Annotated in this window: 41 protein-coding genes, 3 tRNA genes and 1 pseudogene (2 of these 45 running past the window's edge); 12 read left to right on the top strand and 33 right to left on the bottom strand. The window is 68.0% G+C overall.

From position 1 onward, the window contains the following. The 4 genes from INQ41_RS08895 to INQ41_RS08910 all read right to left on the bottom strand — a co-directional run. Positions 1–210: the beginning of a glycosyltransferase family 2 protein gene (locus tag INQ41_RS08895; protein ID WP_193983766.1), read on the bottom strand. 699 nt of this gene lie to the left of the window's left edge; only the first 210 of its 909 coding nucleotides appear in the window; its start codon is at positions 208–210; its stop codon lies beyond the left edge, outside the window. Further along, the gene (locus INQ41_RS08900; protein ID WP_193983768.1) at positions 207–932 is read right to left on the bottom strand and encodes an alpha/beta hydrolase family protein; all 726 of its coding nucleotides are present in this window, start codon (positions 930–932) and stop codon (positions 207–209) included. The genes INQ41_RS08895 and INQ41_RS08900 overlap by 4 nt, the downstream gene beginning before the upstream one ends. A gap of 176 nt (positions 933–1,108) precedes the next feature. Beyond that, positions 1,109–1,729, bottom strand: a complete 621-nt coding sequence (locus INQ41_RS08905) for a hypothetical protein (protein ID WP_193983770.1) — start codon at positions 1,727–1,729, stop codon at positions 1,109–1,111. A gap of 179 nt (positions 1,730–1,908) precedes the next feature. Further along, positions 1,909–14,820, bottom strand: coding sequence for a non-ribosomal peptide synthetase/type I polyketide synthase (locus INQ41_RS08910; RefSeq protein WP_193983772.1), 12,912 nt, complete (start codon positions 14,818–14,820; stop codon positions 1,909–1,911). 195 nt (positions 14,821–15,015) lie between these two features. On the opposite strand from INQ41_RS08910, the gene INQ41_RS08915 reads away from it, so the two are divergent. Then, positions 15,016–15,789 carry a J domain-containing protein gene (locus INQ41_RS08915; protein ID WP_193983774.1) on the top strand — a complete coding sequence of 258 codons (774 nt, stop codon included), beginning with the start codon at positions 15,016–15,018 and terminating at the stop codon, positions 15,787–15,789. 15 nt (positions 15,790–15,804) lie between these two features. Here the strand turns inward: INQ41_RS08915 and INQ41_RS08920 are convergent, their stop codons facing one another. Then, positions 15,805–17,127: a TIGR03013 family XrtA/PEP-CTERM system glycosyltransferase gene (locus INQ41_RS08920; protein WP_228076799.1), complete on the bottom strand. Its 1,323-nt coding sequence runs from the start codon at positions 17,125–17,127 to the stop codon at positions 15,805–15,807. Between the two features lie 142 nt (positions 17,128–17,269). Then, positions 17,270–18,061 (bottom strand): 4'-phosphopantetheinyl transferase family protein, encoded by a 792-nt coding sequence (locus tag INQ41_RS08925; protein WP_193983777.1) that lies wholly within the window; start codon positions 18,059–18,061, stop codon positions 17,270–17,272. 142 nt (positions 18,062–18,203) lie between these two features. On the opposite strand from INQ41_RS08925, the gene INQ41_RS08930 reads away from it, so the two are divergent. Further along, entirely contained in the window at positions 18,204–19,058 is an 855-nt protein-coding gene (locus INQ41_RS08930; protein WP_193983779.1) for a TIGR04325 family methyltransferase, read from the top strand. 29 nt (positions 19,059–19,087) lie between these two features. Here INQ41_RS08930 and INQ41_RS08935 read toward each other — a convergent pair. The 8 genes from INQ41_RS08935 to INQ41_RS08970 form a co-directional block, all read right to left on the bottom strand. Beyond that, positions 19,088–19,164: transfer RNA gene (locus INQ41_RS08935), tRNA-Arg, on the bottom strand. Positions 19,165–19,229: 65 nt separating this feature from the next. Continuing rightward, a tRNA-Ser gene (locus INQ41_RS08940) sits at positions 19,230–19,321 on the bottom strand. A gap of 65 nt (positions 19,322–19,386) precedes the next feature. Further along, entirely contained in the window at positions 19,387–19,599 is a 213-nt protein-coding gene (csrA, locus tag INQ41_RS08945) for a carbon storage regulator CsrA (RefSeq protein WP_193983781.1), read from the bottom strand. A gap of 154 nt (positions 19,600–19,753) precedes the next feature. Next, positions 19,754–22,414, bottom strand: coding sequence for an alanine--tRNA ligase (gene alaS, locus INQ41_RS08950; RefSeq protein WP_193983783.1), 2,661 nt, complete (start codon positions 22,412–22,414; stop codon positions 19,754–19,756). 79 nt (positions 22,415–22,493) lie between these two features. Next, on the bottom strand, positions 22,494–23,000 hold the full coding sequence (gene recX / locus INQ41_RS08955) for a recombination regulator RecX (protein ID WP_407074267.1): 507 nt from the start codon (positions 22,998–23,000) through the stop codon (positions 22,494–22,496). A 70-nt stretch (positions 23,001–23,070) separates the two neighbouring features. Next, positions 23,071–24,168 (bottom strand): recombinase RecA, encoded by a 1,098-nt coding sequence (recA, locus tag INQ41_RS08960; protein WP_228062459.1) that lies wholly within the window; start codon positions 24,166–24,168, stop codon positions 23,071–23,073. A 191-nt stretch (positions 24,169–24,359) separates the two neighbouring features. Beyond that, positions 24,360–25,046 (bottom strand): transcriptional repressor LexA, encoded by a 687-nt coding sequence (gene lexA / locus INQ41_RS08965; protein WP_193983787.1) that lies wholly within the window; start codon positions 25,044–25,046, stop codon positions 24,360–24,362. Positions 25,047–25,103: 57 nt separating this feature from the next. Next, a complete protein-coding gene (locus INQ41_RS08970) occupies positions 25,104–25,604 on the bottom strand; it encodes a CinA family protein (RefSeq protein WP_193983789.1) in 501 nt (166 codons plus the stop codon). Between the two features lie 84 nt (positions 25,605–25,688). Between INQ41_RS08970 and INQ41_RS08975 the strand changes: the two genes are divergently transcribed. After that, the gene (locus INQ41_RS08975) at positions 25,689–27,113 is read left to right on the top strand and encodes a diguanylate cyclase (RefSeq protein WP_193983791.1); all 1,425 of its coding nucleotides are present in this window, start codon (positions 25,689–25,691) and stop codon (positions 27,111–27,113) included. An 87-nt stretch (positions 27,114–27,200) separates the two neighbouring features. Here INQ41_RS08975 and INQ41_RS08980 read toward each other — a convergent pair whose 3' ends face one another. The 8 genes from INQ41_RS08980 to murJ all read right to left on the bottom strand — a co-directional run bounded on the left by INQ41_RS08980 (position 27,201) and on the right by murJ (position 38,544). Next, complete coding sequence (locus INQ41_RS08980; protein WP_193983793.1) at positions 27,201–29,795, bottom strand: TonB-dependent receptor; 2,595 nt, start codon at positions 29,793–29,795, stop codon at positions 27,201–27,203. Positions 29,796–29,979: 184 nt separating this feature from the next. After that, positions 29,980–31,302: a nucleotide sugar dehydrogenase gene (locus INQ41_RS08985; RefSeq protein ID WP_193983795.1), complete on the bottom strand. Its 1,323-nt coding sequence runs from the start codon at positions 31,300–31,302 to the stop codon at positions 29,980–29,982. A gap of 162 nt (positions 31,303–31,464) precedes the next feature. Next, positions 31,465–31,540 (bottom strand) — tRNA-Thr (locus INQ41_RS08990). Positions 31,541–31,628: 88 nt separating this feature from the next. After that, complete coding sequence (gene ispH / locus INQ41_RS08995; RefSeq protein ID WP_193983797.1) at positions 31,629–32,576, bottom strand: 4-hydroxy-3-methylbut-2-enyl diphosphate reductase; 948 nt, start codon at positions 32,574–32,576, stop codon at positions 31,629–31,631. 10 nt (positions 32,577–32,586) lie between these two features. After that, positions 32,587–33,093, bottom strand: a complete 507-nt coding sequence (gene lspA, locus INQ41_RS09000) for a signal peptidase II (protein ID WP_193983799.1) — start codon at positions 33,091–33,093, stop codon at positions 32,587–32,589. Beyond that, positions 33,093–35,903 carry an isoleucine--tRNA ligase gene (ileS, locus tag INQ41_RS09005; protein ID WP_228076800.1) on the bottom strand — a complete coding sequence of 937 codons (2,811 nt, stop codon included), beginning with the start codon at positions 35,901–35,903 and terminating at the stop codon, positions 33,093–33,095. The genes lspA and ileS overlap by 1 nt, the downstream gene beginning before the upstream one ends. Before the next feature lie 59 nt (positions 35,904–35,962). Then, positions 35,963–36,916, bottom strand: a complete 954-nt coding sequence (locus INQ41_RS09010) for a bifunctional riboflavin kinase/FAD synthetase (RefSeq protein WP_193983803.1) — start codon at positions 36,914–36,916, stop codon at positions 35,963–35,965. An 83-nt stretch (positions 36,917–36,999) separates the two neighbouring features. After that, positions 37,000–38,544, bottom strand: coding sequence for a murein biosynthesis integral membrane protein MurJ (gene murJ / locus INQ41_RS09015; RefSeq protein ID WP_193983804.1), 1,545 nt, complete (start codon positions 38,542–38,544; stop codon positions 37,000–37,002). Between the two features lie 106 nt (positions 38,545–38,650). On the opposite strand from murJ, the gene rpsT reads away from it, so the two are divergent. Further along, entirely contained in the window at positions 38,651–38,920 is a 270-nt protein-coding gene (gene rpsT, locus INQ41_RS09020) for a 30S ribosomal protein S20 (protein ID WP_043957476.1), read from the top strand. Positions 38,921–39,083: 163 nt separating this feature from the next. Here rpsT and cgtA read toward each other — a convergent pair whose 3' ends face one another. The 3 genes from cgtA to rplU all read right to left on the bottom strand — a co-directional run bounded on the left by cgtA (position 39,084) and on the right by rplU (position 40,904). Next, positions 39,084–40,187 carry an Obg family GTPase CgtA gene (gene cgtA / locus INQ41_RS09025; protein WP_193983806.1) on the bottom strand — a complete coding sequence of 368 codons (1,104 nt, stop codon included), beginning with the start codon at positions 40,185–40,187 and terminating at the stop codon, positions 39,084–39,086. A 126-nt stretch (positions 40,188–40,313) separates the two neighbouring features. Continuing rightward, positions 40,314–40,571, bottom strand: coding sequence for a 50S ribosomal protein L27 (gene rpmA / locus INQ41_RS09030; RefSeq protein ID WP_193983808.1), 258 nt, complete (start codon positions 40,569–40,571; stop codon positions 40,314–40,316). A 12-nt stretch (positions 40,572–40,583) separates the two neighbouring features. Then, positions 40,584–40,904, bottom strand: coding sequence for a 50S ribosomal protein L21 (gene rplU, locus INQ41_RS09035; protein WP_193983810.1), 321 nt, complete (start codon positions 40,902–40,904; stop codon positions 40,584–40,586). 237 nt (positions 40,905–41,141) lie between these two features. Between rplU and uvrA the strand changes: the two genes are divergently transcribed. Both uvrA and INQ41_RS09045 read left to right on the top strand, forming a co-directional pair. Beyond that, positions 41,142–44,087: an excinuclease ABC subunit UvrA gene (gene uvrA, locus INQ41_RS09040; protein ID WP_193983812.1), complete on the top strand. Its 2,946-nt coding sequence runs from the start codon at positions 41,142–41,144 to the stop codon at positions 44,085–44,087. A gap of 275 nt (positions 44,088–44,362) precedes the next feature. Beyond that, positions 44,363–44,737, top strand: coding sequence for an acyl-CoA thioesterase (locus INQ41_RS09045; protein WP_193987304.1), 375 nt, complete (start codon positions 44,363–44,365; stop codon positions 44,735–44,737). On the opposite strand, the gene INQ41_RS09050 is transcribed toward INQ41_RS09045, so the two are convergent. The 5 genes from INQ41_RS09050 to INQ41_RS09070 all read right to left on the bottom strand — a co-directional run bounded on the left by INQ41_RS09050 (position 44,729) and on the right by INQ41_RS09070 (position 49,994). Next, a complete protein-coding gene (locus INQ41_RS09050; RefSeq protein WP_193983814.1) occupies positions 44,729–45,838 on the bottom strand; it encodes an ABC transporter permease in 1,110 nt (369 codons plus the stop codon). The two genes, INQ41_RS09045 and INQ41_RS09050, sit on opposite strands and share 9 nt — an antisense overlap. Further along, entirely contained in the window at positions 45,835–46,995 is a 1,161-nt protein-coding gene (locus tag INQ41_RS09055; RefSeq protein ID WP_193983816.1) for an ABC transporter permease, read from the bottom strand. The genes INQ41_RS09050 and INQ41_RS09055 overlap by 4 nt, the downstream gene beginning before the upstream one ends. 26 nt (positions 46,996–47,021) lie before the next feature. Then, positions 47,022–48,047 carry an HlyD family secretion protein gene (locus tag INQ41_RS09060; protein ID WP_193983818.1) on the bottom strand — a complete coding sequence of 342 codons (1,026 nt, stop codon included), beginning with the start codon at positions 48,045–48,047 and terminating at the stop codon, positions 47,022–47,024. After that, entirely contained in the window at positions 48,044–49,465 is a 1,422-nt protein-coding gene (locus tag INQ41_RS09065) for a TolC family protein (protein ID WP_193983820.1), read from the bottom strand. The genes INQ41_RS09060 and INQ41_RS09065 overlap by 4 nt, the downstream gene beginning before the upstream one ends. A gap of 79 nt (positions 49,466–49,544) precedes the next feature. Continuing rightward, positions 49,545–49,994, bottom strand: coding sequence for a copper chaperone PCu(A)C (locus INQ41_RS09070; protein ID WP_193983822.1), 450 nt, complete (start codon positions 49,992–49,994; stop codon positions 49,545–49,547). 38 nt (positions 49,995–50,032) lie between these two features. On the opposite strand from INQ41_RS09070, the gene INQ41_RS09075 reads away from it, so the two are divergent. Next, a complete protein-coding gene (locus tag INQ41_RS09075; RefSeq protein WP_193983824.1) occupies positions 50,033–51,598 on the top strand; it encodes a DUF4139 domain-containing protein in 1,566 nt (521 codons plus the stop codon). Beyond that, the gene (locus INQ41_RS09080; RefSeq protein WP_193983825.1) at positions 51,595–52,374 is read left to right on the top strand and encodes an enoyl-CoA hydratase/isomerase family protein; all 780 of its coding nucleotides are present in this window, start codon (positions 51,595–51,597) and stop codon (positions 52,372–52,374) included. The genes INQ41_RS09075 and INQ41_RS09080 overlap by 4 nt, the downstream gene beginning before the upstream one ends. 344 nt (positions 52,375–52,718) lie before the next feature. Here INQ41_RS09080 and INQ41_RS09085 read toward each other — a convergent pair whose 3' ends face one another. The 3 genes and pseudogenes from INQ41_RS09085 to INQ41_RS09095 form a co-directional block, all read right to left on the bottom strand. Then, positions 52,719–53,621, bottom strand: a complete 903-nt coding sequence (locus INQ41_RS09085; RefSeq protein ID WP_407074229.1) for a sulfurtransferase — start codon at positions 53,619–53,621, stop codon at positions 52,719–52,721. Beyond that, positions 53,618–54,435, bottom strand: a pseudogene (locus INQ41_RS09090) (CoA pyrophosphatase). The gene INQ41_RS09085 and the pseudogene INQ41_RS09090 overlap by 4 nt, the downstream one beginning before the upstream one ends. A gap of 107 nt (positions 54,436–54,542) precedes the next feature. Continuing rightward, entirely contained in the window at positions 54,543–55,232 is a 690-nt protein-coding gene (locus INQ41_RS09095; protein ID WP_193983827.1) for an FKBP-type peptidyl-prolyl cis-trans isomerase N-terminal domain-containing protein, read from the bottom strand. Between the two features lie 194 nt (positions 55,233–55,426). On the opposite strand from INQ41_RS09095, the gene INQ41_RS09100 reads away from it, so the two are divergent. The 4 genes from INQ41_RS09100 to INQ41_RS09115 all read left to right on the top strand — a co-directional run. After that, a complete protein-coding gene (locus INQ41_RS09100; RefSeq protein WP_193983829.1) occupies positions 55,427–56,221 on the top strand; it encodes an enoyl-CoA hydratase/isomerase family protein in 795 nt (264 codons plus the stop codon). 5 nt (positions 56,222–56,226) lie between these two features. Then, positions 56,227–56,784, top strand: a complete 558-nt coding sequence (locus INQ41_RS13380) for a hypothetical protein (RefSeq protein ID WP_193983831.1) — start codon at positions 56,227–56,229, stop codon at positions 56,782–56,784. After that, entirely contained in the window at positions 56,781–57,506 is a 726-nt protein-coding gene (gene nth / locus INQ41_RS09110; protein WP_228076560.1) for an endonuclease III, read from the top strand. Before INQ41_RS13380 ends, nth begins: the two co-directional genes overlap by 4 nt. 115 nt (positions 57,507–57,621) lie before the next feature. Further along, on the top strand, positions 57,622–57,671 hold the 5' end (the start) of the coding sequence (locus INQ41_RS09115; protein ID WP_193983833.1) for an OprO/OprP family phosphate-selective porin. The gene runs 1,102 nt beyond the window's last position; 50 of the gene's 1,152 nt are visible here — the first part of the coding sequence; the start codon lies at positions 57,622–57,624; its stop codon lies off the right edge, out of view.

The following is a 57,671-nucleotide window of genomic DNA, read 5'->3' on the forward strand; positions in this document are numbered from 1 at the left end:
GGCCTGGCGGAAATAGCGGACGCGACGGGGATGATCCGCGGCGTAGGTCCGGCCGATCGCCGTGCTGCGGTCGGTCGAGCCGTCATCGAGGACGACGATCTCGAAATCATCGAAATCCTGCTCGAGCGCACTGAGCAGCGCGGCCTCGAAGAACCGCTCGCCGTTGTACACGGGCATGATGACGCTGACGAGTGGAGCGGACTCGTTCACGGAGCCGAACTCGCGACCGGTATCGGCGCGGCGTTGATGCGGGGGAATTCGCTTTGCGCCCAGGCCAGCACACGCTGCTGCAGGCGCTGGCGATCGCACTGCAGGAAGAAGGTGTGGTCGCAGTCCGGCCAATGCTCCAGCGTCACCTGCGCAGCCGCCGCGGCGTTTCCAAGGCCGGCGCGCAACTGCCTGCAATGGTTGAAGTAATGCGAACTGCCGCTGGTGAAGACGAACAGGATGCGGACGTCGCGTTCGACCAGGCGCTGCAGTTGCTGCACGGCGGCGGTCCGCGCAGGGTGCTCGCGGTAAAGGTCCACGCCCGGCAGCCAGTGGTGGCGTTGCAGCGTTCGCCATGCATGCGGCGCGCGCAGTTTCCGGACCAGGTGCCGCAGCCAGAATCCGGGGGTCCGGTAGGCCAGGCCATCAAGCAATATCACCCCGGAGATCCGCGGGTCCAGGCCCGCCAGCAGGAACGCGTCATCGGCGCCGGAACAGATCCCGCCCACGATAAAGCGATCAGTGCCTGTTTCGCTGCGCAGCATCTCGATCGCGGCATCGATCTCCACGCGCCTGCGCTCGGTCGAACCCAGCGTTGAGGCCGCACTGTCGCCCAGACCGCCCTGATCAAAGCGCAGCACCGCAAAACCGAGTGCCGCCAGCGCCCGGGCCAACAGGACATAGCCGCGGAAGGGCCCGATCCGGTGCACCAGTCCCGCATTCATGAGCACCACCGCCGTACGCGTGCCAACACCCGCGGGAGGGACATGCAGGATGCCCACCAGGCCCGGGCCGAATTGCCGGACGCTCTCGCCAAGCGCGTTCGATCGCCGGCCGATGGGGTCGCGGCCATTGCGGGACCGATCCGCTGGTTCGCAGGCCGGTTCGAGGATGACGTGGTTCACGGCGCGTCCTCACCCGTCAGCCAGTTCACCAGTTGTGCCGCGCTGCGCCTGGGATACGCCTGGGTCTCAAACCGGTGCGGGTCTTCAAAGCAGGGACGGTCGTCGACCTCGAAGGTCCGGCACTCCACGGCAACTCCCGTGCTGCGAAGGCGCTCGACGAAACCCTCGTGCGCGGGTCCGGGCTTCCACGCTGCCATGGTCACGCGACTGCCCGCGGGCAGTGTCACTTGGCCGGCGTCGAATGTGGCGATGGCCGACAGCAATCCCGGATCCACCGCAAAGCCCAGCAGTTCATCGGTATGCGCAACACCATGCCCCATCGGGTAGCGCCCCGCTTCGACCAACTGCTTGCGGTGCTGCTCCGACCACTCGCCCACCAATTGCTCGCCCGACAGGGTCGGATCCCACAGGACCAGGTCCACCGGCTCGGACTGCTCCGATGCATGCACCAGCACAGGAATCGCCGCGCTTCGAAGCGCCAGCCAGCGGCAGCCGGCCCTGCCGGCCAGCGGGCGGAGCATCGCAAGGGCTTCGCCCAGATCGAGCAGCAGGCCGGCGAGGGTCAGTTCTCCGGTGTCTCCTCCCGAATCGCCCGTGCCGTACCAGTCAAATCGCATGACGTGTGCGCCCGCGCCAGCCAGACCCTCAGCGATGGCGCGAAGGACCCGATGGCTGCGGATGCCATCCTGCAGCAGCGGCGGACACATCAGCAGCGGCGACCTGATGGGTCTTGCCGGCCGGTGCAGGACCCCAAACAGGGGCCGCCGCGTTTCCCCAAAGTAGAAGGCGTCCATCATCACGCCGGATCCCTCGCCCGCGCGAAAAGTCGCGTCAGTCCACGCGTGAATCGTTTGCGCATGCCCGGAGGGGACAGCCTGGCGGCGAGCTCGGGCGTGTCCGCTGCAATTTCGCCCAGCGTCTGCGTTGCCAGCCGCATGAGCTTGAGGCGGACGCCGGTCTCGCGTGAAACACGGTTGGCCATCTGCACCGCAAGCATCGAGTGCCCGCCGAGGTCGAAGAAGTTGTCGCTGGGCCCCACGCGCGTTTCCAGCAATTCGCTCCACAGCGCTTGCAGGTACGCATACGCGGGGTCCGACCCCGCCGCCGGTGGTGCCTCTGCACCGCCCGACGTGGCAGGCGCAGGCAGTGAGTGGCGGTCGATCTTGCCGTTCGGCAGCAGGGGGAGCGCCGCCAGTTCAACCACATGCTGGGGAACCATGTAATCGGGCAGGAATCGGCGCAGATGGCTGAGCAGGTCCCGCGGCACGATGGCTGCGCCGGCAGCGGGAACCACGTAGGCCACCAGCCGGACGTCCCCGGGCCGGTCTTCACGCGCAATCACGGTCGCACGCGCGACCGACGGATGGGTCAGCAGGTTGTTGCCGATTTCCTCCAGCTCGATGCGGTGGCCGCGAAGCTTGATCTGGAAATCCAGGCGACCCAAGTGCTCGAGCTGCCCGTCCGTGCGCCAGCGGCCGCGATCTCCGGTGCGGTAGAGCTTGGCGGGAACCGCGTCCCCCAGGCCGGCACTGCGGTGACCGGCGGGCTCGGGATCATCCACGAAGCGCTCGGCCGTCAGCTCCGGCCGGTTGAGGTAACCCGACGCGACACCGGCCCCACCGATGCAGATTTCCCCGGCCACGCCCAACGCGCAGCGGCGCATCCGGGCATCCAGGATCTGCACCGTCGTGTTGGCGATCGGCGTGCCGATGGGAATGCCGCGGTCCAGTGCGCCCACCCGCCAGCAGGTCGACCACACCGTGGTTTCGGTCGGCCCGTACAGGTTCCAGACGTCATCGGAAAATTCAACCAGCCGCGACGCCAGGTCCGGCGGCATCGGCTCGCCGCCGCACAGTATCCGGAACCCGGACGGCGGCCTCCAGCCGGCGCCAAGCAGCATCCGCCACGTGGACGGCGTTGCCTGCATCAGCGTCGCGTTCTCCTCCTCCAGCTGACGGCGCAGGGCGAATCCGTCGGTGGCGGTCTCACGGCTGGCGAGCAGCACCCTCGCCCCGCTGACCAGCGGCAGGAAGATCTCCAGTACGGCGATATCGAAGGAGGTGGTGGTGACTGCGAGCAGCCGGTCCTGCGGCCCGAGGCCGGGCCGCTCCTGCATGCTGAGCAGGAAGTTGAGCACCGCGCGATGCGACACCTTGACGCCCTTGGGCCTGCCGGTGGAGCCCGAGGTGTAGATGACGTACGCAAGCGACTCCCCGTTGACGGTCCCGGTTGATCCGTTTACCGGGGCAGGGACGCCGTGGAGCGCCTCGTCCTGCGTATCCACCAGCAACTGGTTCTCGCGCGGCCATCCGAGCGCGTCGACCAAGCTTTGCTGGCTGATCACCAGCGCCAGGCCGGCATCCTCGGCCATGAAACGAAGGCGGTCCGCGGGATAAGCCGGATCGAGTGGCACGTAAGCCGCACCCGCCTTGAGCACCGCGATCATGCTGGCAACCAGATCCACCGACCGCTCCAGGCATATCCCGACCAGTGAGCCGTGGACCACGCCACGGACGACGAGCCGCGCCGCAAGGGCCGAGCTTCGGTCGTTCAGCGCCGCGTAGGTCGTATCCAGGCCGGCAAAACGGATCGCCGTGCGCGAGGGCGTCGCCGCGGCCTGCGCGTCCAGCCATGCGTGCAGGGTGCCGAACGCAGGACCCTCGGTGGCGGTGGCATTGCAGTCGGCCAACTGCCGCAATTCGCCACTGTCGAGAATGCCGATATCGCCCACCGGCGCGGAAGCGTCGCGGCACACCGAGTGCAGCAGCGCCTGATAGCGGCGATTGATCAAAACGGCCGATCCTGCCTCCAGGATGTCGGCGTTGTAGGTCAGGCCACCCGACAGGCCCTCGCCATGCTCCAGGAACCACATGCCGATGTCGTTGGCGGCCGCTTTCTGGAACAGCAGCACGTGCTCGTGTCGCAGTCCGCCCCAGCGTGTCGGGCGCTGGCGCGCGTCCTGGAACGAGAACAGGGCCTGGTAGATCGGTGATCGGCTGGGGTCGCGGGCGACGTCCAGCTCACGCACGAGGTGCTCAAACGGCACCTCGGGGTAGGCGAAAGCATCCAGCACTGCCTGCCTCACCTGGCGCACCACGGCGATGAAGCTGTGCTCGGGGTCGATCCGCAGCCGCAAGGGCAACACGTTCACGAACAGCCCCATCACGGGCTCAAGCGACTGGCTGCTGCGGTTGCGCACTGGCAGGCCAACCACCAGATCGCGCTGCCCGGTGAGCCGGTGCAACAGTACGTAGTACGCGGCCAGCAGGGTCATGAACAAGGTGGCGTCCGCGCGCGCACCGACATGGCGCACCGCGTCGGTCAGCGCTGGCGCCACATGGTTCCACTCGGTACCGCCCAGACCTGACGCCTCTGCCGGCCGTGGGTGGTCGAGCGGCAGCTCCAGAGGTTCCAGTTCACCGTCCAGGTGCTGCTTCCAGTACGCCAACTGCGCCGCCAGCTCGGCTCCGTCCAGCCAGTCCAGATGCCATTGGCTGAAGTCCCCATAGCTGACCGAAAGCTCGGGCAAGGGCGACGCGCGCCCCTGGCTGAAGGCCTCGTAGAGGGCAGCCATCTCGGCGTACATGAGGTCGAAGGACCAGCCGTCCCAGATGATGTGGTGGGTCATGAAGTACAGCACGTGATCCTGCGGACCCAGCCGGAACAGGCGCGCGCGGAACAGCAACCCGCCTTGGAACTCGAACGGCGCGGCGGTCATCGCCTCCATCCGGTGCATCAGCTCGGCGAACTGTGCATCGTCGGCCAGGGCGGTCAGGTCCTCCACGGGCAGCGCCGCATCGACATGGTCCAGCACGTGCTGCACCACTGTGTCCCCATCGGCGACGATGACCGTGCGCAAGGCCGCCTGGCGCCGCACCATCTCGGCGAAGGCGCGCTGGAACGCCGGCTCGTCGAAATCCCCATGCAGCCTGTGGGCGGACGGCGCGTTGTACACCACGCGGCCCGGCTCCATCTGTTCCATCACCCACAGCCGCTGCTGCATCACCGACAGCGGCGCAAAGGTCTGGTCCGCGCGAGGCTGGATCGGGCGTTGCGGCTTCTGGCCTTCGTTCTGGAGGGTGGCGATCAGTGCGGCCAGTCGCGCCGCGGTCGGTGCGTCGAACACCGAGCGCAGGCTCACCCGCACCCCCAGCTCTGCGGTGAGCCGGGTCGTCAGCTGGGCGGCGAGCAGCGAATGACCGCCCACCGCGAAGAAGTCATCGTGGATCCCGAGATCCGGCAGGCCCAGCACCTGGGCCATCGCCGCCACGACGCCGCTTTCCAGTTCGCTGCGCGGCTCGTTGTCCGGCAGCGAGGCGGTATCGTTTGCCGGCGCGGGCAATGCCTGCCGGTCCACCTTGCCATTGGACGTAAGCGGGATCGCCTCCACCACCACAAAATGCTGCGGCACCATGTACCCGGGCAGCGTCGTTGCCAGATGCGCGGCCAGGGCGGCCGGCTCAATGCGACTGCCCGGCGCCGCCACGACGTAGGCGACCAGGCGCACATCACCGGGGCGATCCTCCCGGGCCACCACCGTCGATTGGGCCACCGAGGGGTGGCGCCCCAGGGCGACCTCGATCTCGGCCGGCTCGATCCGGTAGCCACGGATCTTGACCTGGCCATCGTTCCGGCCAAGAAAGTCGATCGAGCCGTCCGGCAACCAGCGTGCGAGGTCACCCGTGCGGTACATCCGCGCACCGGGTCGGTCGTCAAACGGGTCATCCACGAAGCGCTCGGCGGTCAGCTGCGGACGGTTGAGATAACCGCGCGCCCCCCCGGCCCCGCCGATATGCAGCTCACCGGTCACGCCCGGCGGCACGGGCTGACCGCAGCCGTCCAGGATGTACATCCGCGCGTTCGCAATCGGTCGACCGATCGGGACGCTTGACCCATTCTCCAGCTCGCCGCTTGTCTCGTGCACGCAGCAGCCGACGACAGTCTCCGTCGGTCCATACTCGTTGACGATGCGCACGCCGGGCTGGATCTCGCGCCACAGCTGCACGGTGGATACCGGTAGCGCTTCGCCGCCCACGACAAACACACCCACGTGGCTCCGGGCGCCGCTGGCCTGCAGCCGCCGCCCCAGGATTTCCAGATGCGCCGGCGTGATCTTGACCAGCCCGCAACCGCGCGGGTCCTGCACGGCGTCGACCAGCCCGTCCACCTCCTGACCTTCGGCAAGCAGACGCACCGTTCCCCCGCACAGCAGCGGCGTGATCAGGCTGGTAACCGTGGCGTCAAACGCGATCGACGAGGACACCACCGCCCCATGGGCAGGCGCGTAGGCACGCATGGCCCAGTGCAGGTAATTCGACACTGCCGCGTGCTCGAGCATCACGCCTTTGGGCGTGCCGGTGGAGCCGGAGGTATAGATCACGTACGCCAGGTTGCCGGGCTCGAGACCGCTGTCCCGCTGCGACACGTTGGTCGCCGAGTCCCCGTCCCAGGCGCGCACCGCGGCGGTGAGGTTCAGCAGCGGCAGGGAAGTGCCGGCAGCGGCGAGCACGGGGCGGAGCGATGCCTGCGTCAGCACGGCCCGGCACTGGCTGTCCTTGAGCATGAACTTCAGCCGCGCCGGCGGATAACCCGGGTCCAGCGGGACGTACGCACCCCCGGCCTTGAGCACTGCCAGCAAGCCAATCACCAGCTCGGGACCACGCTCCAGGCACAGCGCCACCCGCTGGTCCGGGCCAATACCGAGGTCCCGCAGGTGGTGCGCCAGTTGATTGGCCTGTGCATTCAACGTCCGGTAGTCGAGTTGCCGCGATCCGAACGACACCGCGACGGCATCCGGTGTCCGGTCCACTTGCTGCTCGAAAAGCCGATGCACCAACAGGTCGCCCGCCCAGTCGGTACGGGTGTCGTTCCATCGCTGCAGCACCTGCTGCCGTTGCGCCTGGTCAAGCAGCGGCAAGCGGCCCAGCGCCTGCTCGCCGTCCCCGACCATCGCCTGCAACAGCGTGCGCAGGTAGCCCATCCAATGGTGGATCGTCGAAGCATTGAACAGGTCTCGGTTGAACTGGCATTCCAGCCGCAACTCGCCGCGCACCTGCACCGCATTGACGAACAGCTCGAAATTCTCGAACGTCCGCGCATTCGTGGAGAAGTCCAGGCTCAGCCCCGGCAGGGTGTCACCCTCGAGCCCGAGCGCCTGGTCGATGTTGAACATCACGCTGATCAGTGGCGGCCGGGATTGATCACGGTCGATCCGCAGCTTTCGCAGCAGGGTTCCGAACGTGTAGCGCTGGTGCTCGAGCGCATCCAGCAGCAGGCACTGGGTGTCGTCGATCGCAGCGGACGCGGGCTGCGCCATGTCGAACGCGAACAGGAGCGGCAGCGCGTTCACGCAATGGCCGACGAGGTTGTCGTGGCCGTCCACCGATTGTCCGGCGGCGGGGATCCCCACCACCACCTGCGATTGCCCGCTCAGGCGCGACAGCAGTCCGGCAAAGGCGGTCAGCAACGTCGCAAACAGGCTCGCCCCGCGGCGGGCGCCCAGCGCGCGGATGGCCTCGACCAGCGGCGCATCAAGCACATGGTCTTCCCGCGCGGCGGCGTAGCTGCGGCGGGAGGGGCGCGGCCGATCCAGCGGCAGCTCCAGCACGGGCGCTCCATCGGCGAATCGCGACAGCCAGTACGCTTCGTCCGCCGCAACCGTCGCAGGGTCCGGATCGCCGGCAAGCGCGATGGCGTAATCGGCGAAGCTCTCCGGCGGCGGCAGGGGCTGCGCGGGAGCGCCGCTGTATCCGGCGTAAAGGCTGCCCAGCTCACGCACCAGCACCCACCATGACCAGCCATCGCAAACGATGTGATGGGCGGTGAGCAGCAGCAGATGCTCCGCGTCGGCCACTCGCAGCAACTCGGCCCGGAACAGGCAGTCGCTGCACAGGTCGAACGGGGTCTCCACCGCCAGCCGCTGGCGCTCCGCGACCGTCGCCGCGCGCTCCGCGCCGTCCATGCCTGCCAGGTCGTACCAGTCCAGCGCCAGGTCGACGTGACCCGGCATGCGCAGGGTTTCGCCGTCCGCCGAGACGTTGGCACGCAACGCGTCATGCCGCGCCATCAGCTCACTCAGAGCGAGCTGCAACGCGTCGCGCTCGAGCGCGCCCTGCAGCCGCAATGTCATCGACTCGTTGAACGCCAATGACGCGTCCGTACCCAGTTGGCTGGCCAGCCAGATCTCGCGCTGGGGCTCGGTGGTGGGCGCCACGCGCACCTTCCCCGCATCCGCCGGCCGCGGCAGAAACCCAGCCTCCTGCAATTCGGTGATGCCAGCCTTGAACGCCTCCACGATGCGCTGACAGTCGGCATCGTTGTGAGCGGTGGTGAGGAAGCAGGGAAAGTTGTCGAGGATGTGGATACTGCGGCTGCGCATCGTCGCAAACAGCAGGTCCTGCAGCGGGTGGTCCTCCAGGAACACCGTCTTCCAGACCGAGGCGAAGTGCCTGACCGCTACCTGCGCCCCGACCTGCCGGCAGAAGGCGTTGAGCTCGCCGACCATCCTCGCGGTGCGGGCATTGAGTGCCTCCTGCAGGCCGTGACCGTGCTCGCGCACGTGGGTCAGTACGGCCTTGGCGGCGGCCAAGGCCAGCGGGTGACGGACAAACGTGCCCGCGAAGTAGGTCACGCCGACCAGCGGCACCGAATCGTCGCCATAGTCCCACTGGCCGCCGTCGAGCGCGTCCATGTACTCGCGCTTGCCGCAGATCATGCCGATCGGGTACCCGCCACCGACCACCTTGCCGTAGGTGGCCAGGTCGGCATGGATGCCCAACAGTCCCTGGACGCCGGCCGGATGGACACGGAAGCCGGTGACCACCTCGTCGAAGACCAGCAGCGCGCCGGCCTCGCTGGTCAGCGCGCGCAATTCGCGCAGGAACCCGAACGGCTGGAAATCCGGGCGACGGCTCTGCACCGGTTCCACCAGCACGGCCGCAATGGTGTGTGCGTGCGTGCGCAGGATCTCAAGCGTCTGCGCAGTTCCGTACTCCAGCACCATCACGTGCTCGGCAGTGTTGCGCAGGATGCCCGGGGCGGCCGGCACCGCACCCAGGGTGCGGTGGGCGCGCACGATCATCTCGTCGATGATCCCGTGGTACGCGCCGGTGAACAGCACCACGGTTTCCCGTCCGGTCACCGTGCGGGCAATGCGCAGGGCGCCCAGGACGGCCTCCGATCCGGTGTTGCACAGGGCGGCGCGGTCATGTCCGGTCACCTCGCAGGCGAGCTGCGCCACCTCGCCGGCGAGCGGGTGTTGGGGTCCGATCTCGTAGCCCAGGTCCAGCTGCCCGCGCACCGCGTCCAGCACGAAGTCCGGCTGCCAGCCGAACAGGCTCATGCCGAAGCCGTTGAGCGCGTCGACGTAGTCGTTTCCGTCCAGATCCTGGAGGTGCGATCCGCGCGAGCGCTCCATCACGATCGGGTAGATGATCTCCTTCAGCAGCGGGCGGAAGCCGTTGACCACCCGCGGGTCGGCCATGTGCGGGCGGTGGCGGCGCGCGTACTCTTTGGAGTTTCGGGTGCGCGCCACGTAGCGCTGGATAAAGCGCTCCAGATGCCGCTGCTGGTCAGCGTCGGGGACGAAACCGGCGCCGGTATCGATCCTTGCAATCGCACCAAACGCCTTTTTTACGTCATATCTGACGTGCGCCGGTGGCTCGGGGGTGATGAGCGCCCCGCTTTGCTGGTCGACGACGATCGCGCCGACCGGCGCGGGTGCGGGAACCGCCAAGGTCGTCGCAGGTACGAGGGGCGCCTCTGCCGGCCGGCTCGCGGCCAGCGGGCTCGCGACGGGCAGGTTCGCCTCGAGCCATGCCAGCAGACGCTCCGGGCTCGCGCAGTCGCTCATCAGCTGGCGGAAGGTGATCTTCACTGCGAACGTTTTCTGCAGCTGCAAGGCCACCTGCGTCAGCATCAGGCTGTCCAGCCCGAGCTCGATGAAGTTCATCGACGCATCGCTGTCGGCCAGGTCGAAACCCGCCACCTCTTCCACCACCTGGTTGAGCCGTCCGGCGAGGTCGCGCGCGTGCGCGTCGACCTGCGGTGCTTGCGCGCTCGACGCCGCCGGTGCCGCGGCGGTCTCTGTTGCACAGTGCGACTCCGCTGCATCACGCAATGTGGAGCACAGCGGCTCCGGAGCGAGCCGCTCCAGCCCCTTCGACGCGACGGGTGCGCTGACAGCCGCATCCACCCAGTGGCGCGTGCGCTGGAACGGGTAGGTCGGCAGGCGCACCCGCTGGCGGCGTTGCCGCCGGTCCAGGCGCGCCGGGTCCAGCGCGGCCCCCTTGACCCACAGCTCGCCCGCAGCGACACGCACGCTTGCGGTCTCCGCCGCGGGCGTATCCCCAAGCGAGGCGATGCACGCGATCCCCTGCGTTTTTACGGCCGGGTGCTGGCGCGACAGACGGCTCAGCCCCGCGCGTGGGCCGACTTCCAGCAGCACCCGGTCCGACTGATCCGCGAGCAGGCACTCCAGCGCGGCGGCAAAACGCACGGGCTCGCGCAGATGACGCGCCCAATAAGCGGTCGAGCCTGCCGCTTTGGCATCCAACCACTGGCCGGTCGCGGTGGAGACGAGCGGGATCATTGGCGGCGCCAATTCCACGCCGTCCATCGCGGCGCGAAAGGCTTCCACCACCGGATCCATCATCGCGGAATGGAACGCGTGGGAGGTCTCCAGCAAGCGGCACGCGATCGCCTCGCCTTCCAGTTCGGCCTGAAAGGCGGCAATCGCATCGACAGGACCGGACACGACACACGCAGCAGGCGCGTTTTCGGCTGCCAGCGACAGCCCGCCGGGCAGACGTGGCAGCAGTTGCCCAAGCGACAGGCGCACCGAAAGCATCGCGCCGGCAGGTTGCGCCTGCATCAGCCGACCCCGTTGCGCGACGAGTCGCAAACCGTCCGTCAGGCTGAACACCCCTGCCAGCGTGGCGGCCACGAACTCGCCAACGCTGTGGCCGACCATTGCGACCGGCGCGAGCCCCAGGCTTGTCCACCACTTCGCCAGGGCGTACTCGATCACGAACGTTGCCGGCTGCATCACGCCCGTCGGCCGTAGCGCCTGCGGGTCGTCGCTGAACATCCGCTCGCGCAAATCCAGGCCCGACAGGTCGCCGGGACGATCATCCAGGACCGCGAGGCACGCATCGAAGGCAATGCGGAAGACAGGCTCGGTCTCGTACAGAGCGCGCCCCATGCCCGGGTAGGTCGCGCCCTGGCCGGGGAACACGAACACGCAGCCGGGCTCGCGCGCCGGTTCGCTGCGCGCGATGGCGCGGGCAGTGCCTGCTGCACGCAATGCGCTTACCGCTGCGCCGTGGTCGTCGGCAACCACCGTGGCACGGTGGGCAAAGGCCTTGCGCCCGACTGCCAGCGTCCACGCCACATCGGCCAGGTTGTCCGCAGGCTGCGTGCGCAGATGGTCCGCCAGCAGCCTCGCAGCGCTTACCAGGGCAGCCGGCGTGCGCGCCGACAGCACCAGCAACTGCGGGCCACTGGCCGGTTCGGATGGCAACGTGGCGGGCGCCTCCTCCAGCACGACATGGGCATTCGTGCCGCCCACCCCGAAGGAACTGACGCCGGCCCGACGCGGCACCGGACCGGCCGGCCAATCGCTGCGCGCCGCGTTCACCACGAATGGCGAGCCGGCAAAATCAATCGTCGGGTTCGGACGGCTGAAGTGGATGCTGGCCGGAATGCACTGCCCCTCCAGGGCCAGCGCTGTCTTGATCACGCCCGCCGCGCCGGCCGCGGTAACCATGTGGCCGACGTTGCTCTTCAATGATCCGATGCGGCAGAACCCGACCTCGTCGGTGCTCGCGCGAAACGCCGAGGTCAGGCCCTGCACCTCGATGGGATCGCCCAGCGGAGTCGCGGTGCCGTGCGCCTCGACGTAGCCGATCGACCTCGCATCGACCCCCGCATCGGCGAGTGCCATGGACACCACCGCCGCCTGCCCGCGCATGCTGGGAGCGGTAAAGCTGGCCTTGTCGCCGCCGTCGTTGTTGACTGCGCGGCCGCGGATCACCGCATGCACGTGGTCACCATCGGCGATGGCATCGGCCAAGCGCTTCAGCACCACCACCGCGGCGCCGTCGCTGAAAACCGTTCCCTGTGCCTGCGCGTCGAAGGTGCGGGTATGGCCGTCCGGCGACAGCATCGCGCCTTCCTGATAGGCGTATCCGCTGCGGGGCGGACAGGTGATCGCCACGCCTCCCGCCAGCGCCATGTCGCACTGACCGCCGCGCAGGCTGTCGATGGCCTGGCAGATCGCCACCAGCGAGGTCGAACAGGCGGTGTGCACGCTGACCGCCGGGCCGGTGAGGTTGAGTTTGTGCGCGACCCGGCTGGCGATGTAGTCCTTCTCGTTGTTCAGCATGACCTGGAATGCGCCGACCTTCCCGACCCGGTCCGGGTGCGCGGCGACGTGGCGCTGGAAATAGGTCGCGTTGTACATGCCGGCGAACACGCCAACCGGCGACAGGGTCGCGTCCGGCACGTGGCCGGCACGCTCCAGGCACTCCCAGCACAGTTCCAGGAAAACCCGCTGCTGCGGATCCATCAGCTCGGCCTCGCGCGGGCCGATCCCGAAGAAGCCGGCGTCGAACTGCTCCACGCCGTCGATCACGCCGCGCGCCGGCACGTACAACGGGTCGGCGCGATCGGTCTCCGGCACCGCGGGATCCAGTCCCTCCAGGCCGAATCGGGTGATGGAGTCGCGCCCGTCCAGCAGGTTCTGCCAGAACGCTTCGACATCCGCCGCACCGGGAAAACGCCCGGCCATGCCGATGATGGCGACGGGCTCGGCACAGTCGCGACCCAGCGTCGCCGCCGGTCGGTGCGCAAACGGGGTGCGAGTCACTTCCGAAGCGGCGGTCTCGTTATTTGCTCCGGAAACCGCACCCGCCTCGATCGCGCGCGCGAGTGCGGCGGCCGTGGGGCTGCTAAACAGGCTAGTGGCGGGGATCGCCTGACCGTTCGCGTCGGGCCCGATCGCCTCCAGCAGCCGCAATCCCGACAGTGAATCACCACCGAGCTCGAAAAAGTTGTCGTGGCGCCCGACCCGATCGAGGTCCAGCAGCTCCGCCATCGCGTCGCACACCCGCGCCTCAAGCTCGCCCATCGGCGGCTGATAGGCGCATGCCAGCTCGGGCCGGCTGCGGTCCGGCGTCGGCAGCGCGCGCCTGTCCAGCTTGCCATTCGCGGTCACCGGCAGCGCGTCCACACGGACGTAGCGCGCGGGCAGCATGTACTCCGGCAGTTTGGCCGCAAGCGCCGCACGCAGGTCCGGTTCGCGGTACCGATCACCTTCGGCGACGCAGTACGCCACCAGGCGCTGGCGTCCGGCCTTGTCGGCCAACGGGGCGACACAGCTGGCACGGATCGACGGGAGCGCCGACAGCACCGCCTCGATCTCCGCCGGCTCGATCCGGTAACCGCGGATCTTGAGCTGATCGTCCATGCGACCCATGAACTCCAGCGCCCCGTCTGCCCGCAAGCGGACCAGGTCGCCGGTGCGATAGAGGCGCCCGCCGCCGCCAGAAAACCTGTCCGGCACGAAACGCTCTGCCGTCAACCCCGGCTGGCCGAGATAGCCGCGAGCCACACCTTGTCCGCCGACATGGAGTTCGCCGGTGACACCGTCAGCCACCGGCTCACCGCTGGAGTCGAGCACCAGCACGCGCGTGGTGCCGATCGGCCGGCCGATCGGCACGCGCGCCGCGCTGGCGGGAAAGTCGTGCGGGATCGGCCAGGTGCAGGTGAACGTGGTGCACTCGGTGGGACCGTAACCGTTGTGCAGGCGCGTGCGTGGAGCGCCGGCCAGCATGCGCCGCACGTGCGGCACCGACAGCGCCTCGCCGCCGGTAAACAACTCGCGCAGGCCGGCCAGGTATGCGGGATCCTCATCGACCACCGCATTGAACAGTGCAGCCGTCAACCACGCGGTGGTGACCCCGTGCGTGGCAATGCACCGCGCCAGGCCTGCGCCGGTAGGAGTGGCCTCGTCATGCACCACGACGCGGCCCCCGTTGAGCAGCGGCCCCCAGAGTTCCAGGGTCGACGCGTCGAAGCCCAGGGGCGCGGCGTGGAGCATGCGCGTGTCCGGACCCAGCTCGATGTAGTCCACGTCGCACACCAGGTGGATGATCGAGCGGTGGCGGATCTCCACGCCTTTGGGCTGCCCGGTCGACCCGGAGGTGTACATCACGTAGGCCAGCGAATCGCCGTCGATGGCCGGCGCGGCGGCGATTTCCCGGTCGCCAGTTGCAGGCTCGCCCGGCCCGCACGGGACAGCCGCTATCGGCTGCACCGTTGCAGGCCATCCGCTGTCCCCGCCCTCCCCCACCAGCACCACGGATGCGCCCGCGTCGCGGAGCATGAATGCCCGGCGCTCGGGCGGCTGACCGGGATCCAGCGGCAAATAGGCCGCACCGCATTTCAGCACCGCCAGCAGCGCCACCACCGATGCCGCTGAGCGTGGCGTTGCGACGGCCACCACGTCCCCCGGCGAGACTCCTTCCCCGCGCATTCGCTGAGCCAGGGCGTGCGCGCGCCGATCAAGCTGCGCGTAGGTCAGTACAACAGCGCCGTCGACCACCGCGATGGCACCCGGGTCGCGCGCGCATACGGCATCGAACACCGAGGCCACGGTGCGTGCGGACGCGCCGGCTGTTGCGATCGCAATGGCTGGATCCGGATTCATTGCGACACTGTTTGCTGACACTCGGCGCCCCTTGCAGCCCGTCAGGTCTCCGCCACGGAACCTGCTACTCAAATGAAACGCACAGCGAGACGGGTCGCGGCCAACGGACCGCGTGTCGCGGCGCCTGCGCTTGAATTCCTTCGGTCAGGGACGCCACGATGGCGCGTCCGGGCGAAAGTGGATCGCGGCAGTTCGATGAAAACCGACTTCAGCCAGCTCTACTCAAGCCTCGGCCTGCGCCCCGGGTGCACGCTCGCAGAGTTGCGTCACGCTTACCGGCAACGCATCGGCCGGATCCATCCGGACCGGAATGCGGGTATCGACGACAACGATGAACTGCCCGAACTGCTGCGCCTGTATTCCACCGCCGTGCGCTTCCACCGCCGGCACGGCCGCCTGCCCGGCTCGCTGACAGACCGTCCCGTATCGACGCCGCCATCAGGGCGCACCGCCCACGCAAGCGTCGAGCCATTCATTGGGCAGCGCGCAATCGGTCCGGCGCCGGCCATGGCAGGCGACCCGGCCCCGCTCTCCCGGCTCCGCCCGACGCCCACGAAATGGCCGCTCGCCTTCGCCGGCGTTCTGGCGGCGACGATGCTGTTCCTCGCGCTTGCCTGGGACCGGCAGGTGGACACCGCAGTCAAGGCAACGATCCCCACCGACCTCCTCGGTACGGCACCGGCCGCGCCCGACGGCGCAACGCCGATCGCATCCGGCATGGCCGGCGCGCTCACGTCCGAAGCCGCCGACATGGCGGCGGCCCCGGCGCGCCGTCGCCTGCTCGAACCCGGAATGGATACGGCCAGCGTGATCCTGATCCAGGGCAAGCCGCTTGCCGTCAACGGCAACCGCTGGGATTACGGCCCTTCCTGGCTGCGGTTCGAGGACGGCCAGCTGGTCGACTGGTACAACTCGCCGCTGCATCCCTTGAAGGTGAGCGGTACGGCGCCGGCGCACGCGGCGCGATGATGCCGTGCCGAGCGGTCAACGCGCACCGCGCCGGAACAGCACCACCTCCACGGTCTGCAGCAGGATCATCAGGTCAAACAGCAGGCCGTGGTTCTTGACGTAGAACAGGTCGAACTTGAGCTTCTCCTCCGCATCGCGGACCGACGCGCCGTACGGATAGCGCAGCTGCGCCCATCCGGTGAGCCCCGGTTTCATGCAGTGGCGGACGTTGTAGTAGCGGATGTCCTGGTTCAGGCGGTCGACGAACTGCGGCCGCTCGGGACGCGGCCCGACGAAGCTCATGTCACCGCGCAGTACGTTGAACAGTTGCGGCAGCTCATCCAGCCGCGTCATCCGGATGAACCGGCCCACCCGAGTGCTGCGCTTGTCGTCCGCGGACGCCCACTGCGCCACGCCGCTCTGCTCCGCGTCCGCGCGCATGCTGCGGAACTTGACCAGCTCGAACGCGCTGCCGTCCTCGCCGACGCGCGTCTGCCGGTACAGCACCGGACCGCCGCTATCGACCCACACGCAGGCCATCACCACCAGCATCACCGGCCACGCCACCAGCAACAACGCCCCCGCAGCGAGCAGGTCGAACAGGCGCTTGGTCAGCCGCCGCGGCATCGAATGGTCAAACCCGCCGGAGAACACCAGCCACGACGGGTCGGCGATGCTCATCGTCACCACTCCCGCCTCACGCTCGAAAAACGTCGACAGGTCGGTCATCGACACGCCGCGCTGCACGCACGCCAGCATGGCCTCCATCGGCATTCCGCCGCGGCGCTCGTCGAGGGCGACAACGATCTCGTGCACCTGCAGGCGGCGCGCCAGATCGGCCAGCCCCATCACGTCCTCAAGCACCACGGCGTCGGCCACCACCACCTCCTGCCCGGGCACGGCCACGAACCCGACCAGCGAGAATGACCGGCGATCGCTGCGTCGCCGCAGCCGCGTATTGATCAGGTTGGCGTTGCGGCCCGCGCCCAGCACCAGCACCCGGCGCCGAAAGGTTTCGATGTGTCCCAAGCTCTGCATCACCAGCCGCAGCGCGAATATCAGCATCAGCCCCAACGCCAGGGCGAGGGCCAGAACGCCGCGTCCGATGTAGGCGGCCGGCACCAGGTAATAGAGCACCAGCAGCGCCACGCCGCCGAAGGCGAACGACAGCACCAGGCGCAGGACAAAATCGGTCCGGTTGTGCCGCACGTGCACCTGGTACAAGCCGAACGCCGCCATGGCCGTAGTGATGAATGCCGCCACCACCAGGATCCGCACCGGCGCGGTGCCCAGGAAGAAAAGGTAGGAGTCCGAGTCGCGCATGAACCGCAACCACGCGGCCGCGGCAACCACGACCATGAGCACGCAGGACTCCAACAACCAAAGCCACAACGCTGCGCGACTCTTCGCGCTCGACACCTGAGGTTTCACTGCATCCCCCCGTACCGGCTTCCGGTTCACCCGTGCTGTAGCCAACGCTGCGCGCTGCCACATCCGGCCGCTAGTGCCGATCCATCGGCACCGTATGGCGCATCCATACGGTTTCCACGCTCGCCCCCGGCGGCGCGGCGATCGCGCCCACCAGCTCCGGCCCGATATCGAGCATCTGCAGGTGGGTCAGTTGCGGCTCCGGAGGCGACAGCGGCTGGGAGCTTTCATCCGGAGCCTCGAAGGTGTCCATTTCCCGTGCCATGCCGACGCCCGCGGCCTTCAGCAGGGCCTCCTTGCGCACCCACAGCGCGAGCAGCGCGCGCCTGTAAGCCGCGACGTCCATGCCCGCCAGGGCGGCCAGTTCGTTGGGGTGGCATACCCGGCTGGCGATCTTCGCCATTACCGCCGTTCGTTCGGCCGGCTCGATGTCCACGCCCACCGGCCCGGCGCCCGTTACCGCCGCGGCCACCCAGCGCCCGGCGTGGGTGAGGCTGGTGGATATCGCCGCGTCCTGCAGCCGCGGGCAGCCCAACGCATCGCGCAGCAACGGAACCGCCACCGCATCCACACCCATCCGCGCGCCCAGCAGCAGCCTGTGCAGCGCGTAGGTAAGGATCAGCCGGTCCTGGTCCTGCGGCCGACGCTGGCGCTGCGCGCGCGCAAGATCACCCGCGTCCAGCAGCAGCGCGGCATCGTCCAGCCAGGTCATCCAGTCCGCCAGTTCGAACAGCGCCACCGCCACCTGCGCCGACGACCCGGACGGCCAGTCCGCAGATGGCAACGCGGTCCGGAAGGCGGCCCTCAGCCCGAACCTGTCCGGATTCGGACCGGCCCGGTCATCGTCCACCTCACTGTCCGACATACGCGCCTCGTTTTTGTCGCCTGTCTGCGGACAACGCCGTGAGCGCAGCGCGCAGGCCACAACGGGCGGCAGCTGCGAGGTGTCCGGCGCACGGCGGAAACCGCGTAAGACAGGGAAACTCCCGCGATGGACGACCGCCTCAATGGCAGCCAAAGCCCCCCATCCGATCGCGCCGCACCCGATCGCGGGCAACCTGCGCCGCATGGCCAACGAGGCCGCGGAATTGCCCGGCATCCGTCTGGTGGCCGAACCCGTCTACCGTCGCCGGTTCGTACGGGAGCGCCAGGGCAACACGTACCTGGGCGTCTATCCCAGTTTCGAGGCGGCGATGGCGGCCGCGCCCCAGGTCCTGCCGAACACCTATGACACAGCCGCCGCCGGCGAGCTCTACCGCAGTCGCCTGCACCGATTGACGGTCAGCGATTACCCGGTGCTGCACTGGATGTCGCGCCTGCTCGCGGCTGGCCAGCGCCGCGTGTTCGACCTGGGCGGCCACATCGGCGTGAGTTATTACGCGCTGCGGCGCTACCTGGACTACCCGCCCGATTTGCACTGGCTGGTCCACGACGTGCCAAGCGTGGTCGATGCCGGGCGTCAATGGGCGCGCGACCACGACCAATGGCGCCAGCTCGCCTTCTCCTCCGAAGTGGCACATGCCGATGGCCGCGATGTGCTGATTGCCAGCGGCGCGCTGCAGTATCTGGACTACAGCCTGCCGGAGCTGTTGAGCCGGCTGGCGCGGGCGCCGGCGCATGTGGTGGTCAACCTCACCCCGATGCATCCGGAGCTCAGCTATTTCACCCTGCAGAACCTGGGGACCGCCATCTGTCCGTACCGGGTCAGCGCGGTGCCGCAATTCCTGGAGGAAATGTCAGCGCTGGACTACACCGTCGTCGACCGCTGGGAATCGTTCGAGCGCCATCTGCGGCTGCCGTTCGCGCCCCGGTACAGCATCGACCGCTATCACGGGTTCTATCTAAAGCAAAAGGGCCGATGAGTTGGACTCATCGACCCTTTCGTTTTGTTTGGTGCGCCCGGAAGGATTCGAACCTCCGACCCCCAAGTTCGTAGCCTGGTGCTCTATCCAGCTGAGCTACGGGCGCGTAATCGGAGAATTATGACGATGAATCTGAAACCCGTCAATCCCTGCCGATCGTGTTGCGAAGATTGGCGGAGAGTGAGGGATTCGAACCCTCGATGGAGTTTAACCCCCATACTCCCTTAGCAGGGGAGCCCCTTCAGCCACTCGGGCAACTCTCCGCGGTCCACATCATTGATGCGGGCGGGAAGCATAACGGCTGATCGTCCCCGCGGCAAACCTTTTGTCAGTCCGCCGGGTCTTCCACCGCGGTGTCGCTGCCGGTGGCCGCATCTTCGCCCCGCTGGATGCGCTGGTAGATCTCTTCGCGGTGAACCGCGACGTCCTTGGGTGCAGTGATGCCGACTCGCACCTGGTTGCCCTTCACGCCGAGCACGGTGACCGTCACCGAGTCGCCGATCATCAGGGTTTCGCCGACGCGTCGCGTCAGGATAAGCATTGTCCAATTCTCCTTGTGCCGGTGCGCCTGCACCGAAGCCATGCTCCCGGAACCCCGAAAACAGTCGCTACTGGGTAAACGATGATTATCGGCTTGTCCGGACACTTGTCACAATGGAAAGAAGTCATGCTGACCCGTACAAGTCAGGCAGCGGTCAGGAAACCCGCTCGCGCACCCAATCGGCAACGCCGTCGAGCACACTTGGCAAGATCGGCAGGTCTTCGCCGCCGCCCTGCGCCATGTCGGGTCGTCCGCCGCCCTTGCCATTGATCTGCGTTGCGACGTGGGAGAGCAATTCGCCGGCCTTGACCTTGCCCGCCGCGGCGCCGTTGACGCCTGCCACCAGGCTGACCTTGCCGTCCTTCGCGCCGGCGAGCACGACCACCGCGTCACCCAACTGCTGGCGCAGGCGATCAAGCGCGTCACGCAGCGCCTTCGCTTCGAAGCCTTCCAGCCGCACCGCCAGCACCTTGATGCCGTCCACGTCGACCGCGGAGCCGGCCAGATCCGCGGTCGCGCCGGAGGCAAGTTTGGCCTTCACGGCTTCCAGTTCGCGCTCCAGCTTCTTCTGCCGCTCCAGCAGGCTGCGCAGTTTGTCGGTGATGTCCGCCGGGCTGCCGCCCAACAGCTGCGCGGCGTCTCGAAGGCGCTTTTCCTCCGCGTCGATATGGTCCAGCGCGCCCTGCCCGGTCACCGCCTCGATGCGGCGCACGCCGGCGGACACGCCGCCCTCGGACAGGATCTTGAACACCCCGATGTCGCCGGTGCGGCTGACATGGGTGCCGCCGCACAACTCGGTTGACGTCTCGCCCATGCGCAGCACGCGCACCTGATCGCCGTACTTCTCGCCGAACAGCGCCATCGCACCGAAATCCAGCGCTTCCTGCATGCCCATCTGGTGCACTTCGGCCTCGTGGTTGGCGCGGATCTCGGCGTTGACCTTGCGTTCGATGACGGCCAATTCCTCGGCCGTCACCGGCTGGAAGTGCGAGAAGTCGAACCGCAGCCGATCCGGTGCGACCAGCGAGCCCTTCTGCAGGACGTGCGTGCCGAGCACGTCGCGCAGGGCGGCGTGCAGCAGGTGGGTGGCGGAGTGGTTGAGCACGATGGCGCCGCGACGGGTCGACTCGATCCGCGCGTGCACCTTGTCGCCGGGGCGGAGCGCGCCGCTGCGCAGGGTGCCGACGTGGCCGTGGAACTGGCCGCCGAACTTCACCGTGTCGCGCACGTCGAACATCGCTCCGGCCGAGACCAGCTCGCCGGCATCGCCCATCTGGCCGCCGCTCTCTGCGTAGAACGGGGTGTCGGCCAGCAGGACGACCGCTTCCTCTCCTGCCTCGATCCGGTCCAGGGCGCGGCCATCGCGCAGCAGGCCGACGACTGCCAGGCCTTCGGCCTCCACGCAGTCGTAGCCAAGGAACCGCGTCGGCGACAGTTGCCCCGCCAGCTCGGCCGGCATGGTCGCGGTGTTGCCGAACTTGCCGGCGGCCCGCGCGGTATCGCGCTGGCGCTGCATGGCGGCGTCGAAGCCTTCCATGTCCACGGTCAGTCCGCGCTCGCGCGCAATGTCGGCGGTGAGGTCCACCGGAAAGCCGTAGGTGTCGTACAGGCGGAACGCGTCCGCGCCGGGAATGGTGCCGCCCGAACCGGCCGCTACTTCGTCGAATATCCGCATGCCCGCATCCAGGGTCTCGGCGAAGCGCTCTTCCTCGGCCAGCAGCGCGCGCTCGATCAGCCCGCGCTGGGCTTCCAGCTCCGGGTACGCCTCGCCCATGGTTTCGATCAGCGGCTGCAGCATCGAATGGAAGAACGGCTGCTTCTGGCCCAGCATCCAGCCGTGGCGCAACGCGCGGCGGATGATCCGGCGCAGCACGTAGCCGCGGCCCTCGTTCGACGGCAACACGCCATCGACGATCAGGAAGGCGCAGGCACGGATGTGGTCGGCGATCACCCGCAGCGACTTGTTGTCCAGATCCTGGGTGCCGGTCAGGCGCGCGGCGGCGGCAATCAGGTGCTGGAAGGTGTCGATCTCGTAGTTGCCGTGCTTGCCCTGCAGGATCGCGGCCAGCCGCTCCAGGCCCATGCCGGTGTCCACGCAGGGCGCCGGCAGCGGCGCCAGGGTGCCGTCGGGCTGGCGGTCGAACTGCATGAACACCAGATTCCAGATCTCGATGAAACGGTCGCCGTCCTCATCGGGCGAGCCCGGCGGGCCACCAAAGTGCTGCTCGCCGTGGTCGTAGAAGATCTCGGTGCACGGCCCGCACGGCCCGGTGTCGGCCATCTGCCAGAAGTTGTCGGAGGCAAACGGCGCGCCCTTGTTGTCGCCGATGCGGATGATGCGGTCCTCGGGCACGCCGATCGCGTCGCGCCAGATGGCATAGGCCTCGTCATCGGTCTGGTACACGGTGACCAGCAGGCGCTGCGGGTCCAGGCCCCACACGTCGGTCAGCAGCTCCCACGCCCACTTGATGGCGTCGAGCTTGAAGTAGTCGCCAAACGACCAGTTGCCGAGCATCTCGAAGAAGGTGTGGTGGCGGGCGGTGTAGCCGACCTGGTCCAAGTCGTTGTGCTTGCCGCCCGCGCGCAGGCAGCGCTGGACGTCGGCCGCGCGCACGTAACCCGGCTTCTCGCTGCCCAAGAACACGTTCTTGAACTGGACCATCCCGGAGTTGGTGAACAGCAGGGTGGGATCATTGGCCGGAATCAACGACGCCGACGGCACGATCGTATGCCCGCGCTCGCGGAAGAACTCGAGGAAATCGCGGCGGATCTGGTTGGAGCTGGGCGGGCTGGAGCTGGACTTGGGAGCGTTCATGCCTGGCACGGGAAGTCAAAGGGCTGTGCGTGGACTCGACGCCGGTCCCCGCAAGCCGCTTAGCGTATCAGGGACGGGTTCAGCAGCCGAACGAATCGTCCGGATCAAAGCGCGTCGCGGCGCGGACCACGTCGCCGGAAAACCCCCGCCGCATCAAGGTGTCGGCGGCCTTGCGACGCACCGCGATGTCGTCATGGATCGCGTTTCCGTAACGGCGAGTCACCAGATCGCGGGCGTTCTCCACCCAACTGCCCTCGAAGGTATCCAGCGCCGCGGCGATCGCGTCATCGTCCAGGCCGTGCATGCGCAGCTCCGCGCGGATGTGGATCGGCCCGTAGCCGCTGCCGGTGCGGTTGCGGACCACGCTCTCGGCAAACCGGTTGTCATCCTGCCAGCCGGCGTCGGCGAGCTTGTCCACCGCCGCCTCGACCTCGCGCGCATCCAGTCCGCGCGAGGTGAGCTTGGTGGTCAGTTCCTTGCGCGAGTGTTCGCGCCGGGCCAGCAGGCCCAGCGCGCGTTGCAGCGGTGTGGCCGGCTCGCGCTTGCGTCGCCGGCCGGTCGTGCGGCCTGGTTCGGTATCGAACAGGCCTCCGCCGCCTTCATCGTTGGAGCTTTCGTCCTGCATTGCCCTGCATCGATCGGATCACACGGCCCGATCAGACCTCGGCCTTGGCGCCCTTCGCCGGCTTGCCGACCTTGGCGTCCTTGGCATCCTCTTCGTCTTCCGTACCCGCCGCCGCGGCTTCCGCCTTGACGATCTCGATGGGCACCAGACGCTTGCGGATCTCGGCCTCCAGGCGCTCGGCCAGTTCAACGTTGTCCTTGAGGTACTGGCGGGCGTTCTCCTTGCCCTGGCCGATGCGCTCCTCGCCCATGCTGTACCAGGCGCCAGCGCGCTCGACCAGCTTGGCCTCCAGGCCCATCTCGATCAGCTCGCCCTCGCGCGAGATGCCCTCGCCGTAGAGGATCTCGGTGATGACCTGCTTGAACGGCGGCGCCATCTTGTTCTTGACGACCTTGATGCGGGTCTGGTTGCCGATGATCTCGTCGCCCTTCTTGACCGCGCCGATGCGGCGGATGTCCAGGCGCACGGAGGCGTAGAACTTCAACGCGTTGCCGCCGGTGGTCACCTCTGGGCTCTGGCCCGGCATCATCTGGCCGATCTTGTGGCGCAGCTGGTTGATGAAGACCACCAGGGTGCCGGAACGCTTGATGTTGCCGGTCAGCTTACGCAGGGCCTGGCTCATCAGGCGGGCCTGCAGGCCGGGCAACTGGTCGCCCATCTCGCCCTCGATCTCGGCCCGTGGGGTGAGCGCCGCGACCGAGTCGATCACCACGATATCCACCGCGGCGGACCGCACCAGCATGTCGGCGATTTCCAGCGCCTGCTCACCGGTGTCGGGCTGCGAGAGCAGCAGGTCTTCGACATTCACGCCCAGCTTGGCGGCGTAGGTCGGATCGAGGGCGTGCTCGGCGTCGATGAACGCGGCGGTGCCGCCCATCTTCTGGCACTCGGCAATCGCCTGCAGGGTCAGGGTGGTCTTGCCTGAGGACTCCGGACCGTAGATCTCGACCACGCGGCCCTTGGGCAGGCCGCCAATGCCGAGCGCGATGTCCAGCATCAGCGAACCGGTGCCGATGACCTCGGCGGCCTCGACGACACGGTCGCCCATGCGCATGACCGAACCCTTGCCAAACTGCTTCTCGATCTGGCCCAAGGCCGCGGAAAGAGCGCGCTTTTTGTTCTCGTCCATTGGGGTTTTCCTTGTTGCCATCAGTGAATGAATCCAGCGTAGTGGGAGGCCGTCGCACACGCTGCGACCGCGACCGTGATTGGGAAATTAGGTGAGACGGCCATTGTCGGCCATCGGCGCCGCGCCGGTACGGCGGTCGGAAATTGCCTCACGCGTGCAACGGACAACCGGCAATGCGTACGGCTGCGGCACTACCGGCCCCGGCGAACGAGGCCGCAGTAAAGCCCTTCAATGGCGAAGTCCTGGTCGGGCATGACCTCGATGGGCTGGTAGTCGGGGTTGCGCGGCAGCAGCCGGATGCGGTCCTTGCCGATTTTCAGCAGCTTGACGGTGATCTCGTCATCGATGCGGGCCACCACGATCTCGCCGCTGCGCGCCTCGGGAGTGCGGTGCACGCCGATCAGGTCGCCATCGAAGATGCCCTCATCGCGCATCGAGTCGCCCTGGACCTTGAGCATGTAGTCCGGGGACGGGAAGAAGATGTTGCGGTCAAGCAGCACGTGCTCGTCCACATTGGGGTCCGCGCCGATGGGTGCGCCCGCGGCGACCCGGCCGAGGACCGGCAACAGCAACGCGTCCTCCTCGCGCGCGCGGATGGCTGCGGAATCGACCGCGGCATCGACCCCGTCTCCGCCGTCGTCATCGCCGCCCAGCATCGCCACGCCGGAGGATGTCACCCGCAGGCCGCGCGCCTTGCCCGGCAGGCGCTCGATCGCTCCCGCCTGCTCCAGCGCTTCCAGATGGTATTGCGCGGCGCGGACCCCGGAGAATCCCATCGCGCGGGCGATCTCGGTCTGCGAGGGCGGCATGCCTTCGACCGCGATGCGGTCCGCGATCAGGGCAAGAATGGTGTGCTGGGTTTCGGTGAGTGCGTTCATTAGTAGTAATACTACTAACAAGCACTCACCCGTTACAAGTCAGCGAGCGGCAAAAACCTACATCGCCAGATCCAGCAGCCCGTGCAGCGCCGCCGCCACCGTCTGCCGACGCACCGCATCGCGATCGCCGTCAAAGTGGAACACCAGTGCGGTCGTGTAGCCGCCGCGTCGCTTCCAGGCGATCCACACGGTTCCGACCGGCTTGTCGTCCACGCCGCCGCCGGGGCCGGCGATACCGGTGACAGCGACCGCCAGGCTGGCGCCGGAATGCACCAGCGCGCCCGACACCATCTCGATCGCCGTCTCCCGGCTGACCGCGCCATGCTCTTCCAGCGTGATCGCCTGCACGCCGAGCATCGCCTGCTTGGCCTCGTAGCTGTAGGCCACCATGCCGCAGTCGAACCAGTGCGACGATCCGGCAATGTCGGTCATCGTCTTGGCGATCCAGCCGCCGGTGCAGCTCTCGGCAGTCGCCAGTCGGTGGTGGTTGTCCCGGGCGGCCTGACCCACCTGGCGCGCGAGTGCCTCAAGTGCCGCATCCGTAACGTCTTTGCTCATGGCGGCACTATACCGCCCACCTGCGTCACGATGATTCGCGCGACCCTTTAAAGGACAATGGCGGACCTTTCCACGCGCGCCATGATGAACACATCCTCGACCCGCAGCTCCACCGCGACCACGGTGCAGGACACCCAGGTCGCAGACGCCTGGCATGCATTGCTCGACGACGTGGCGCAGGAACAGGTGGCGCTGCTGCGCGAACTGGCGCATTCCGCGCCGCCGTCGCTGGCCGAGCACTTCTATGCCGGGATGCTGGATGACCCGCGCGCCAGCCGCTTCCTGTCGTCCGAGCAGGTGCAGAGCCGGCTCAAACCCTCGATGCTGCGCTGGATAACCAACCTGCTGACCTCCGGCCCTGACGACGTGGACGCGCAGATCGCCGAGCAGCGCCTGATCGGCGACGTGCACGCACGGATTGGCATCCCGGTGGACCTGGTGATCCGCGGCACGCGCATGCTCAAGCACCAGCTGTACCGGCACATCATCAATGTCGCGCCGCCGGAGTTGGCCAGCGCCACCATCGCGCTGGTCAGCGACCTGTTCGACCTGGCGCTGGAGATGATGAGCCACGCCTACTCCGTTGCCCGCGAGCGCTCGACCCGGCTGGACGCGTCGTACCGGATGTTCTCGCTGATCCAGAACATCGGCACCGAGCGCGAGCGCCAGCGCGCCCTGCTTCTGGACTGGGAGAACGCCCTGCTCTACCGGTACGCCAGCGCCCCGGTCGACGTTGGCACAGCGCCGCAGCTCGCCCAGTCCGAGTTCGGCCTGTGGTTCAGCCACAAGGGCCTGCCCAGTTTCGGCGACACTGCGGAGACGCGGCAGGTGTCGGCGCTGATCGCCTCCATCGATGATCTGGTCAGCAGTCCCGGGGAAAATCCGTCGACGTCGCTGCCGTCCATCCGCGCGCAGCTGGCCCAGACCCGCGCGCTGATCGGCATGCTGTTCGACAACATCGGCGCGTTGGAGGCCGGTCGCGACGCGCTCACCAGCCTGCTCAACCGGCGGTTCCTTCCGACCGTATTGCGGCGCGAGGTGGCGCTGGCCAGTGAGTCCTCCGGCGGGTTCTCGGTGCTGCTGCTGGACCTGGACCACTTCAAGGCGATCAACGACGCACACGGCCACGACGGCGGCGACCGGGCCCTGCAGCACGTGGCCGCCAACCTCGCCCAGCACACGCGCAGCAGCGACTACCTGTTCCGCTTCGGCGGCGAGGAGTTCGTGATGGTGCTCGGCTCGGTGAGCGCGGATCAGGCGGTGGCGATCGCCGACGAGCTGCGCGAGCGCATCGCCGCCTCACCGGTGACGATGAGCGACGGCAGCAAGGTCCCGGTCACCGCCAGCATCGGCGTGGCCGTGCACGACGGCCATCCGGACTACGAACGCGTCCTGGCACGCGCCGACGCGGCGATGTACCAGGCCAAGCGCAACGGCCGCAACCGGGTTGAGCTGGCAACAGCCGCGATGGTCGAGCCGCCGGGCAGCAGGCTGCTCTCGGCGCGCTGAGCCACGCCCCGGTCGCACGCGCGCAAGCGAACCGGCAAAAAAAACCGCCGCCCGCATCGCTGCAGGCGGCGGCGCATTACCCGCGGATCAGTAGCGCACGCGCAAGGTCATGCCGTACATCCGCGGCGCGCCCAGGAACGCGTTCCACGAGCCGGGCTGGATCGGCGCATCGATACCGACCTGCTTGTAGGTTTCGTTGGTCAGGTTCTGGCCCCACACCTCGACCATCCAGCGCTTGTCCTGCCGGCCCAGGCCCAGGCGTGCATTCACCAGGCCGAAGCCGTCCTGCATCTTCTGCGGGTCCAGATCCGAGCCGGTGTTGAACTTGGACATGTACTTGCCACCGATGTTGAAGCGGCCCAGCAGGTCGGCGCCCATGTCCCACTCATACGTCACCGAGGCGTTGCCCGACCAGCGCGGGGCGAAGCTCATGGTGTTGCCCGGCAGCAGCGCCAGGTCCGGGTCGGGCAGCAGGTCGTTGCCGTACTCGGTCTGGGCGTAGGTCAGGCCGCCCTGCATGGTCAGCCCGCGCATCGCGGTCTGCCACATCACGTCGGCCTCGACGCCCTGCGACACCACCTCGGGGATCGAGCGCACCACGAAGCTGGTGCCCAGGAAGCTGTTGAGCTGGAAGTCGCTGTACTTCTGGTAGAACAGCGCCGCGTTGAACAGCAGGTTGCCTTCCATCCAGTTGGTCTTCAGGCCCAGCTCGTAGCTGTCCACGAACTCGCCCGGGAAGGACGTGTCATCCACCGGGGTGATGCCCTGCACGCCGCTCGACAGCCCGTTGGCCGACTGCACGCGGTCCAGGTTGAAGCCGCCGGCCTTGTAGCCGCGCGCGGCCGAGCCGTAGGTCATCACGTCATCGGACCACTTGTAGGCCAGCTTGAACGTGCCCGACCACTCCTTCTCGGTGCGCGACTGCTTCACGTCGCGGCCGTCGTGGGCGATGTTGGCCCACGGCAGGCACATGTAACCGGCGACGGTTGGCGCGATCGCCGGCACCAGGCCTGCCAGGATCTGCCCCTGCATCGCCGGCGGCAAGGTGCTGAAACCGTTGATCCGTCCGGCAAGGGCACCGCCGACGCGTGCGGCCGGATTGGCCAGCGTCGCCCCGCAACCGACACTGCCGCTGGGGTTGTCGTAAATCGAGTGCAGGTCCTTCTTCTCGTGGGTGTAGCGCAGGCCCACGGTGACATCCAGCTGATCGGTGGCGTGGAAGGTGTTGTTGGTGAAGATCGCCATGCTCTTGGCGTTCTGGCGGTGCTCATCCAGTGATGCCAGGCCGGTGAAGTTGGTGCCAAAGGGCTTGCCGCTGACCTGCGACAGGAACAGTGCCGGATTGGCCTGATTGACCGTCAATCCCAAGGGCGCCAGCTGCGTGGCCATGCCGGCCAGGACCTGGCTGCCGACCAGGGTCGACAGGTAAGGCTCATACGCCGGACCGAAGCGGTAGGAATCGTTGCGGTTGAGGTCCTCGTCGGAATAGAACAGGCCGACCATCCAGTCCACCCGGTCGCTGGAACCGGTCATGCGCAGTTCCTGGCTGAAGGTCTCGAACTGGGTCAGCGACTCGTCCTCGTCCGGCGCGCGGTAGAGGATGTCGGCCGCGCTGTAGTCGAAGTCCAGGCCGTTGATGGCCTTCCAGTCGCGCATCGAGGTGATCGAGCTGATGGTCGCGCCGTTGGCCCACGGCGACACCCAGTCGATGTTCATCGCCGCGCCCTTGTCCTTCAGGTCCTGGGTGGTCGGCCGGTTGGCGTAGCCCAGGCGCCGGTCCAGGTCGACCACCGGGATCACGCCCTCCCCGCCCGGGGTCAGCGCGTTGATGATCGCCGCGGTCGGGCCGCGGTCGGTGGTCACGGTGATGCAGCAATTCTCTTCGCGGCTGCTGAAGTCGCCGACGAAATTGATCGCCAGGTTGTCGGTCGGCTCCAGCAGCAGCTGGCCGCGGAAGGTGTGGTAGTTCTGGTCGCCGTCGTCGTCCTGCGTGCGTGGACCGGCGCCGAACTTGACGTTGTCCACGCCGTCGCGCTTGCGCTTGTTGGCAAACACCCGGAACGCGGCGTTCTCGCCCAGCGCGTCGTTGTAGGCACCGGATACACCGAACAGGCCGTAGTTGCCGACGGTCAGCTCGCCCTCCGCGCTCTGGGTGTAGCTGGGGCGGCGGGTGATGACGTTGATGACGCCGGCGGAGGTGTTCTTGCCGAACACCGTGCCCTGCGGGCCCTTCAGCACCTCGATGCGCTCCACCTCGCCCAGGTCGCCGAAGCCGACGCTGTTGCGCGATCGGTATACGCCATCGATGACGATGCCGACCGACGACTCCAGCCCGGCGTTGTCGCCCACCGTGCCGATGCCGCGGATGCGCGCGGTGGTCTGCGCCGCACTCTGGGTGCTGGTCACGGTCAGGCCCGGCACCAGCACCTGCATGTCCTTGATGTCGTGCACGCCCGCGTCCTGCAGCAACTGCTCATCGAGCACGTTGATCACGATCGGCACGTCCTGCAGCGCTTCCTCGCGCTTCTGCGCGGTAACCGTGATGCCCGAAAGCGTGGTGGCGCGTTGCTCCGGCGCATCCCCGCGGGCTTCCTGCGCCATTGCCGGCGCAGAGGCCAGCGAGGCCAAAGCCGACAAAACCGCGACGGCGAGCAATGCGCGTGCTGGCTGAACTACTTCCATGGTGTCCCCTCCCGGATGGGTAGCAATAAAAACAGTGGCGCGGGACGCCCCTGCAGCTGACCGGACGTGGGGGACTCCGGTCACAAAAGCCGCGCTTGATGCCCGCAGGTGGAAGCTAGCACGTTCCATACGCAATGGAACTGTGTCGCAGTTTGGCGGTGACCTTGGATTGAAAGCCGAGCCGCTACAGCCGACCGTCCACCGCCTCCCGCGGCAGCACGTACTTCACGTCGTAGATGACCGAGTCGGGCTTGCCAAATGCGCGGACCCCGTCCGCTCCCAACTCGCGGAACTCGTCATGGCCTACCGCCACGATCATCGCGTCGTAGACGCCGTGCTTCGGGGCGACCATCACCAAACCGTATTCTTCCAGTGCGTGCGCGGCGTCGACCCATGGGTCGCAGATGTCGACCTGGGCGTTGTACCCCTTGAGGCCGGCAACGATGTCCACCACGCGCGTGTTGCGCAGGTCCGGGCAGTTCTCCTTGAACGCCAGTCCGAGGATCAGGATGCGCGCGCGAACCGGATTGATGCCCTTGTGGACCAGCAGGCGGATCACTTCGCTGGCCACATACGCGCCCATGCCGTCGTTGGTGCGGCGTCCGGCGAGGATGACGTCGGGGTGGTGGCCGACTTCCTGGGCTTTGTGGGTCAGGTAGTACGGATCGACACTGATGCAGTGGCCGCCCACGAGCCCGGGCCGGAACGGCAGGAAGTTCCACTTCGTCCCCGCCGCTTCCAGAACTTCAAGCGTGTCGATGCCGAGCTTGTTGAACAGGATCGCAAGATCATTGACCAGCGCGATGTTGAGGTCGCGCTGGGTGTTCTCGATCACTTTGGCGGCCTCGGCCACCTTGATGCAGCTGGCCTTGTGGGTACCCGCGGTGATGACGCTCGCGTACAGCGCGTCGATGAAGTCCGCCGCTTCGGGCGTGGATCCCGATGTGACCTTGAGGATGTTGGTCACCCGATGCGCCTTGTCGCCGGGGTTGATGCGCTCGGGTGAGTAGCCCGCGAAGAACACCCCTGTGCCAGCCGGAGGCAAAGCGCCAACGCCGGATTCGCTGGCGAATCGCAAGCCCGACAAGCGTTCCAGGATCGGCACGCAGACTTCTTCGGTGCAACCGGGGTAAACGGTCGACTCGTAGATCACGGTATCGCCGTCGCGCAGGACGCTGCCAATCGCTTCGCTGGCCGCGATCAGTGGCGTCAGGTCGGGCCGCTTTGCGGCGTCAATGGGCGTAGGCACGGTGACGATGTAGACATTGCAGGAGGCGACGTCTTCCAGCCTCGTGGTGAAGCGCAACCGGGTGGCCGATGCCAGCAACTCGGGTTCCACTTCCAGCGTGCTGTCGTGGCCGGCAGCCAGGGCTTCCACCCGTCCGGCATGCGTGTCGAATCCGACCGTGCCGTACTGCTTGCCGAATTCCACCGCCAGCGGCAGGCCGACATACCCCAGACCCACGATGGCGATGTTCGCCGTGTCCAGCGCGAAGCGATGCTGCATGTCCGATTCCCCGAAAGGCGCGCCGAGTGCACGCTGTGCCGCAAATGATTATGCGTCACCTCACCAACGGCATCAGTGCCACCGTTCCGGCCACCTGCACGAGCGCACGCAACCACGTGAACAGAAATGCAAAAAGCCCCGGCGGGGCCGAGGCTTTGCATCTGGTGCCGCAAGGCGGAATCGAACCGTCGACCTACTGATTACGAATCAGTTGCTCTACCAACTGAGCTATTGCGGCAAAGAGGCGGAATTGTAGGCGTCCGCTGGACCCCGGTCAAACCGGGTCGCCGCGGCTGGAGCCTTGGCGACGGTTGCGCTCGGTGTGGTTACGCCTTCAGCGGCCGCAGCTCCTTGGGCAGCGCGAACACCATGTTTTCCGGCTCGCCCTTGAGGTCCATCAGGTTGCCGGCGCCCAATTCGCGCAGGCGGTCGATCACCCCCCGCACCAGCACCTCCGGCGCGGAGGCGCCCGCGGTGATGCCGATCTTGCGGCGTCCGACCAGCCAGTCGGGGTTGATCTCTTCGGCGCCGTCGATCAGGTAGGCCTCCACGCCCTCGCGGTCGGCCAGTTCGCGCAGGCGGTTGGAGTTGGAGCTGTTCACCGAGCCCACCACCAGCACCAGGTCGCATTCGCGGGTCAGGTCGCGCACGGCGTCCTGACGGTTCTGGGTGGCGTAGCAGATGTCGTCCTTCTTCGGCCCCTGGATCAGCGGATAGCGCTCGCGCAGGGCGTTGATAATCGCCCGGGTGTCGTCCACCGACAGCGTCGTCTGGGTGGTGTAGGAGACGTGGTCGGGCTGCTCGATCTGCAGGGTGGCCACGTCCTCCAGGTTCTCGACCAGGTAGATCCGGCCGCTGGTGTCGCTGGCCTTCCACTGCCCCATGGTGCCCTCCACTTCCGGATGCCCGGCGTGGCCGATCAGCACCATGTCGCGGCCGGCTCGGCACTCGCGGCTGACTTCCAGGTGCACCTTGGTCACCAGCGGGCAGGTCGCGTCGAACACCTTCAGCCCGCGACGGTCGGCCTCGGCGCGCACCGCACGCGAGACGCCGTGGGCGCTGAAGATCACCGTCGCGCCGTCGGGCACTTCGTCGAGCTCTTCGACGAACACCGCGCCGCGCTGCTTGAGGTCGTCGACGACGAACTTGTTGTGCACGACTTCGTGGCGCACGTAGATCGGCGCGCCGAACAGTTCCAGCGAGCGGTTGACGATCTCGATGGCGCGATCGACGCCGGCGCAGAAACCCCGGGGGTTGGCAAGAATCAGGTCCATGCCGTTGATTTTACGCCTTTCGTCCGGACAGCAGGCCAAACAGCGCGATACCGATGGCGCCGCCGACGATTGCGGCGTCCGCGATGTTGAAGGCCGGCCAGTACCAGTCCTGCCAATGCCACTGGATGAAGTCGACCACGTGCCCGTGGATCAGTCGGTCGACGACGTTGCCGATCGCCCCGCCGATGACGAGCGCGTACGGCAGCGCGGTCTTCCAGTCGCCGCGCGGGGTGCGCCACAGCCAGTAGCCGAGCAGGCCGCTGATGCCCGCGGCGAGCACGACGAAGAAGTACTTCTGCCAGCCGCCGGCATCGCTGAGGAAGCTGAACGCCGCGCCGGTGTTGTAGGTGCGGTACCAGTTCCAGAACCCCTCGATCACCGGCACGGCGGTGTATTCGGGCAGCGAGGCGAGCACCCAGGCCTTGCTGACCTGGTCGAGCACGATCACCACGGCCGACAGCGCCAGCCAGACCAGCGCGTTGGGCCTTACGCCCGGCGTTGCGTCAACGGCCGCCATCAGAACCACTTCCGGTGTTCGCCGTTGCCGTCCACGTTGTCCACGCAGCGGCCACACAGGGTCGGATGCGCGGCGTGCGTGCCGACGTCCTCGCGGTGATGCCAGCATCGCCCGCACTTGGGTTTGGTGCTGGGTATGGCGATCACCTCGATCTCCGACGCCGCATCGTTGGAGGACATGTAAACGTCGCCGCTGATGAACAGGAAGCGCAGCTCATCGACGAACGGCGACAGCCAATTCTGGTCGGCGACGCCGCAGCGCAGGGCGATCTCGGCATCCAGCGCGGCGCCGATCTTCCCCTCGGCGCGCATCGGCTCCAGCACCTTGCTCATCTGCTCGCGCAGGGCGAGCAGGCGTTTGAAGTCGTCGGCCGACAGCGGCGCGTCGTCCGGCAACGGGGCCAGACCGTCGTACCAGGTGGCGAACAACACATTGCCCTCGCGCGATCCGTTTGCGGTCACGGCCGGCAGGTGGTTCCACATCTCCTCGGCGGTGAAGCTGAGGATCGGCGCGATCCAGCGCACGAACGCCTCGGCGATCCGGTACATCGCCGCCTGCGCCGAACGCCGGCCCGGCGAGTTCTCCTGCATCGTGTACAGGCGGTCCTTGGTGACATCCAGGTACAGCGAGCCCAGGTCGACGCTGCAGAAATTGGCGAGGATCTGCACGATCTCGGGGAAATCGTAGGCCGCGTAGGCGTCCACGATCCGCTGCTGCAGGCCGTATGCGCGGTGTACGATCCAGCGGTCCAGCTCGACCATCTCGTCGACCGGCATCAGTTGCGTGGCCGGATCGAAGCCGTGCAGGTTGCCCAGCAGGAAGCGCGCGGTGTTGCGGATGCGGCGGTAGCCGTCGCCGCTGCGCTTGAGGATCTCGTCGGAGACCGACATCTCGTTGCGGTAGTCGGCCGAGGTGATCCACAGCCGCAGCACGTCGGCGCCCATCGCGTCGATGACCTTCTGCGGGGCGACCACGTTGCCCAGCGACTTGGACATCTTGCGGCCGGCCGCGTCCACCGCGAAGCCATGGGTCAGCACCTGCCGGTAGGGGGCGGCGCCGTCCATCGCCACGCCGGTCAGCAGCGAGGACTGGAACCAGCCGCGGTGTTGGTCGGAGCCTTCCAGGTACAGGTCGGCGGGCTTGCGCAGCCCGTCTTCGGGACGCTGCGCGAGCACGCACTCGTGGGTGACGCCGGAATCGAACCAGACATCGAGGATGTCGGTGACCTTTTCGTAATCGCCCGCCTCATCACCGAGCAGGCTGGCCGGGTCCAGCGAGTACCAGACGTCGATGCCCTCTGCCTCCACCAGCGCGGCGACCTGGTACATCAGCTCGACCGAGCGCGGGTGCGGCTCGCCGCTGATGCGGTGGATGAACAGTGCGATCGGCACGCCCCAGGTGCGCTGGCGGCTGATGCACCAGTCCGGGCGGCCCTCGACCATGCCGGCGATGCGCGCCTGGCCCCACTCCGGGATCCAGGCGACGTCCTTGATCGCCTGCAGCGCGTCGGCGCGCAGGTCGGCCTTGTCCATCGAGATGAACCACTGCGGCGTGGCCCGGAACGCGACCGGCGTCTTGTGCCGCCAGCAGTGCGGGTAGCTGTGCTCGGTGCGGGTGGCGGCCAGCAGCGCGTCGGTGCCGCGCAGGGCATCGACGATGATGTCGTTGGCCTTCCAGATGTGGTTGCCTTCCAACGCGGTGTCGCCCATCGGCGGGGTGCCGGGCAGGTAGACGCCGCGGGCGTCGACCGGGTTGATCTGGGCGGCGGTGTACTGCTGGATCAGGTCGTACTGGCGCGCGACCGCGAAGTCTTCCTGGCCGTGGCCGGGCGCGGTGTGCACGTTGCCGGTGCCGTCCTCGTCGGAGACGTGCTCACCCAGCAGCAGCGGGATCTCGCGCTCGGCGTAGAACGGGTGCTGGACGACCAGCGATTCCAGATCCTCGCCCTTGGCGTGGCCGTGCACGATGACCTCGTCGACGCCGTAGCGGGCCAGGGCAGCCGCCGCCAGCGTCTCGGCCAGGACCAGCCAGCGACGGCCACCGTCGGCACGCGCCGGGCCTTCGACCAGCACGTAATCGATCGCCGGGCCGACGCTGATCGCCAGGCTCGCCGGCAGCGTCCACGGCGTGGTGGTCCAGATCGGCACCGCCACCTGCACGTCGGCATCGGCGACCGCGCCGAAGCGGGTCGCGAACTTTTCCGCCGACAGCGCCGTGTAGGCGACATCGACCGCCGGGGAGACCTTGTCGGCGTACTCGATTTCCGCCTCGGCCAGCGCCGAGCCGCAGTCAAAGCACCAGTGCACCGGCTTGGAGCCGCGCACCAGGTGGCCGCGTTCGATGATCTTCGCCAGCGAGCGCAGCATGCCCGCCTCGTAGCTGAAATCCATCGAGCGGTACGGGTTGTCCCAGTCGCCGATCACGCCCAGGCGCTTGAAATCCGTCCGCTGCAGTTCGATCTGCTCGGCCGCGTACTCGCGGCACTTCTGGCGGAACTCGACCGCGTCCAGCCTGGTGCCGACCTTGCCGTACTTCTTCTCCACCGCGATCTCGATCGGCAGGCCGTGGCAATCCCAGCCCGGCACGTAGGGCGCATCGAAGCCCGACAACAGCTTGGACTTGACCACCATGTCCTTGAGCACCTTGTTGACCGCGTGGCCGATGTGGATCACGCCGTTCGCATACGGGGGACCGTCGTGCAGGACGAAGGTCTCGCGCGATGCGGTGTTCTCGCGGATGCGGGCGTACAGGCCTTCTTCCTCCCAGCGGGCGAGCGTGAGCGGCTCGCGCTTGGGCAGGTCGCCGCGCATCGGAAAGTCGGTCGATGGCAGGTTCAGGGTGGACTTGTAGGGATTGGCGTTTTTATCGCTCACGCAGTGGCTCGCGGTGTAGGGGTCAGGATGGCGCGCGCCTGCTCGGCGTCGCGGTGCATCTGCGCGGTCAGGGCCGGCAGATCGTCAAAGGTTTCCTCGTCGCGCAGCCTGGCGACGAACTCCACCGTGATCCGGCGACCGTACAGGTCACCGTGGAAGTCGAACAGGTGGGCTTCCAGCAGCGGCTCCGTGCCGTTCACCGTCGGCCGGGTGCCAAGGCTGGACACCGAGGCGATGGGCTCGTCCCCCACCCCGTGCACCCAGGTGGCATAGATGCCCGACAGTGCCGGCGTCTTGCCGCCAAAACGGATGTTGGCGGTGGGATAGCCCAGCGTGCGGCCCAGTTGCGCGCCGCGCACGACGCGGCCACTGATGGCGTACGGGCGGCCCAGCATCCGCGCCGCGGTGGCGAAGTCGCCGGCCTGCAATGCCTCGCGGATGCGCGTGCTCGACACGCGCTCGCGATCGAGCGTCACCGGCTCGATCGCGCCCGCGGTGAAGCCCGGGCTGGCCTGCGCGCCCATGCGCTGCAGCAGCGCCAGGTCGCCGCCACGGTTCCTGCCGAACTGGAAGCCCGGCCCGACCCACACCTCGCGCGCCTGCAACAGTCGCACCAGCACCTCGTTGACGAAATCCTCCGCGCTCATCGAGGCCATGCGCTTCCTGAAGCGCAGCAGCCCGACCTGATCGATGCCCAGCCCGCACAGCCCTTCCGCCTTGGCCCGCGGCGAGAGCAGTCGCGGCGGCGGCGCGCCACGGGCAAACAACTCGCGCGGCAACGGCTCGAAACTGAGGGCGACGGCGGGCAACTTCAGCGCCTGCGCACGCTCCACCGCATGGCCGACCAGCGCCCGATGGCCGCGGTGCAGGCCATCAAACGCGCCGATGCAGACCACGCTCCCGCGTGGGCACCGGGTCCCGCCTTCGATATCCCTGAACAGCTTGCTCATCGTCGCGGAGTATAGCCGCCGGGCGGCGCGGCCCAACGTGACCGGCCATCACTGCCGGGGCTGCTCATGCCGGTTTGCACCCGCTACTGCCGCAGGTGGCGCGGGCGCAGGCCGGCGATCAGCAGCACCGCCCCGTAGGCCGCGCCGCCTGCGGCGATCACGCCCAGCAGGTAGGCCCAGCGCAGCCAGCCGGCCATCGCGGACCAGTCGCCGACCCAGCCGCGCAGGACCAGCACCGTGATCGCCATCGCCACCAGCCCGAGTGCGATGCGGACCAGCCAGCGTCCCCAGCCGGGCTGGACCTGGTAGATGCCGTCGCGCTTGAGGAAGTGCCACAACAGGGAGGCATTGATGATGCCGGCGATGGCGGTCGCTCCGGCGATGCCGGCGTGCGCGAAGGGCACCTCCAGCCACCACATCGGGGTGACGATCAGCACCGTCAGCAGCACGTTGGCAACCACGGTGATGATCGCCGCGCGCATCGGGGTTTTGGTGTCCTGGCGCGAATAGAACGCCGGCAGCAGCACCTTGCTCAGCATGAAGGCCGGGATGCCGACGCTCATCGCGGTCAGCGCGTAACCGACCATGCGGGTGTCCTCGGGCGTGAACCGGCCGTAGCGGAACAGCGAGGCGGTCAACGGTTCGGCCAGCAGCGCGAGGCCCAGCGCGGCCGGCAGGCCGACCAGCAGGACCATACGAAGGCCCCAGTCGAGCGAGCGCGAATAGCCGTCGCCATCGCGGTCGGCATGCATGCGCGACAGCTGCGGCAGGATCACCGTGCCGATGGCCACGCCGAACAGCCCCAGTGGCAGCTCGGTCAGGCGGTCGGAGTAATACAGCCACGACTGCGCGGCCGGCACCAGCAGCGACGCGAAGACCGTGCCCACCAGCAGGTTCACCTGGGAGACCGAGGACGAGAAGATCGTCGGCAGCATCAGGGTCATCACCCGACGCACGCCCTTGTGCCGAAGGTTGAATTTGAAGCGCGTGCGCAGGCCCAGGCGCGACATCGCCGGCCACAGCACCAGCATCTGCAGGATGCCGGCCAGCAGCACGCCCCAGGCCAGCGCCTTCTCCGGCACCTGCAGGTAACCGGCCAGGAACAGCATCGCGCCGATCATCGCCAGGTTGTGCAGCACCGGGGTCAGCGCCGGCAGGCCGAACTGCTTGAAACTGTTCAACACCGAGCCGGCCAGCGCGGTCATCGAGATGAACACCAGGTATGGGAAGGTGATCCGCAGCATCTGCGCGGTCAGCGGGACCAGGACGGACTCGGACTGGTCGGCGAAGGCCAGGAACAGCCGCGCGACCCAGGGCGCGGCGAGGATGCCCAGGCCGCTGACCACGACCACCACCGCCAGCAGCGCGCCGGCGACGTGATCGAGAAAATCCTGCAGCGCTTCGTCGTCGCCTTTTTGCTTCAGCTCCGACAGCAATGGCACGAAGGCCGAGGAGAACGAGCCCTCGGCGAAGATCCGGCGCAGGTAGTTGGGAATCCGGTAGGCGACGACGAAGGCACTGACCGCGGGGCCGGCCCCGAACAGGCTGGCCTGGAGCCAGTCACGCAGGTAGCCGGCGATGCGCGAGATGAAGGTCATCACGCTGAACACCGCCGTGGAACGCAACATCCCGCCCTGCTTGACCAAACCCGCCGACCCCCGCATACTTTCCGGTCTGATTTTACGCCGTACCATATTCTCTTCTTCCAGCACCAACAATTTTCAGGAATACGCCGTGGCAAACATCAAGTCCGCCAAGAAGCGCGCCAAGCAGACCGTCGTGCGCAATGCCCGCAACGCGAGCCAGCGCTCGATGCTGCGCACCTCCGTCAAGAAGGTGCTCAAGGCCCTTGGCGAGAATGACGCCGAGAGCGCCGAGGCCGCCTTCAAGGTTGCCCAGCCGATCCTCGACCGTTTCAGCTCGCGTGGCCTGATCCACAAGAACAAGGCAGCCCGTCACAAGGCCCGCCTGAACGCCCGCATCAAGGCGCTGAAGGCCGCCTGATCCGCGCGCCGCGCGCCGGCCAACGCCGGCCGCTGCGGCAAACGCGACATCGGTGGCAACATGAAAAACCCGGCTCAGGCCGGGTTTTTTCGTGGGTGCGGAAGTCATGCGATGCGCGTCGAGCCGTGTCGTGTCAAACACCGGCTCCGCCATCGGGGTGCTCTCAGCCTTGTTCGGCATCGCGGCGTGCGGCGTCGGCGTCCGCCCGGGCCTGGGCTGCGGCCTCGCTGGCCGCTTCCTGCGCGTCGGCCTTCTGGCGGTCGAAGAACGCCATGATCTCCAGCATGATCGGCCAGGTACCCTCGCGGCCGATCGCCGAGGCCAGGAACCAGCGGTCCTGCCAGCCCAGCTCGTCGACGATGTCCTGCACCAGCTTCTCGCGCTCGTCCTCGGGCAGCAGGTCGGACTTGTTGAACACCAGCCAGCGGGGCTTGGCCAGCAACTCGGGGTCGTGTTTCTCCAGCTCCCGCTCGATCGCGCGCACCTGGTCGGCCGGGCTCATCTCCACCCCGCCCTCCATCGGCGCGACGTCCACCAGGTGCAGCAGCAGCCGCGTGCGCTGGAGGTGGCGCAGGAACTGCGCGCCCAGGCCGGCGCCGTCGGCCGCGCCCTCGATCAGGCCCGGAATGTCGGCGATCACGAAGCTGCGGTATTTCTCGACGCTGACGACGCCCAGGTTCGGGTACAGCGTGGTGAACGGGTAGTCGGCGACCTTGGGTGTGGCGGCCGAGACGGCGCGTATCAGGGTGCTCTTGCCGGCGTTGGGGAAGCCCAGCAGGCCGACATCGGCCAGCAGCTTGAGCTCCAGCTTCAGCTCGCGCTCCTCGCCGGGCAGGCCGGGCAGCGCCTTGCGCGGCGCGCGGTTGACCGAGGTCTTGAAGTGCATGTTGCCCAGGCCGCCCTTGCCGCCCTGGGCGACCAGCAGGCGCTCGCCGTGGGTGATCATGTCGCCGATGACCTCGTCGGTTTCCACGTTCACCACCACGGTGCCGACCGGAACGGTGATGACCGTGTCCTCGCCGCCCTTGCCGTACATCTGCCGGCCGCGGCCGTCTTCGCCGCGCTGGGCGCGGAAGCGGCGCTGATGGCGGAAATCCACCAGAGTGTTGAGGTTCTCGTCGGCCTCCAGCCAGACGCTGCCGCCTGCCCCGCCGTCGCCGCCGTCCGGCCCGCCAAGCGGGATGTACTTCTCACGGCGGAACCCAACGCAGCCGTTGCCGCCGTTGCCTGCTGAGACCTGGATTTCGGCTTCGTCCACCAGCTTCATGGAAAACCTCGATAAATGGATGCGTGTGCTGCGCGGACGTATTGTGCCCGGGAAACGAAAAGCCCCGCCGGAGCGGGGCCTTCGCAGCACGCTTGCCGGACCAGGCCTGAGCCCGGTCCGCAGCGGTCAAGCGCTGACGACGCTGACGGTGCGGCGCTTCTTCAGGCCCTTGGTCGAGAACTCGACCTTGCCATCGACCAGCGCGAACAGCGTGTGGTCACGACCCAGGCCCACGCCCGGACCCGGATGGAACTGGGTGCCGCGCTGGCGCACGATGATGTTGCCGGCGTCGATCGCCTGGCCACCGTAGATCTTCACGCCGAGGTATTTCGGGTTGGAGTCGCGACCGTTGCGGGTCGAGCCTCCGGACTTTTTATGTGCCATGGCTGCTGCTCCTTACTTCTTGTCGCCACCGGCAACGCCGGTGATCTCGATTTCGGTGTAGTGCTGACGGTGACCCATCTGCTTGCGGTGGTGCTTGCGGCGACGGAACTTGATGATGCGGATCTTGTCCGCACGTCCGTGGCCGACCACCTTGGCACTGACCGTGGCACCCTTGAGTTCGTCGCCGAGCTTCACGCCCTCGCCGTCGCCCAGCATCAGGATGTTGTCGAACTTGACCTCGCTGCCGGCTTCGGCTTCGAGCAGCTCAACGCGCAGGGTCTCGCCCTGCATGACGCGGTATTGCTTACCGCCGGTGACTACCACTGCGTACATGACCATATTCCTCTGTAGTTATTTTTGGTCGCTGCCGCGCCGTCGAGGGCGGACAGAAGCGGAATTGTAATGGGTTCATGGGCTTGCGACAAGCACGCGGGTCCTTTCGCGACGCCGAGGACCCGCAAACCTTCCATTTGCGCCAATTGCCCCCATTTCCTCCACTCAATAAGCTTATCTGTTCGCTTCCGCGCGCTCTTCGCGCGAGCTTCTCCCCCTACCCCACAGGCTTCCTCGATGGCGATGGAATTCATCAGCATCCGCGGCGCGCGGACGCACAACCTCAAGAACATCGATCTCGACATCCCGCGCGACAAGCTGATCGTGATCACCGGCCTGTCCGGCTCGGGCAAGTCGTCGCTGGCGTTCGACACGATCTACGCCGAGGGCCAGCGCCGCTACGTGGAGTCGCTGTCGGCCTACGCGCGGCAGTTCCTGTCGGTGATGGAAAAACCCGACCTGGATCATATCGAAGGCCTGAGCCCGGCGATCTCGATCGAGCAGAAATCCACCTCGCACAACCCGCGCTCCACCGTCGGCACGATCACCGAGATCTACGACTACCTGCGCCTGCTGTACGCACGCGTGGGGACGCCGCGCTGCCCCGACCACGGCTACCCGCTGGAGGCGCAGACGGTCAGCCAGATGGTCGATCATGTCATTGCGCTGGCCGACAACCCGGCGACCGCCGAGCAGCGCTACATGCTGCTGGCGCCGGTGATCCGCGAGCGCAAGGGCGAGCATGCACAGGTGTTCGACCAGCTGCGCGCGCAGGGCTATGTGCGCGTGCGCGTCGATGGCGAGCTGCACGAGATCGACGCGGTGCCGCCGCTGGCGCTCCGCTCCAAGCACACCATCGAGGCGGTGATCGACCGCTTCCGTCCGCGTGAGGATCTGAAGCAACGCCTGGCCGAGTCGTTCGAAACCGCGCTCAAGCTCGGCGACGGCATGGCCCAGGTCGTGTCGCTGGATGATGCTTCTGCCGCCCCGATGCTGTTCTCGTCCAAGTACAGCTGCCCGGTCTGCGACTACTCGCTGCAGGAGCTGGAACCGCGCCTGTTCTCGTTCAACTCGCCGGTCGGCGCCTGCCCGACCTGCGACGGCTTGGGCATGGCCGCGTACTTCGATCCCGCGCGCGTGGTCGTGCATCCCGAGCTGGGACTCGCGGCCGGCGCGGTGCGTGGCTGGGACCGGCGCAACGCCTACTACTTCCAGCTGATCCAGTCGCTGTCCAAGCACTACGGCTTCGACGTCAACACGCCCTGGAACCGGTTGCCCGAGGACATTCGCGAGGCGGTGCTGTTTGGCAGCGGCACCGAGCAGATCGCCTTCACCTACCTCACCGAGGGCGGCACGCGGCACCAGCGCAAGCACCGCTTCGAAGGCATCGTTCCCAACCTGGAGCGTCGCTACAAGGAGACCGAATCGGCCGCGGTGCGCGACGAGCTGACCAAGTACATCAGCGAGCGCTCCTGCGTGGACTGCGGCGGCCAGCGCCTGAACCGTGCGGCGCGCAACGTGTTCGTCGGCGACCATCCGCTGCCGGACATCGTCGTGCTGCCGATCGACGAGACGCTGACGTTCTTCAAGCAACTGCACCTGGCCGGCTGGCGCGGCGAGATCGCCGAGCGCATCGTCAAGGAAATCAGTGACCGGCTGCGCTTCCTGGTCGACGTCGGCCTGGATTACCTGACCCTGGAGCGCAAGGCCGACTCGCTGTCCGGTGGAGAGGCACAGCGCATCCGCCTGGCCTCGCAGATCGGCGCCGGCCTGGTCGGCGTGATGTACGTGCTCGATGAGCCGTCCATCGGCCTGCACCAGCGCGACAATGAGCGCCTGCTGGGCACCCTCACCCGTCTGCGCGACCTGGGCAACACGTTGATCGTGGTCGAGCACGACGAGGATGCGATCCGCCTGGCCGACCACATCATCGACATCGGCCCGCGCGCCGGCGTGCACGGCGGCGAAGTGGTCGCGCAAGGTTCGTACGAGGACATCCTGGCCGCGCCGCGCTCGCTGACCGGCGACTACCTCAGCGGCCGCAAGCGCATCGAGGTGCCGGCCAAGCGGCACAAGCCCAACCCCGAGCAGATCCTGCACCTGCGCGGCGCCACCGGAAACAACCTCAAGGACGTCGACCTGGCGATCCCGGCCGGCCTGCTGACCTGTATCACCGGCGTGTCCGGATCGGGCAAGTCCACGCTCATCAACGCCACCCTGTACGAGCTGGCCGCCAACGAACTCAACGGCGCGGCGCGTGCGGTCGCGCCGTTCCGCTCGGTGGAGGGCATGGACCTGTTCGACAAGGTGGTGGAGATCAACCAGTCGCCGATCGGCCGCACCCCGCGCAGCAATCCGGCCACCTACACCGGGCTGTTCACCCCGTTGCGCGAACTTTTCGCCCAGGTGCCCGAGTCGCGCGCGCGCGGCTACGCACCGGGGCGTTTCAGCTTCAACGTGCGCGGCGGCCGCTGCGAGGCCTGCCAGGGCGACGGCCTGATCAAGGTCGAGATGCACTTCCTGCCCGATGTGTACGTGCCCTGCGACGTCTGCGGCGGCAAGCGCTACAACCGCGAGACGCTGCAGATCCTCTACAAGGGCTACAGCATCAGCGACGTGCTGGACATGACCGTGGAGGACGCGCTGGAGCTGTTCGACGCGATTCCATCGATCTCGCGCAGGCTGGAGACCCTGGTCGATGTCGGCCTGAGCTACGTCAAGCTGGGCCAGTCGGCCACCACGCTGTCGGGCGGCGAGGCGCAGCGGGTCAAGCTGTCCAAGGAGCTCTCGCGCCGCGATACCGGGCGCACGCTGTACATCCTAGACGAGCCGACCACCGGACTGCACTTCCACGACATCGAGGCGTTGCTGGCGGTCCTGCATCGCCTGCGCGACGACGGCAACACGGTGGTGGTGATCGAACACAACCTGGACGTGATCAAGACCGCGGACTGGATCGTCGACCTGGGGCCCGAAGGTGGACACCGCGGGGGTAACATCCTTGCCAGCGGCACACCGGAGCACATCGCCGGGCTGAAACACTCGCACACGGGGCATTTCCTTGCCCCGGTGCTGGCCCGCGCGACGGCCGGTGATGAAGCCCGGAAATCCGACACCGACGACGCCACGCCCCGCGCGAGCAAGACGCCGCGCAAGACTGCCAGGAAGACAAGCAAAGCATGAGCGACAAGTCCCCACCCGCGAATCCGGGCAAGCCCGGCGCCAAACCGCGCGCAGCGGCGGCGAAGAAGACGCCGTCCAACAAGGCTGCGACCAACAAGGCACCGGCGGAACAGCCCGCGGTGAAGAAGGCCGCCGCGCGCAAGACGACCGCGAAGAAGACCGCGGCAGGACAGCGCCCTGCCAAGCAGCAAGGCGCGGCGGAGTCGGCGAAGCCGCTCCCATCAGCGCAGAACGATTCGGGCGCCCCTCCCAGCGCGGATCTGATCCGGGTGCCGATGGCGGTGCGCTGGCGTGACCTGGACGCGTTCAACCACGTCAACAACTCCAAGTACCTCAGCTACCTGGAAGAGGCGCGGCTGCACTGGATGATGGGCGTGCCCGGCCAGGGCATGGACGACCACGTGGCACCGGTCGTGGCCGCTGCGCAGCTCAACTACCGTCGGCCGATCACCTGGCCGGCCGAGGTGGTGGTCGAGCTGTTCGTGGAGCGGCTGGGCAACACCAGCCTCAGCATTGGCCACCGCATCGTCGACGACGAGGACCGCTCGATCGTCTACTGCGACGGCAACGTGGTGATGGTGTGGATCGATCGCGACAGCGGCCGTGCGGCCGAGCTGCCGCACAAGGTCCGGGAAGCCTGCTCACGCTGAGCGGCGCGGCCGGTAACGCCACATCGCCAACGCGCCATACAGCAACGCCAGCAGCGCCAGGTTGGCCAGCTCACCCGATACCTCTGCCAGGGTAGCGCCCATCTGGTTGACCTTGACCAGCGCGTTGATCCCCGGCGTGCTGGGCAGCCATTGGGCGATGCGCATCAGCAGCCGTGGCGTGGCCTCCACCGGCCACGACAGGTTGGACAGGAAGAACAGCGGCAGCGAGGTGACGGTGATCAGCTGGAAGGCGCGCTCGCGGGTGCGGAAGAAGCTGCCGAAAAACATCGCAAAGCCGACCACCGCGGCAATGAACAAGGCTCCGGCCAGCAACAGGCCCGCCAGGTTACCGCCGCGCGGGTAGTCCTGGAACCAGTACACGAAGCCGCTGAAATACAGCAGGCTGAGCATCCCCATCATCGCGAAGGCGGCGGCAATGCCGGCCAGGCCCGGTCGCGAGAGCCGCAGCTGGCCATGGCGCTCGCGCCGGGTCGCCGCCATCACCGCCACGCCGATCAGCAGGGTCTGTTGCACGATCAGCGCCGCGACGCCGGGCACGATGCTGCTGCCATACCCTTCGGCGGTATTGAACAGCGGCCGCTCGATCGACTGCAGCGGCGGCCCCGCCGGCACCCCGGCGAATTGCGCCTGGCTGACCGCCACCTCCTGTCCGAAGGCGGTGATTGCCGTCGCCGCGCCCTGCAGCACCAGGCTCGCCCGTCCCAGCAGGGTGCCGTTGCCGAACAGCGCCAGCCGGCCCTGACCGCCGCGCAGGATGTCGCGCTGGAAATCCGCCGGCACCAGCAGAATCGCTTCGGCATCGCCACGCTCCACCACGGTGCGCGCATCATCCATTGATCCCAACACGCCGACGACGTGGACCGCGCGCACCGCATCGAGCTTGCGCAACAGGTCGCGACTCAACGGACTGCGGTCCTGATCGACCACGACCAGCGGCAGGTCAACGGCCACCTGGTGGCGATACGCGGCCGGATAGAAGAACGAGTACAGCAGGATCGCGCCGACCAGGGTCAGCATCGCCACGCGGTCGCCGGCAATCGCGCGCAGGGTCTCGCCGAAGGCGAACGCGAACCGGTTCATCGCCGCCCCCACGCTGCCGGGTCGCGCGAGGCCCGCCCCAGGAGGGCCATGCCGATGGCGCCGGGAATCACCACGAACAGGAGCAAGACACCCAGTGGCCAGGCCGAGACCTCCAGCGAGGAACCCATGTCCAGTTGCTGCGCCTGCAGCTTGAGGTAGGCGGTGAAAGGCAGCAGCGCGCTCCACAGCCGGGTGAACCAGGACGCGCCCTGCAACGGGAACGTCGCCGCCGAGAATGCCAGCGACGTGCCCGCGTACAGCCCGGCCATCGACAACGCCGAGGCCATGTTGCGGGTGGCCGCGACCAGCAGCAGCGCGATCGCCGCGTAAGCCAGATACATCAGCGCCTGCCCCAGCATCAACAAGCCGAAACCGTCGGCCAGGCCGCCGCCGCGCAGCACCGCCAGCCAAACCAGGCTGGCCGCGCCGTACGCGGTGAACAACAGGAGATACGGCGCCATCTTACCGAGCACTGCCGGCACCAGGCGGTCTTGGCTTTCGCGCAGCCAGGCCTGGATGGTTGCATCGCGCAGTTCGCGTCCGAATGCACCCACCATTGCCACGCACAGCGCGAGATGCAGGATGGCCGGGAACAACAGGGCCAGCAGGAACTGCTCGTAGCTGCGACCAGGGTTGAACAACACACTGGTCTGCACTGAGACGGGCGCGGCGCGCACGCTCGCCGGACCGCGGGTCAGGGCGACCTCGGCCACCGCCAACTGCGCTGACACCGCTTGCACCGCGCTGTCGATGTCACGCGCCGCCGCTTGGCCTGCCACCTGGTAACTGGCGTTGAAGTAGCTCAGAACCGTGCCACTGCCGTCGCGCTGGATGTCGCGCCCGGTCCCCGCCGGGATATGCACCACGGCATACACCTTCAGCGCGCGCGCCAGGGAAAACGCCTGCTCCAGCGACGCTGGCTGCTCGGACACCGTCAGCCCCGGCGATGCCTGCAGGTGGCGCACAAGCTCACGGCTGGTCGTGCTTCGATCCAGGTCGACCACGGCGACGGGCAGCTCGCGCGGCACTCCTCCGCTGAACAACCACGCCACGATTAAAAGCAGCACGCAAGGGATCCACGTGGCCAGCGCGAGATCCCAGGGACTTCCACGCAGGAAGCGGCATTCGCGGCGTGCCGATGCCAGCAGCGCCTGCATTGGCGTTGCGCTGTCCGCCGTCCCGGCTAATCCGCCGGTGGCCATGCGAACAGGACGCTCATGCCCGGGCGGAAGCCGTCGACCTTCTGCGCCGGCCGTACCCGGACCTCGAAACTTTTCACGTCGTAGCCGCTGGACTGGCGGGTCGAACGCCAGGTTGCGAAGTCACCGGCGGGACTGATGAAGTAGACCTCGAACGGCACACCTTCCAGCCCCAGCGCGGGAATGTCGCCGCGCAGCTGCGTTCCCACCCGGATGCCGCCGAACTGGTCCTCGCGCAGGTTGAGCGAGACCCACATGCGGTCGATATCGACCAGGGCGAACACCGGGTATCCGGCCGGCACCAGTTCGCCGACGTCGACCAGGCGCTTGCCGACCTCACCGGCGATCGGCGCGCGCCCCTCGATCTCCAACTGGGCGGCGCTCACCTCGGCCACGGCGCCCTCGGCCTGGCGCACCTGCGCCTGCGCGGCCGCCTTGTCCTCGCCGCGCGCACCGGCAAGGGCCATGTCGTACTGCGCGCGTGCGGCGGCCTCCAGGGCATTGGAGCTGCGCTGCTGGGCCAGGGCCTCGTCACGCTTCTGCCGGGTCATCACGCCTTCGCGGTAGAGGTTATCGACCCGCCGATAGGTGGCGCGGGAGAGCTCGGCGCCGGCACTGGCGCGACGCCAGTTGGCCTCCGCCGCGCGGATGTCTTCCGAGCGCGCGCCCTCCTCGGCCTTGCCGGCCTGCGCGCGCGCCGCGTCCAGGACCGCGTCCGCCTGCGCCTGCTTGGCGGCGACCTCCGGACTGTCCAGCTCGAACAGCACCTGCCCCGCCTCGACCCGGTCGCCCTCGCGCACGAGCAGTTTCGACACCCGCGCACTGATTTTCGTCGATACGTTGATGCTGTCGGCGTCGGCCATGCCCTGCACCACATCGGCCGGCGCGCGGAAGGCCAGCCACAGCCCGGTCACGACCAGCGCGACGACCACCACGATGGCGCCAACGCCCAGCCAACGGCGCGGTCCACTTGGTGGTGTCCTCTTGTTGGCACTCGCGTTCTCGCTCATTGCTGCAGCACCTTGTCCGCCTTGCGGAAGTAGTCGTGGTAGTCATCGAGCCGCCCGCTGATTTCCAGCAATCGCGCCAGCGCCACGTCGTAGTCGTAGGCTGCCTGCGCGCGCTCGACCATCGCGCCACCCAGCTGCAGGCGGGCATCGATCACGTCCAGCGAGGTCACCTGGCCTTCGCGGAACGACAGCTCCTGCAGGCGCAGGTTCTCACGCGACAGTTCGATGGCGCTGTCCAGCAACAGGTACTGCTGGCGCGCCGATTCCAGATCGTTGTAGGCCTTGCTGACGCCCGAGGTGATCTGGTTGCGCGCCTCGCGCAGTCCGGCCTCGGCGGCGAATTCCTGCTCGCGGGCGGCGGCAATCTGCGCCGGCCGGTTGCTGCCCGACAGGAAGGTGTATTTCACGCCAATGCCGAACGCCCAGTCGGGGTCGGTGATCATTGCGTCCTCGCGGTACAGGTCGTACTGGCCGAAGGCATACACCTGCGGCTTGAGCTTGGCCTGCTGCACCTTGACCCCTTCGCTGGCCTGCTCGCCCAGCGCCTGCAGTCGACGGATCTGCGGGTGTTGCGCGAGCGCCTGCTGGCGATACGTCTCGATCGGGGCCGTCGGACTGCTGATCACGAACAAGGGGGTGGTCGGGGCGATGGGCCGGTCGCTGCGCAGCAGGTTGGCCAGCGATTCGCTGATCGTGTCCAGGTCGTTGATCGCGCGCTGGTAGTCACGCTCGGCCTGGTCCCGGGCGACCGTGGCCTGCAGGCGCTGGGCCTTGGTCGCGAAACCTTCGCGTTCGAGCTTTTCGGCATTCTCCACATGGCGCTGCAGCCCGTCGCGCACGTCGCGGCGCACGTCCAGCGCCTGCCGCGCCAGTTGCTGGCCGAAATAGCGCTGCACCAGTTGCAGCACCTGCGATTGCGACTCCAGGTCGCGTTCCGCCGAGGCCTGGCGGACGGCCGCCGCGGCGGCCGCCTGCGCGGCCGGGATCTGCCCGCCGCTGTAGATCGGCACCACGGTGCTCAGCACCGGACGCAGGCGCCAGTCGCGCTCACGGAACTGCAGCGGACTGGGAATGCCAAACGCCTCGGCGACCGGTGCCAGCGAGCCCAGCGGCAGGCTCAGGGTCTTCTGGAACTCCATCTGGCGCACGTCCACCGACACCTCGGGTACGCGCAGCGAGCGGGTGGCGCGGGCGAGGTCGAGCTTGCCGCGAACGCCGGCGTCGGCGGCGGCCAGCGCGTCGGATGACTGCTCCAGCGTGGTGCGGGCTTGCTCGAAGCTCAGTGCGATCGGCGGTGCGACCTGCACCCGCGAGGCCGACTCCTGCGCCCACGCCGGAGCGGACACGCTGATGACAAACAGGCAGGCCAGCACACGCGGCAATACGGGCGGATGGGGACGTTTCGACACCTGGCTCATCGCCGCCCTCTTCGTGGTGTGCACTGACGCCACTGCGCGGCGCCCAACCGGCGCGCGTCCGTCGCGTCGATGCCAGGTCCTATTTTCGGATCCTGAAATCGCCGGAAATCTTCCGTCCGTCTTCCAGCTGCAGATCAATCCGGACCTGGTCACCCGCGACCGGCGTGACCCTGGGTTTCATCAGCATCATATGCAGGCCTCCGGGCTTGAGCGTGACGCTATCGCTGGCAGGAACCACCAGGCGCGGGATCGCACGCATCCGCGCCATGCCATCGTCGAAACGCGTCTCGTGGATGGACACATCCTCAAAGCCCGGGCTGCTGCCCGACACCAGGGTCACCGCCGTGTCGCAGGCGTTGGTGATGGTGCCAAAGCCCGCCAAGACCGGGATGCCGGCGGGCGGCACGCGGATCCAGCCGTCGCTGACTTCCGGCAGGCATTCCACATCGGCCGCGGCGGCCACCGGCGAGGCCAGACTGAATGCGACGGCGACAAGGGAGCCCAGCAGGGAAACGCGGAGGGTGTTCATGCCCTTATGATACCGGCAGGTCGAGACTGGAGTCCGAGATGCGCCGAACGCTGCCCTTCCTTGCCGTTGCCGTTGCGCTCGCCGCGTGTTCCGGCAAGCCCGCATCCGACCCAGAGGCCGCGCCTCCCGCCGCCAAGCCGACGCCGCCGCCGGCAAGCACCGGCGCCAACCCGGAAAGCGGCAGCACGCGCCTGACCATCTACAGCGGCGACTACGAGTCGCTGTCCGGCGATACCCTCGCCCGCGTCGGCATGCCCGGGTTTGCGCTGGTCGAACGCCCGCTGCATTACACCCTCCAGTCCGGCGTGAATTCCGTGTCGGCCAATGGCATGCCCCGCTCGATGGACGTGGAGGCCGCCCAGCTGCAGCCGCGCTCGGACGGGATCAGCTTGCTGTCGCAACGCTTCGTCGCCCCGCTGTCGGGCACCGATGAAGTGATCGCCCAGGTGATCGGGCAGCGGATCGTGGTCGAGCACACCGCCGGCACCGCCAAGCAGAGCGACAACGGCGTGCTGCTGGCCGCCAACGACGGCCTGACCCTGGCGCTGGGCGACGGCCGCATCAAGGTGATCCGCGATTACGACAACTTCAGCGTGGTCGATGGCAGCAAGCTGGTGCCGCAGCAGGCCGAGCTGCGCTGGACCGTGCAGGCCGACAAGGCCGGCGACGCCGACTTCCTGCTCAGCTACCCGATGGGCGGCATGGCCTGGCGCGCCGAGTACCGCGCCACGCTGGCCAACGCGGACGCCGACGCCAGGAACTGCACGCTGGCGCTGGACGGCGCCGCCCTGCTGGTCAACCGCGCCGGCGTGGGTTTCGGCAATGCCCGGATCACGCTGGTCGCTGGTGAACCCGCCCACGCCCGCGGCCGTCCCGAGATGGCGATGAACAGCGCCTATGACGCGGCTGCCACGGCGGCGCCGAAGATGATGGACATGCCGTCGGTGCGGCAGTCCGGCGAATACCACGCCTACGAGCTGCCCAATGCCATCACTGTCGCCAACGGCGTGGTCGAGCGCGTGCCGCTGTTCGCCCAGCTGCCCGCGGTCACCTGCGAGCGCGCGTACACGGTCGGCCAGCGCGGTGAGCCGTGGATTCCGCCGCGTCCGCTGATCGAGCCGGTCCAGCGCGGCCAGACCGGGACCCTGCCGGTTACCGCGACCGTGGCAGTGACCAACTCCAAGGAGGCCGGCCTCGGCCAGCCGCTGCCGGCCGGTCGCGTGCGCGTGTTCGACGGCGAGGACTTCCTGGGCGAGTCGATGCTCGCGCATACCGCCCAGGGCGCCGATATCACCCTGGAGGTGGGCCGCCCGTTCGACCTGCGCGCCGAGCGCGAAGCCACCGACTTCCGTCTGGACCGCGCCGGCCGCACGATCACCGAGTCGTTCGCGATCACCCTGGGCAACGCCAAGGACAAAGATGCGACCATCCAGGTGCTGGAGAACCTGCCGCGCTGGAGCGACTGGCAGATCATCGAGTCCGGCGTGCCGGCGACAAAGAAGGGCGCCAACCAGGTGGAGTTCGACGTGCCGGTTCCGGCCAAGGGCGAGACCGTGCTGACCTACACCGTGCGCTACCGCTGGACCGAGGGCGACCGGCCGTGAGCCACGTCAAGGCCAGGGTGCATGGCGACGTGGTCGAGTTGCAGCTGGCCCGCCCGCCGGTCAATGCGCTGGACCCGGCCCTGTGCCGGGAGTTGCACCACGCGGTGACTTCGGCGATCAGCGAGGGTGCGCGCGGCATCGTGCTGGCCGGCGCGCCGCGGATCTTCTCCGCCGGCCTGGACGTTCCCTACCTGCTGTCGCTGGGCGATGACCGCAAGGCCATCAGCGAGGCCTGGCAGGCGTTTTTCGGCGCGGCACGCGCGCTTGCCGCCAGCACCATCCCGGTGGTCGCGGCGATCACCGGTCACGCACCGGCGGGCGGTTGCGTGTACGCATTGTGCTGCGATTACCGGATCATGGCGTCCGGCGATTTCCGCATTGGCCTGAACGAGACGCGGGTCGGCCTGGTTGCCCCGGAAGGGGTGCAGCGGCTGATGCGGCGCGTGGTTGGCGCGCACCGTGCCGAGCGCCTGCTGGTCGCCGGTGACATGGTCGACGCCGATACCGCGCTGCGGTTCGGCCTGGTCGATGAGCTGGTCGACATGGGCCCGGAGCACGACACCAGCGGTTTGCTGGCGCGCGCACACGAGTGGCTCGGCGCGCTGCTGGCCCTGCCCCACGACGCGATGCGCCACACCCGCGAGATTGCCCGCGCCGAGGTGATCGAGGCCCTGCAGCCGGAACACATCGGCCTGGAGGTGTTCGTCGACGCCTGGTTCGAGCCGGGCACGCAGGACGCGCTGAAGGCGCTGGTGGCGCGGCTGGGCAAAAAATAGGTCTTCGGGTGGGCGTTGTATGACCGGGCACCGAGGGCGAATGCCCTTGGGTGCGAATGTCCCCGGCACCGACGAAGCCGGTGCCTCCTCTTTTATTTCGCACCCAAGGGCATTCGCCCTCGCCGTTGTATGACGGTGGTTGTAGAAGCGAAAGCCCAGCCGTTCGATGTCCGCGTACCGCTGCGATCTGACAGCGGGACCTGTGGGCCTTCGGGGCGAAATAGAGGAGGAGGCATCCGCCACAGGCGGGTGCCGGGGGACATTCGCCCGGAAGGTCGGCAGGTCGCGCCCCTCGGCGGTCCACAGATCTCCCCCCGCCCAGCAGGTCACAGCCTGCGCGCTGGCTAGGCGCCGGTCGTGATCGGGCGCGCCGGGTCTTCGATCCAACCACTCCAGGAACCGGTGAACAGCTTCGCGCCGGGCAGGCCGGCGTGCGCCAACGCCAGCAGGTGATGGCAGGCGGTGACACCCGATCCGCACATCACCACCACTTCGTCCGGATCACGACCGTCGAGCAGATCGGTGAACTCGTCCCGGAGCGCGGCCGCGGGCTTGAAGTGTCCGTTCTCGAGGTTGAGGGAATACGGCCGGTTGACCGCGCCGGGAACATGGCCGGCGACCTTGTCGATCGGCTCGACCTCACCGCGGTAGCGTTCGCCTGCGCGCGCGTCCACCAGCATGCCGCCGGCGGCCAGGTGCGACTGGACCTGCGCTGCATCGAGCAGCAGCGCCGGGTCGAAGTCGGCGTGGTAGGCCGCCGGCGTGGGCGCGACGGGCGACCCGACCTCCACCAGGCAATCCTGCTCGGTCCAGCGCTTCCAGCCGCCGTCCAGCACCGCCACGTCGCGATGGCCGAGCGAACGCAGCAGGAACCAGGTGCGTGCGGCGGAAAGCCCTCCATCGCCGGCGTCGTAGACCACTACCTGATGCTGAGGAGTGATGCCCCACTCGCCCAGCCTGTCGGTGAACTTCGCGGCGGTTGGCCAAGGGTGGCGACCGCCGGGGCGGGAATGGTCCGACAGGTCGCGGTCGAGGTCGGCAAAGTACGCGCCGGGGATGTGGGACTGCCGGTAGGCCTGCTCGCACGCGGCCGGATCGGCGAGCGATGAGCGCGCATCCAGCACCACCACGTCGGGCCGGCCGAGTGCACGGGCCAGATCTTCCACCGTCACCAGGGTCTGCCAGCGCGGCATCGAATGGGAACCGGACTTCGACCCGGAAGTCGAATGGGAAACCTGATCGCTCATGTCACGTGCTCCAGTCGCTGCCGCAGGTTCATCAGGATAGAGGCGGTCACGCCCCAGATGCGCTGGGCCGGATAGCGGTACTCCCAGACCTCGCGCTTGCGGCCGCGGTAGTCCACATGCTTGCCGACCAGGTTCCCCGGATCGAGCAGGAACGCCAGCGGCACCTCGAACACCTCGGCGACCTCGCCCGGGTCGGCATGGATGCGGTGCGCGGGATCGATCACCGCCACGACCGGGATCACCCGGAAGCCGGTGATGGTGAGCAAGGGGTCGAGCAGGCCCAACGGCGTGACCTGCGCCGGGGGCACGCCGATTTCCTCGTCGGTCTCGCGCAGCGCGGCGGCGACCGCATCCACGTCATCTTCCTCCACGCGGCCACCGGGAAAGGCGACCTGCCCGCCGTGGTGGCGCAGCGCATCGGTGCGTCGCGTCAGCAGGACCTGGGTGGCATCGGGTCGCGGTACCAGCCCGACCAAAACAGCAGCGTCGAATTGCGGGTCGCCGGGCAGCAGAAGATCGTGCAGCTCGGCGAGGTTCCATGCCGGGCCGGTGGGTGGCGATTGCAGCGGGTGCAACGCGCGTCGCAGCCGACCGCCGGCATCCAGCCGCGCGATCAGTGCCGCAGGGCTCATCCCCGCCCTGCCTCGCGGTCCGGCAACACCACGTCCATCAGGTGGGCGCGCTCGCAATCGTCCATCTGCGACCAGCGCGCGATCTCATCGCCGGTGCGATGGCAGCCGTCGCATTGCCCGCGCTCATCCAGAACGCACACGCCGGTGCAGGGAGTGAGCATGGGCGGCAGGGGCTGGTACATGGCAACACTCCTGAAAGCGCACGAACTCCAAAGGCCAGAAATGCGTTGCGCCGGACGGGGCCGGCGCAACGTTGAGACGGTTCGCGGACCAGGCCGCGGTCACACCTTTACTTGACGCTGACCAGCTTGATCTCGAACTGCACCGCCATGTTGGGCGGAATGCCGGTACGCGGATCGGCACCGTACGCCTTGTCGGCCGGCAGGGTGACTTCCCACTTGGATCCGGCAGGCATCATCTGCAGCGCTTCGCGCATCGCCGGCATCTCGACTTCCGACAACTTGATGTCGGGCATCGGGCGTGCCTGCGAGGCTTCGCCTTGCTGACGCTGGCCCCACGGGAACGGGCCGGCGACTTCCAGCGAGACGGTGCTGGCGGCAGTCGGCTTGGCACCCTTGCCCGCTTCGATCACGCGGTACTGGACGCCGCTGGGCAGCGCCTGCACGCCGGCCTTGGCCTTGTTCTGGGCGATGAAGGCGTCGCTGCGGGTCTTGTTTTCAGCGGCTGCGGAATCCCAGGCCGCCTTCGCCTTGGCCTGCTGGCGCTTCTGCATGTTCTCCACGGCGCTGCGGAGCTGGTCGACGGGCACGGCCGGGTCCTTCTTCGCGTAGCCGTCCTGCAATCCCTTGGTGATGGTGCCGACGTCGAGCGCTTCGCCGCTTTCGCTGGCATTGCGTCCCAGGTCATAACCGAGCGCGTAGCTCAGCTTGCCCTTTTCGGATGAGGTGTCCTGGGCGAAGGCTTGGCCTGCGGTCAGGGTCAAGGCCGCAACGGCGACCGCAATCAAACGCAACTTCATTCGGTAAAACCTCCGGAGGTGACGCGAAGCGGACGCACCGCCCCGATTGGGATGCCACGCCGGTCAACAGCCCCGGGCGGACACGCTAGGATAACGACGCAAGGGCTTAACCGCCACTGACGACCCACGTCCGACCCTCGCTTGGCCGGCAAGTTCCGCAATCCACCCGTCTCTCTTTTTCCCGGACCCGATCAATGCCCGAAAACGCCGCCTCCGCCATCGTCACCGTCGCCGACCACGCCGCCGTCCGCGTGATCACCGTCAACCGCCCGGACAAGTTGAACGCGCTGAACGCCGCCACGCTGGATGCGCTGCACGCGGCGTTCGACGCGGCCGACAGCGATCCCGGCGTGCGCTGCGTGGTGCTGACCGGCGCCGGCGAGAAAGCGTTCGTGGCGGGCGCCGACATCAGTGAGATGAACGCGTTGACGCCGGTCCAGGGCCGCGATTTCTCGCTGCGCGGCCAGCGCCTGATGCGGCGCATCGAGAAGCTCGGCAAGCCGGTCATCGCGATGGTCAACGGCTTCGCACTCGGCGGCGGGCTGGAGCTGGCCATGTGCTGCCACCTGCGCATCGCATCCGACAAGGCCAAGGTCGGACAGCCGGAGGTGAACCTGGGGCTGATCCCGGGCTTTGGCGGCACCCAGCGCCTGCTGCGGCTGGCCGGACGCGCGGCCACGCTGGAGCTGTGCCTGGTCGGCGCACCGGTGGACGCTGCCCGCGCGCTGGAACTGGGCATCGTCAATCGCGTCGTTGCCGCCGCCGAGCTGCACGAGGAGACCATGAAGCTGGCCGGGCAGCTGGCGGCGTCCGCACCGCTGGCCCTGCGCGGGGTGATCGACTGCGTCAACGTCGGCGGCGAGTGCGGGATCGAGGAAGGCCTGGAGTACGAGACGGCGCAGTTCGGCCTGATGTTCTCCACCGATGACATGCGCGAAGGCACCAGCGCGTTCCTCGAACGTCGCAAGCCGGCGTTCCAGGGCAGCTGAAGCCGGTGGATCCGGAGTTCGCTTCCGCCGCGGCGCCATCGCGACTGCCACTGCCAGCGCCGGCCTGTGCCTGCGGCTGCACGGATGCGCGCGGCAGCGCCGCCCATCCGGTCAGCAATGCGCTGGCGGTCGGCGACCTGGACCGCGCCTTTTCGCTCGGGTTGTTGGACGTCACGCCCTGCCCCGCGTGCAGCGCGGACTGCAGTGTATTGCTGGATCGCGTGCAGGGCGAGCGCCGGCAGGCGCTGGCGGCTCGTGCGCGCTATCGCCAGCGCGAAGCGAGGCTGGAGCGTCGGCGGCTGGAGCGCGAGCAGCGCCGGGCGGCGCTCGTTGCGGGAGTCAAGGGCTCGCCCAAGACGACGGTTCCCGGCGCGGTCGAAACGGCGCGCCCGTTCGAGGCGCCACGCGTGGTGAGCCCGGCGCTGCCGGCGGCCGCGGCTGCGGCATTGGCGCGGGCGCAGGCAAAAGTCGCGGCGCGCGCTCAGGCAAAGTCGCCGCCCCGATCAGCCACCCCGAGTCCGCCCAAGCACGACCCGCCCGAGCACGGAGATCCCAAGCGTTGAGCACCCCGGTCCGCCGCAAGACCCGCCCGCGCTCGAAGCTGCGCAAGGCCGAGATCGAGGAGATGTTTGCCCGGCTGCGCCAACTCAACCCGGAACCGACCACCGAGCTGGAATTTGCCAGCCCCTACGAGCTGCTGGTGGCGGTGACGCTGTCGGCCCAGTCCACCGACGTGGGCGTCAACAAGGCGACGCGGAAACTGTTCCCGGTCGCCAATACGCCGGCGGCGATAGCGGCCCTCGGCGTGGAAGGCCTGAAGCCCTACATCGCCACCATCGGGCTGTACAACACCAAGGCGGCGAACGTGGTGGCCATGGCCGAGCTGCTGCTGGAACGGCACGACGGCCAGGTTCCCAACGACCGCGCGGCGCTGGAGGCCCTGCCCGGCGTCGGCCGCAAGACCGCCAACGTGGTGCTCAACACCGCGTTCGGCGAACCGACGATGGCGGTCGATACCCACATCTTCCGGGTGTCCAACCGCACCGGCCTGGCGCCGGGCAGGAATGTGCGCGAGGTCGAGGACCTCCTGGTGGGGGTGATTCCCGACGAGTACCTGCGCGACGCCCACCACTGGCTGATCCTGCACGGGCGCTACGTGTGCAAGGCGCGCACGCCCGACTGCCCGCATTGCGTGATCCGCGACATCTGCCGCTACAGCGACAAGACGCCTGGGGAACCGGAGGCGCCACCGGACGGCGTGGGCAAGCGTCAGGGTCGCGGCTGACGCAGGCGCAAACGCTTGCGCGACCCCGCGGCCGCTTTGCCACGGCGCCGTTGTCATATCGCGGCAATGTTGCCTCTCCACACTGCACGCACTTTCCAATGTGACGCCCTCCGCCATGCAGATCCGCCTGACCCCTCTTGCCACCGCGCTGCTGCTGGCGGGCGC

The sequence above is a fragment of the Lysobacter ciconiae genome, assembly GCF_015209725.1.
Taxonomy (GTDB): domain Bacteria; phylum Pseudomonadota; class Gammaproteobacteria; order Xanthomonadales; family Xanthomonadaceae; genus Novilysobacter; species Novilysobacter ciconiae.

Excerpts from the sequence above, each read along its gene's own strand:
- lspA (WP_193983799.1), bottom strand. The coding sequence starts at position 33,093 with ATGGCGGCCGTTGACGCAACGCCGGGCGTAAGGCCCAACGCGCTGGTC.
- INQ41_RS08930 (WP_193983779.1), top strand. The coding sequence starts at position 18,204 with ATGGCAGCCAAAGCCCCCCATCCGATCGCGCCGCACCCGATCGCGGGC.
- INQ41_RS09085 (WP_407074229.1), bottom strand. The coding sequence starts at position 53,621 with ATGAGCGATCAGGTTTCCCATTCGACTTCCGGGTCGAAGTCCGGTTCC.
- INQ41_RS09055 (WP_193983816.1), bottom strand. The coding sequence starts at position 46,995 with ATGCAGGCGCTGCTGGCATCGGCACGCCGCGAATGCCGCTTCCTGCGT.
- INQ41_RS08905 (WP_193983770.1), bottom strand. The coding sequence starts at position 1,729 with ATGCGATTTGACTGGTACGGCACGGGCGATTCGGGAGGAGACACCGGA.
- uvrA (WP_193983812.1), top strand. The coding sequence starts at position 41,142 with ATGGCGATGGAATTCATCAGCATCCGCGGCGCGCGGACGCACAACCTC.
- INQ41_RS08985 (WP_193983795.1), bottom strand. The coding sequence starts at position 31,302 with ATGCAGCATCGCTTCGCGCTGGACACGGCGAACATCGCCATCGTGGGT.
- INQ41_RS08980 (WP_193983793.1), bottom strand. The coding sequence starts at position 29,795 with ATGGAAGTAGTTCAGCCAGCACGCGCATTGCTCGCCGTCGCGGTTTTG.
- csrA (WP_193983781.1), bottom strand. The coding sequence starts at position 19,599 with ATGCTTATCCTGACGCGACGCGTCGGCGAAACCCTGATGATCGGCGAC.
- INQ41_RS08900 (WP_193983768.1), bottom strand. The coding sequence starts at position 932 with ATGAATGCGGGACTGGTGCACCGGATCGGGCCCTTCCGCGGCTATGTC.
- lexA (WP_193983787.1), bottom strand. The coding sequence starts at position 25,046 with ATGAACGCACTCACCGAAACCCAGCACACCATTCTTGCCCTGATCGCG.
- INQ41_RS09065 (WP_193983820.1), bottom strand. The coding sequence starts at position 49,465 with ATGAGCCAGGTGTCGAAACGTCCCCATCCGCCCGTATTGCCGCGTGTG.
- INQ41_RS09050 (WP_193983814.1), bottom strand. The coding sequence starts at position 45,838 with ATGAACCGGTTCGCGTTCGCCTTCGGCGAGACCCTGCGCGCGATTGCC.
- INQ41_RS08910 (WP_193983772.1), bottom strand. The coding sequence starts at position 14,820 with ATGAATCCGGATCCAGCCATTGCGATCGCAACAGCCGGCGCGTCCGCA.
- INQ41_RS09060 (WP_193983818.1), bottom strand. The coding sequence starts at position 48,047 with ATGAGCGAGAACGCGAGTGCCAACAAGAGGACACCACCAAGTGGACCG.
- rpmA (WP_193983808.1), bottom strand. The coding sequence starts at position 40,571 with ATGGCACATAAAAAGTCCGGAGGCTCGACCCGCAACGGTCGCGACTCC.
- alaS (WP_193983783.1), bottom strand. The coding sequence starts at position 22,414 with ATGAACGCTCCCAAGTCCAGCTCCAGCCCGCCCAGCTCCAACCAGATC.
- ispH (WP_193983797.1), bottom strand. The coding sequence starts at position 32,576 with ATGGACCTGATTCTTGCCAACCCCCGGGGTTTCTGCGCCGGCGTCGAT.
- ileS (WP_228076800.1), bottom strand. The coding sequence starts at position 35,903 with ATGCGCGGCGACCTGCCCAAGCGCGAGCCGCTCACGCTCGCCCGCTGG.
- INQ41_RS08925 (WP_193983777.1), bottom strand. The coding sequence starts at position 18,061 with ATGTCGGACAGTGAGGTGGACGATGACCGGGCCGGTCCGAATCCGGAC.
- INQ41_RS08915 (WP_193983774.1), top strand. The coding sequence starts at position 15,016 with ATGAAAACCGACTTCAGCCAGCTCTACTCAAGCCTCGGCCTGCGCCCC.
- INQ41_RS09070 (WP_193983822.1), bottom strand. The coding sequence starts at position 49,994 with ATGAACACCCTCCGCGTTTCCCTGCTGGGCTCCCTTGTCGCCGTCGCA.
- INQ41_RS09095 (WP_193983827.1), bottom strand. The coding sequence starts at position 55,232 with ATGAAGTTGCGTTTGATTGCGGTCGCCGTTGCGGCCTTGACCCTGACC.
- INQ41_RS08970 (WP_193983789.1), bottom strand. The coding sequence starts at position 25,604 with ATGAGCAAAGACGTTACGGATGCGGCACTTGAGGCACTCGCGCGCCAG.
- INQ41_RS08920 (WP_228076799.1), bottom strand. The coding sequence starts at position 17,127 with ATGGTCGTGGTTGCCGCGGCCGCGTGGTTGCGGTTCATGCGCGACTCG.
- INQ41_RS09075 (WP_193983824.1), top strand. The coding sequence starts at position 50,033 with ATGCGCCGAACGCTGCCCTTCCTTGCCGTTGCCGTTGCGCTCGCCGCG.
- INQ41_RS08975 (WP_193983791.1), top strand. The coding sequence starts at position 25,689 with ATGAACACATCCTCGACCCGCAGCTCCACCGCGACCACGGTGCAGGAC.
- cgtA (WP_193983806.1), bottom strand. The coding sequence starts at position 40,187 with ATGAAGCTGGTGGACGAAGCCGAAATCCAGGTCTCAGCAGGCAACGGC.
- INQ41_RS09100 (WP_193983829.1), top strand. The coding sequence starts at position 55,427 with ATGCCCGAAAACGCCGCCTCCGCCATCGTCACCGTCGCCGACCACGCC.
- murJ (WP_193983804.1), bottom strand. The coding sequence starts at position 38,544 with ATGTTGCGTTCCACGGCGGTGTTCAGCGTGATGACCTTCATCTCGCGC.
- recA (WP_228062459.1), bottom strand. The coding sequence starts at position 24,168 with ATGGACGAGAACAAAAAGCGCGCTCTTTCCGCGGCCTTGGGCCAGATC.
- INQ41_RS09045 (WP_193987304.1), top strand. The coding sequence starts at position 44,363 with ATGGCGGTGCGCTGGCGTGACCTGGACGCGTTCAACCACGTCAACAAC.
- rplU (WP_193983810.1), bottom strand. The coding sequence starts at position 40,904 with ATGTACGCAGTGGTAGTCACCGGCGGTAAGCAATACCGCGTCATGCAG.
- INQ41_RS09010 (WP_193983803.1), bottom strand. The coding sequence starts at position 36,916 with ATGAGCAAGCTGTTCAGGGATATCGAAGGCGGGACCCGGTGCCCACGC.